General features: G+C 59.1%; 56 protein-coding genes and 3 pseudogenes (2 of these 59 cut by a window edge). 26 read left to right on the plus strand and 33 right to left on the minus strand.

Annotated features, from left to right (window positions below; all coding sequences use genetic code 11):
- The 3 genes in view from AC1Q5O_RS25925 to AC1Q5O_RS25935 are tightly spaced (each overlapping or abutting the next) and all read right to left on the minus strand, a layout consistent with a single transcriptional unit that may run on beyond the window.
- Positions 1–302, minus strand: the 5' portion of a protein-coding gene (locus tag AC1Q5O_RS25925; protein ID WP_197283355.1) for a Mov34/MPN/PAD-1 family protein. It extends 160 nt beyond the left edge of the window; only the first 302 of its 462 coding nucleotides appear in the window; it begins with the start codon at positions 300–302; its stop codon lies beyond the left edge, outside the window.
- A complete protein-coding gene (locus AC1Q5O_RS25930) occupies positions 299–2008 on the minus strand; it encodes a ThiF family adenylyltransferase (protein ID WP_055971872.1) in 1710 nt (569 codons plus the stop codon). The genes AC1Q5O_RS25925 and AC1Q5O_RS25930 overlap by 4 nt, the downstream gene beginning before the upstream one ends.
- A complete protein-coding gene (locus AC1Q5O_RS25935; RefSeq protein WP_055972001.1) occupies positions 2005–3225 on the minus strand; it encodes a nucleotidyltransferase domain-containing protein in 1221 nt (406 codons plus the stop codon). Before AC1Q5O_RS25935 ends, AC1Q5O_RS25930 begins: the two co-directional genes overlap by 4 nt.
- A gap of 205 nt (positions 3226–3430) precedes the next feature.
- On the opposite strand from AC1Q5O_RS25935, the gene AC1Q5O_RS25940 reads away from it, so the two are divergent.
- The 17 genes from AC1Q5O_RS25940 (at position 3431) to AC1Q5O_RS26020 (ending at position 21185) form a co-directional block, all read left to right on the plus strand.
- The gene (locus AC1Q5O_RS25940) at positions 3431–4495 is read left to right on the plus strand and encodes a helix-turn-helix domain-containing protein (protein ID WP_055972003.1); all 1065 of its coding nucleotides are present in this window, start codon (positions 3431–3433) and stop codon (positions 4493–4495) included.
- A gap of 373 nt (positions 4496–4868) precedes the next feature.
- Entirely contained in the window at positions 4869–5741 is an 873-nt protein-coding gene (locus AC1Q5O_RS25945) for a hypothetical protein (protein WP_235916748.1), read from the plus strand.
- A 10-nt stretch (positions 5742–5751) separates the two neighbouring features.
- Positions 5752–6213, plus strand: a complete 462-nt coding sequence (locus AC1Q5O_RS25950) for a hypothetical protein (RefSeq protein ID WP_147181615.1) — start codon at positions 5752–5754, stop codon at positions 6211–6213.
- Between the two features lie 135 nt (positions 6214–6348).
- Positions 6349–7488 (plus strand): lytic transglycosylase domain-containing protein, encoded by a 1140-nt coding sequence (locus AC1Q5O_RS25955; RefSeq protein WP_147181616.1) that lies wholly within the window; start codon positions 6349–6351, stop codon positions 7486–7488.
- Positions 7489–7499: 11 nt separating this feature from the next.
- Positions 7500–7844, plus strand: a complete 345-nt coding sequence (locus AC1Q5O_RS25960; protein WP_036588783.1) for a TrbC/VirB2 family protein — start codon at positions 7500–7502, stop codon at positions 7842–7844.
- Positions 7845–7846: 2 nt separating this feature from the next.
- The gene (locus AC1Q5O_RS25965) at positions 7847–8173 is read left to right on the plus strand and encodes a VirB3 family type IV secretion system protein (RefSeq protein ID WP_052820915.1); all 327 of its coding nucleotides are present in this window, start codon (positions 7847–7849) and stop codon (positions 8171–8173) included.
- 3 nt (positions 8174–8176) lie between these two features.
- The gene (locus AC1Q5O_RS25970; protein WP_492566954.1) at positions 8177–10696 is read left to right on the plus strand and encodes a VirB4 family type IV secretion/conjugal transfer ATPase; all 2520 of its coding nucleotides are present in this window, start codon (positions 8177–8179) and stop codon (positions 10694–10696) included.
- Positions 10674–11846 carry a lytic transglycosylase domain-containing protein gene (locus AC1Q5O_RS25975; RefSeq protein ID WP_055971878.1) on the plus strand — a complete coding sequence of 391 codons (1173 nt, stop codon included), beginning with the start codon at positions 10674–10676 and terminating at the stop codon, positions 11844–11846. Before AC1Q5O_RS25970 ends, AC1Q5O_RS25975 begins: the two co-directional genes overlap by 23 nt.
- A 25-nt stretch (positions 11847–11871) precedes the next feature.
- Positions 11872–12663, plus strand: coding sequence for a hypothetical protein (locus AC1Q5O_RS25980; RefSeq protein WP_055971880.1), 792 nt, complete (start codon positions 11872–11874; stop codon positions 12661–12663).
- Complete coding sequence (locus AC1Q5O_RS25985; protein WP_055971883.1) at positions 12660–12878, plus strand: hypothetical protein; 219 nt, start codon at positions 12660–12662, stop codon at positions 12876–12878. The genes AC1Q5O_RS25980 and AC1Q5O_RS25985 overlap by 4 nt, the downstream gene beginning before the upstream one ends.
- A complete protein-coding gene (locus AC1Q5O_RS25990) occupies positions 12878–13951 on the plus strand; it encodes a TrbL/VirB6 family protein (protein ID WP_055971886.1) in 1074 nt (357 codons plus the stop codon). Before AC1Q5O_RS25985 ends, AC1Q5O_RS25990 begins: the two co-directional genes overlap by 1 nt.
- Positions 13952–14057: 106 nt before the next feature.
- Positions 14058–14792 (plus strand): VirB8 family type IV secretion system protein, encoded by a 735-nt coding sequence (locus tag AC1Q5O_RS25995; RefSeq protein ID WP_055972011.1) that lies wholly within the window; start codon positions 14058–14060, stop codon positions 14790–14792.
- Entirely contained in the window at positions 14789–15622 is an 834-nt protein-coding gene (locus tag AC1Q5O_RS26000) for a TrbG/VirB9 family P-type conjugative transfer protein (protein WP_055971892.1), read from the plus strand. The genes AC1Q5O_RS25995 and AC1Q5O_RS26000 overlap by 4 nt, the downstream gene beginning before the upstream one ends.
- A 9-nt stretch (positions 15623–15631) precedes the next feature.
- Positions 15632–16966 carry a type IV secretion system protein VirB10 gene (virB10, locus tag AC1Q5O_RS26005; protein ID WP_055971895.1) on the plus strand — a complete coding sequence of 445 codons (1335 nt, stop codon included), beginning with the start codon at positions 15632–15634 and terminating at the stop codon, positions 16964–16966.
- Positions 16963–18012 carry a P-type DNA transfer ATPase VirB11 gene (gene virB11 / locus AC1Q5O_RS26010; protein ID WP_055971897.1) on the plus strand — a complete coding sequence of 350 codons (1050 nt, stop codon included), beginning with the start codon at positions 16963–16965 and terminating at the stop codon, positions 18010–18012. Before virB10 ends, virB11 begins: the two co-directional genes overlap by 4 nt.
- Positions 17981–20767, plus strand: a complete 2787-nt coding sequence (locus AC1Q5O_RS26015) for a type IV secretory system conjugative DNA transfer family protein (protein WP_055971900.1) — start codon at positions 17981–17983, stop codon at positions 20765–20767. The genes virB11 and AC1Q5O_RS26015 overlap by 32 nt, the downstream gene beginning before the upstream one ends.
- Before the next feature lie 82 nt (positions 20768–20849).
- On the plus strand, positions 20850–21185 hold the full coding sequence (locus AC1Q5O_RS26020; protein WP_055971903.1) for a hypothetical protein: 336 nt from the start codon (positions 20850–20852) through the stop codon (positions 21183–21185).
- Between the two features lie 29 nt (positions 21186–21214).
- Here the strand turns inward: AC1Q5O_RS26020 and AC1Q5O_RS26025 are convergent, their stop codons facing one another.
- On the minus strand, positions 21215–22561 hold the full coding sequence (locus tag AC1Q5O_RS26025) for a DUF8535 domain-containing protein (RefSeq protein WP_055971904.1): 1347 nt from the start codon (positions 22559–22561) through the stop codon (positions 21215–21217).
- A gap of 300 nt (positions 22562–22861) precedes the next feature.
- Here AC1Q5O_RS26025 and AC1Q5O_RS26030 point away from each other — a divergent pair, with 300 nt between their 5' ends.
- A complete protein-coding gene (locus tag AC1Q5O_RS26030; protein ID WP_055971907.1) occupies positions 22862–23203 on the plus strand; it encodes a helix-turn-helix domain-containing protein in 342 nt (113 codons plus the stop codon).
- Between the two features lie 3 nt (positions 23204–23206).
- Here AC1Q5O_RS26030 and AC1Q5O_RS26035 read toward each other — a convergent pair whose 3' ends face one another.
- From AC1Q5O_RS26035 to AC1Q5O_RS26060, 6 genes are read right to left on the minus strand one after another with little or no spacing between them, the layout of a single operon-like run.
- Positions 23207–23698, minus strand: a complete 492-nt coding sequence (locus tag AC1Q5O_RS26035) for a hypothetical protein (RefSeq protein WP_055971910.1) — start codon at positions 23696–23698, stop codon at positions 23207–23209.
- Positions 23699–23731: 33 nt separating this feature from the next.
- Entirely contained in the window at positions 23732–24103 is a 372-nt protein-coding gene (locus AC1Q5O_RS26040; protein ID WP_055972013.1) for a lactonase family protein, read from the minus strand.
- Between the two features lie 8 nt (positions 24104–24111).
- Positions 24112–24426 (minus strand): hypothetical protein, encoded by a 315-nt coding sequence (locus AC1Q5O_RS26045; protein ID WP_055971913.1) that lies wholly within the window; start codon positions 24424–24426, stop codon positions 24112–24114.
- Entirely contained in the window at positions 24427–25050 is a 624-nt protein-coding gene (locus AC1Q5O_RS26050; protein WP_055971916.1) for a thermonuclease family protein, read from the minus strand. It abuts the gene before it with no gap.
- Entirely contained in the window at positions 25047–25682 is a 636-nt protein-coding gene (locus AC1Q5O_RS26055) for a thermonuclease family protein (protein WP_055972016.1), read from the minus strand. The genes AC1Q5O_RS26050 and AC1Q5O_RS26055 overlap by 4 nt, the downstream gene beginning before the upstream one ends.
- Before the next feature lie 17 nt (positions 25683–25699).
- A complete protein-coding gene (locus AC1Q5O_RS26060; RefSeq protein ID WP_235916750.1) occupies positions 25700–26542 on the minus strand; it encodes a thermonuclease family protein in 843 nt (280 codons plus the stop codon).
- Here AC1Q5O_RS26060 and AC1Q5O_RS26065 point away from each other — a divergent pair.
- The 5 genes from AC1Q5O_RS26065 (at position 26514) to AC1Q5O_RS26085 (ending at position 30573) form a co-directional block, all read left to right on the plus strand.
- On the plus strand, positions 26514–26909 hold the full coding sequence (locus AC1Q5O_RS26065) for a hypothetical protein (protein ID WP_235916752.1): 396 nt from the start codon (positions 26514–26516) through the stop codon (positions 26907–26909). The genes AC1Q5O_RS26060 and AC1Q5O_RS26065 overlap by 29 nt on opposite strands.
- A gap of 139 nt (positions 26910–27048) precedes the next feature.
- Positions 27049–27798 (plus strand): ParA family protein, encoded by a 750-nt coding sequence (locus AC1Q5O_RS26070; protein ID WP_055971924.1) that lies wholly within the window; start codon positions 27049–27051, stop codon positions 27796–27798.
- Positions 27799–27801: 3 nt separating this feature from the next.
- Positions 27802–28203 carry a hypothetical protein gene (locus AC1Q5O_RS26075; RefSeq protein ID WP_055971927.1) on the plus strand — a complete coding sequence of 134 codons (402 nt, stop codon included), beginning with the start codon at positions 27802–27804 and terminating at the stop codon, positions 28201–28203.
- Positions 28204–28208: 5 nt separating this feature from the next.
- Complete coding sequence (locus AC1Q5O_RS26080) at positions 28209–28601, plus strand: hypothetical protein (protein ID WP_055971929.1); 393 nt, start codon at positions 28209–28211, stop codon at positions 28599–28601.
- Complete coding sequence (locus AC1Q5O_RS26085) at positions 28567–30573, plus strand: relaxase/mobilization nuclease domain-containing protein (RefSeq protein ID WP_235916756.1); 2007 nt, start codon at positions 28567–28569, stop codon at positions 30571–30573. Before AC1Q5O_RS26080 ends, AC1Q5O_RS26085 begins: the two co-directional genes overlap by 35 nt.
- A gap of 19 nt (positions 30574–30592) precedes the next feature.
- Here the strand turns inward: AC1Q5O_RS26085 and AC1Q5O_RS26090 are convergent, their stop codons facing one another.
- From AC1Q5O_RS26090 to AC1Q5O_RS26105, 4 genes and pseudogenes are all read right to left on the minus strand, one after another.
- Entirely contained in the window at positions 30593–31225 is a 633-nt protein-coding gene (locus tag AC1Q5O_RS26090; RefSeq protein ID WP_055971933.1) for a hypothetical protein, read from the minus strand.
- Positions 31226–31321: 96 nt separating this feature from the next.
- Entirely contained in the window at positions 31322–31987 is a 666-nt protein-coding gene (locus AC1Q5O_RS26095) for an acyl-homoserine-lactone synthase (RefSeq protein ID WP_055972026.1), read from the minus strand.
- Positions 31988–32153: 166 nt separating this feature from the next.
- Positions 32154–34545 (minus strand): annotated as a pseudogene (locus AC1Q5O_RS26100) (thiamine pyrophosphate-binding protein).
- 46 nt (positions 34546–34591) lie between these two features.
- A pseudogene (locus AC1Q5O_RS26105) lies at positions 34592–35609 on the minus strand (1-aminocyclopropane-1-carboxylate deaminase).
- A 154-nt stretch (positions 35610–35763) separates the two neighbouring features.
- On the opposite strand from AC1Q5O_RS26105, the gene AC1Q5O_RS26110 reads away from it, so the two are divergent.
- Positions 35764–36240 (plus strand): Lrp/AsnC family transcriptional regulator, encoded by a 477-nt coding sequence (locus AC1Q5O_RS26110; protein WP_055971936.1) that lies wholly within the window; start codon positions 35764–35766, stop codon positions 36238–36240.
- Positions 36241–36252: 12 nt separating this feature from the next.
- Here AC1Q5O_RS26110 and AC1Q5O_RS26115 read toward each other — a convergent pair whose 3' ends face one another.
- The 3 genes from AC1Q5O_RS26115 to AC1Q5O_RS26125 all read right to left on the minus strand — a co-directional run bounded on the left by AC1Q5O_RS26115 (position 36253) and on the right by AC1Q5O_RS26125 (position 39854).
- Entirely contained in the window at positions 36253–36999 is a 747-nt protein-coding gene (locus tag AC1Q5O_RS26115; RefSeq protein ID WP_062653207.1) for a helix-turn-helix transcriptional regulator, read from the minus strand.
- 239 nt (positions 37000–37238) lie between these two features.
- Positions 37239–38666, minus strand: coding sequence for an ISNCY family transposase (locus AC1Q5O_RS26120; protein WP_492566963.1), 1428 nt, complete (start codon positions 38664–38666; stop codon positions 37239–37241).
- Between the two features lie 177 nt (positions 38667–38843).
- Positions 38844–39854 carry an IS30 family transposase gene (locus AC1Q5O_RS26125; protein WP_492566965.1) on the minus strand — a complete coding sequence of 337 codons (1011 nt, stop codon included), beginning with the start codon at positions 39852–39854 and terminating at the stop codon, positions 38844–38846.
- A 184-nt stretch (positions 39855–40038) separates the two neighbouring features.
- On the opposite strand from AC1Q5O_RS26125, the pseudogene AC1Q5O_RS26130 reads away from it, so the two are divergent.
- A pseudogene (locus AC1Q5O_RS26130) lies at positions 40039–40808 on the plus strand (DDE-type integrase/transposase/recombinase); the annotation flags it as partial.
- Between the two features lie 81 nt (positions 40809–40889).
- On the opposite strand, the gene AC1Q5O_RS26135 reads toward AC1Q5O_RS26130, so the two are convergent.
- From AC1Q5O_RS26135 to AC1Q5O_RS26180, 10 genes are all read right to left on the minus strand, one after another.
- The gene (locus AC1Q5O_RS26135) at positions 40890–41339 is read right to left on the minus strand and encodes a thiol-disulfide oxidoreductase DCC family protein (protein ID WP_082572663.1); all 450 of its coding nucleotides are present in this window, start codon (positions 41337–41339) and stop codon (positions 40890–40892) included.
- A gap of 326 nt (positions 41340–41665) precedes the next feature.
- Positions 41666–42595, minus strand: a complete 930-nt coding sequence (locus AC1Q5O_RS26140) for an electron transfer flavoprotein subunit alpha/FixB family protein (RefSeq protein WP_062653188.1) — start codon at positions 42593–42595, stop codon at positions 41666–41668.
- A 24-nt stretch (positions 42596–42619) separates the two neighbouring features.
- Positions 42620–43369 carry an electron transfer flavoprotein subunit beta/FixA family protein gene (locus AC1Q5O_RS26145; protein WP_062653186.1) on the minus strand — a complete coding sequence of 250 codons (750 nt, stop codon included), beginning with the start codon at positions 43367–43369 and terminating at the stop codon, positions 42620–42622.
- 24 nt (positions 43370–43393) lie between these two features.
- On the minus strand, positions 43394–44191 hold the full coding sequence (locus tag AC1Q5O_RS26150) for an HpcH/HpaI aldolase/citrate lyase family protein (RefSeq protein WP_062653184.1): 798 nt from the start codon (positions 44189–44191) through the stop codon (positions 43394–43396).
- On the minus strand, positions 44188–45057 hold the full coding sequence (locus AC1Q5O_RS26155) for an HTD2 family dehydratase (protein WP_062653182.1): 870 nt from the start codon (positions 45055–45057) through the stop codon (positions 44188–44190). Before AC1Q5O_RS26155 ends, AC1Q5O_RS26150 begins: the two co-directional genes overlap by 4 nt.
- Entirely contained in the window at positions 45054–46181 is a 1128-nt protein-coding gene (locus tag AC1Q5O_RS26160) for a CaiB/BaiF CoA transferase family protein (protein ID WP_062653180.1), read from the minus strand. The genes AC1Q5O_RS26155 and AC1Q5O_RS26160 overlap by 4 nt, the downstream gene beginning before the upstream one ends.
- A complete protein-coding gene (locus AC1Q5O_RS26165) occupies positions 46181–47344 on the minus strand; it encodes an acyl-CoA dehydrogenase family protein (RefSeq protein ID WP_492566969.1) in 1164 nt (387 codons plus the stop codon). The genes AC1Q5O_RS26160 and AC1Q5O_RS26165 overlap by 1 nt, the downstream gene beginning before the upstream one ends.
- Before the next feature lie 170 nt (positions 47345–47514).
- On the minus strand, positions 47515–48441 hold the full coding sequence (locus tag AC1Q5O_RS26170; protein WP_062653176.1) for a LysR family transcriptional regulator: 927 nt from the start codon (positions 48439–48441) through the stop codon (positions 47515–47517).
- A gap of 88 nt (positions 48442–48529) precedes the next feature.
- Entirely contained in the window at positions 48530–49420 is an 891-nt protein-coding gene (locus AC1Q5O_RS26175) for an MBL fold metallo-hydrolase (RefSeq protein WP_279874727.1), read from the minus strand.
- Positions 49417–49944 (minus strand): nuclear transport factor 2 family protein, encoded by a 528-nt coding sequence (locus AC1Q5O_RS26180; protein ID WP_062653174.1) that lies wholly within the window; start codon positions 49942–49944, stop codon positions 49417–49419. Before AC1Q5O_RS26180 ends, AC1Q5O_RS26175 begins: the two co-directional genes overlap by 4 nt.
- 220 nt (positions 49945–50164) lie before the next feature.
- Between AC1Q5O_RS26180 and AC1Q5O_RS26185 the strand changes: the two genes are divergently transcribed.
- Positions 50165–50992, plus strand: coding sequence for an IclR family transcriptional regulator domain-containing protein (locus AC1Q5O_RS26185; protein WP_062653172.1), 828 nt, complete (start codon positions 50165–50167; stop codon positions 50990–50992).
- 42 nt (positions 50993–51034) lie between these two features.
- Here the strand turns inward: AC1Q5O_RS26185 and AC1Q5O_RS26190 are convergent, their stop codons facing one another.
- The 6 genes in view from AC1Q5O_RS26190 to AC1Q5O_RS26215 are tightly spaced (at most 51 nt apart) and all read right to left on the minus strand, a layout consistent with a single transcriptional unit that may run on beyond the window.
- Positions 51035–51673, minus strand: a complete 639-nt coding sequence (locus AC1Q5O_RS26190; protein WP_062653170.1) for a glutathione S-transferase family protein — start codon at positions 51671–51673, stop codon at positions 51035–51037.
- 36 nt (positions 51674–51709) lie between these two features.
- A complete protein-coding gene (locus tag AC1Q5O_RS26195; protein WP_492566973.1) occupies positions 51710–52864 on the minus strand; it encodes an acyl-CoA dehydrogenase family protein in 1155 nt (384 codons plus the stop codon).
- A 51-nt stretch (positions 52865–52915) separates the two neighbouring features.
- Positions 52916–53719, minus strand: a complete 804-nt coding sequence (locus AC1Q5O_RS26200) for an enoyl-CoA hydratase/isomerase family protein (RefSeq protein ID WP_062653166.1) — start codon at positions 53717–53719, stop codon at positions 52916–52918.
- A 14-nt stretch (positions 53720–53733) separates the two neighbouring features.
- Positions 53734–54477 (minus strand): SDR family oxidoreductase, encoded by a 744-nt coding sequence (locus AC1Q5O_RS26205; protein ID WP_062653164.1) that lies wholly within the window; start codon positions 54475–54477, stop codon positions 53734–53736.
- Positions 54478–54488: 11 nt separating this feature from the next.
- A complete protein-coding gene (locus AC1Q5O_RS26210; protein WP_479341252.1) occupies positions 54489–55661 on the minus strand; it encodes a thiolase family protein in 1173 nt (390 codons plus the stop codon).
- A 49-nt stretch (positions 55662–55710) separates the two neighbouring features.
- A protein-coding gene (locus tag AC1Q5O_RS26215; protein WP_062653160.1) for a DUF1330 domain-containing protein crosses the window boundary here: on the minus strand, positions 55711–55981 show its 3' portion. It continues 23 nt past the right edge of the window; 271 of the gene's 294 nt are visible here — the last part of the coding sequence; its start codon lies off the right edge, out of view; it ends in the stop codon at positions 55711–55713.

Genomic DNA, 55981 nt, shown 5'->3' on the forward strand with positions numbered 1-55981 from the left:
GTGAGGCTTGGTCGAACCGGGAAACTTGGATGGGAATGCCATTCGCCCAAGTAGTTGAATGCTTGATAATTGTGACCTGTTCGGTCGAAAAACGCATCCAGCGCATGGCGGTGATGATCAGCATCACGCACAAAGTGGGCATCGGCTCCTGACGCTTCGTCCACCGAGAAGTCTAGAACGGAGAAATGCCCGCTTGCAATCTCCTGTCCCATGAGAATGCCGCCGATTTCACGCGATCCGGCTCGCCTCAACGGTAACTTCATGCGATCACGGATCTGTCTGGAGAGTGTGACCCTGATCACGCATTCACCTTCGGAAACAGCGATGTAAGGAGCTCTTTGAGCTCTTCGGACGAAGCCAGTTCCTGCGCACCACCCCAGTCACCTTCCTGCCGAAGATCGATTGGCCAGGTATCAAAGGGCGCACGGAAAATCCATTCGGCCACCAGTCCGATCGCGTAGGCAGAGCAAGGAAAGACGCTTTGCTCGCGCGTGAGAAAATCCAGAATGAACCTGGACGCATGGTTGGCAATTACGCTGACATCAGCGTCATCGGCGATCAACGGTTGGGCGTTATCTCGCTCGATGCCATAGTCCGTCTCGGTTGCGGCGATCCAGGGCACGTTATGACTATCGCACCATGCGCGGATTTGGCTGCGCGCTTCGGTAGGGATCGGATCAAACCCCGGGCGGACCCTAGCAATGATGCCGCCGATCCCACCCGCAAAGACCTGACACCAGACCATGGGTTTGCTATGACGACGGGCAACAGCTGCAACGAGGTTGAACGCTCGGGGGTCTGCCGTCGCGTCGACCAATAGGTCGGCTTGGACCAACTCCTCCATAACGGACTCTGTCGATCCTGCACTCTCCTGCTGACCGAGTGCAATCCGCCGAACGGAGATGTCTGCGTTTGCCACCAGATTCTGCAGGCGGGCTCCAAGGGCATCGACTTTGTGTTGACCGATTGCCTGCGCATCAAGATCATTCCTGACAAGGTTTGCCTGGAAAAAGACATCGTCATCGACCAGCGTGAAATTGCGTACGCCAGATCGCGCGAGCGTGCCTGCGATTTTTGAACCCACAGAACCGCAGCCAACGATTGCTATCCGCTTTTGCGCCAAGCTGTCGTAACCTGCAGGCAGCCTTCCAGAGACGCTTGGGGCGACAATTATCTTATAGCCAAAGACACTCTGTTTGCCCTCATAGGGGTAAAGATTTAGCGCGACCCAATGGTTTTCATCTCCAAGCAACACAAAACCATCGAATGGGTTCTTGGGAAGTTTTGCCAGCAGGTCGGGAAACTCTACCGGCATCACGTCGGCGAAATCTTTGGGGCTTAGGCGGAAGCGGTCAACGTTTCGCGTTGTCCGGATAACGAACCCATTTGCGACCGAGGAGTGCGAGGGTTGCGGCGCATTCTGGGCCCACAATATCCCTTCTTCACCTACGCTCATGAGCGATGCGACCCATGTTGGCTTGGCGAGCCGATCCCAGACGGTGATGGCTGTCGGAACATCGACGGGCAAAGCTGCAAGAACCGTCGCGGCGCTGTCGTCAAGAATGAAGCGCGTAAACTCGCCACGGGTCTCCCTGCCGATTGATGCCTGATGCGCTGAGCGGACGATGCCGGGCTCGTTTTCGCCTGGCCGCTCTCCTGACAGAAGACGATGGGCGCTTTCAACCATCATTGCGCCGGTGATCGAAGGAGCCCAGTTGTCCGGCCTGAACTCGAGGCAAAGCTCACCGCCGGGGCCGTACTGATGCCAGGAAAGGCGCCGTTCATCGCGGGGCTGCACCATTGGTGGTGTGTCGGGAAAGGTGGACGGATATATCATGGAAAGACCAAACGTCTCTGCGCCATGTTGCACGTCGAAATCCACGATCAGATGAAGATCATCTCCCAGCCGCCAGGAGATACCCGACAACCAGCCATCGCGTTCAGACAATTGCGCGATCGCAGTTCGCTCGGCTTTCGCACGGGCAACGTCGGTAAGCCACCAGCTCATGCAAATCCCTTCGGCGTAGTGGGAACCCGAGCGGCATTTCCAAAAGACGGAATCGCTGCGACCGGCGCGATGGGAGCCACCGACGCCGCCCTCAGGAGCCCGCTGCCGCCGCCGATGCGGCGCGTGGCCCGATCCGACAATGCTGCGCCCATACGGGCCGACACCGCCTCGTTCATACCCTGCAACGTCGCGGCACGGGCAGCGCGACCGAAGTCTTCCCGTGCTTGGTTGAGCCATCGGAAGAAGGCCTCGGCCTTGCGCGGGTTCTTTTCCCACTTGTCAGCAAAATTTTCGAAAGGGTCGGTCGGGTTTGGAATGATGAATTTGGACCCGTCATGCTGGATATATCGATCCATTCCGTTGAGGATGGAGAAGAGAGCGCCGGCAATGGTGTCTTCCTGACCGTAGGCGTGACCAGACAGGGTCGTGATGATGACGGAAATAGGTTTCAAGTCGGCCTCTTGGGCGAACATATTGTCGCGATGCCGCTTCAAGATCATCACCGCGGCTTGCAGCGGTGTGCGTACGCGGAAGTCCGGAAGTTGCTCGACGCTCGCCGTCACGCCTCGCTGGCGCAACGATTCCACCAGCTCCCGCTTCCGCCGCGCGAGGACCACGGCCATTCGTGACTTGAACCATTCACCGTACCCCTTAGGATTGGAGCGCGGCCAATCATACGTCTTCTGCCTGTAGGTCGGGACTTCCCGGTCGGTGATGGCGATGGCAGTATCTGCCCAACGTACGTCGAAATGGGCACGCTCCAGGAGAAGTCGCTGCTCCATCCCGTTAGGAAGGGCAGGCACGATATCCATGTGGAATTGCGCACCGTCGGCATAGGAAAGCACCCAGCAGCGTCTACCCTCTTCCACAGGCTTCGTCATGCCTTTGGCATCATGATAGGCTTTGATTTCATAACCTAGGAGCTGTTTCAGGTCGAACTGGGTAAGGTCACCTTTCGCAAGCTTCTTGAGCTCGCAAACCGAGTCGACGTCATACTCCTCGGAATCGTTTATCGGCCGGATTGCGGTTCCGAGTCGAAACGATCCCTGCACGTAAACGGTCGGATCAAAATTGCGAACCGTGCTTTCAGGCCGATGAAACCAGTCTCCTAGAGACTTGTAGCTTCTTTCCGCCTGCTCATACCGGGACTCCGGAATGGCCAGTTCCTCCGCCATCGCCTGAAGAAATCTCTCAACCTGATCGTCAGTACCCGCCATATCCAGCTCCATTTGTCGTCTTGTCCGCCTGCAACTCGCCATAGCGGCGGCAGTCGCGGCGCCCTATGGTCCGGTTTACAAAGGTGCGCCAAACGCCGCAGCGCTCCGGATATGGGAGTGCATTTTTCACCCTGCAAGGGAACTTAGTTTACAAAAATAAGTTGTATACATAGTTATGGAAACCGACTGTTACAAGGAGGCCATTATGATCGGAAACAAGCTTAAGGTTGCCCGATCGGCATCGGGATTCTCGTTGCGCGCTCTTGCGGATGCTATGGACCGGATCGTTTCGGCGCAAGCCATTGGAAAATATGAACGAAACGAGGACATGCCAAGTTCTGGAATTCTGATGGCGTTGGCCAAGGCCCTCGCCGTCTCGGAAGAATACCTTCTCAGGGACGATGAGCTTTCGCTCGAGGGTGTAGATTTCCGAAAAAAATTGGGAGCGTCCTCCAAGGAAGTAGCAACGTTGGAGGCCCGTGCCATCCACATGCTGGAGCGCTATCTTGCCGTTGAAGACCTGCTTCACTTGCGGAGCGTAGAGTGGGAGCAGCCACGGAGCGCGCCGCATGCAGTCACCGACGTTCGCGATGCCGAGGATGCAGCCCGATCCGTCCGCGACGATTGGGGTCTCGGCAACGATCCGATTCCACAGCTTGCAGAGTTGCTTGAAGAGCGAGGAATAAAGGTTTTATCACTCGATCTCGACAATGTGGATGGGCTCGCCGCCAAGGTTCGACGTAAGGAGCGCGAAGCTGCGCGAGTGATTGTCGTCAAGCGCAGCACCTGGTCCGAGCGCAAAAGATTCAACCTTGCACATGAATTGGGGCACATGGTCATTGCGCCGTGCGACGGGGTTGACGAGGAAAAAGCCGCACATCGCTTCGCTGGCGCCTTTCTAATGCCGGCCGATGTTTTGCGTGCAGAGGTTGGCGCGCATCGATCGTCGATCAGCATTGGAGAGCTGGTTGCGCTGAAGAAACGTTTCGGTGTGAGCGTCCAGGCGCTTGCATACCGTTGTCAGGATCTCGGCATTATCAGCCAGGCCGCTTGCACACGACTCTTCAAGGTCTTTTCAGAAAGAGGATGGCGCGATGCGCCCTATGAGGAGCCGGAAAGCTTGGCTCCTGAAGTAGAAGAACCAAGGCGCTTCGAGCGCCTGTGCTTCCGCGCCCTAGCTGAGGGGGTAATCGGTGAATCGCGGGCTGCTGAACTGCTCGGTATTTCCGTTCGCGAACTCGACCGGAGGCTGGACCAGGTGGCGGCTTGAACGGTGGCCGTTCTTGTTTCCGATCCGTTAGTTCAGTTCGACCTGAAATGACCCAGTGTTCTGGAAGGAATGTTTCTGCTGCTATTTGAATGTGCTGTCCAGCTTGGGCTTGAGGTCGAGACATTGACGTCCGGCGAACTCCGTCGGGCGAGCCGCGTTGGCCGGTAATATGCGCAGCTGTCGAGGATGTGTCCGAACGGTAGTTTTCCAGCGCCAAGGCGGTCGGTGCAACCACCCGCGAATCTCAGGGGGGACACGACCGGATTGCTTTGGCCGGTTCCACCACCAAACCTGACTTCCCCATCTTGAGCGTTTCGACTATGACTGCTACAAACTTGTATTGAAGTGCAAGTCGCGTCGCTGTGCTCTCACTATGTTCGATGACATTTCTTTCTTGCTGCAAGGCGATGAGCGCCGGCTATGCACTGATATCCGCAAGTCCCACCAGCAAAATAGCAAGACGGGTTTCCCACTGACAAGCCACCGATCTCTACTGACGAAGGAATGGTACCGTGTACCGGTCAGCATTGATTGCCCGCACTGCGGTGCTGAGACGCGGACCGCAGGTATCGTGGCTGGCCCATCCAGTCTGGTGAGCACCGCAGAGTTATCGGCTGAGAGTGATGTCAAGCAAGCCTGGACGCGGTTTGGCGCGTTCGCATTCGTCGAGTCGCTTGGCGGCCGCACCGAAAACATCGAACGCTTGGTTCTCGGTCGTTTTCACAACACGTTCTCTGTCCGGAACGATCAGTTGGTGCAGATCTGCGAGCACTGCGAGGAAGGTCTCGCGCCAAATCTCATCCGTTCGGGTGTTATGAACGGCTTCGTGCGCCTCGGGCAACGGCGGCTGCTGGTAAACGAACGTTTGCTGCTGTTCTCGTCTGTGGTGGCTCTTACGGAGTTTGCTTGCGGGACCTGGATCGAGGAGTGCGACGTTCCTCTTCCAGACTACGCGATGATGCTCACCTGCGACACGGAAACCCAGGACGGCGAAACCGGTACCGTCGAACTGTGGCACAGCATTGCCCGCAACGACTATGCGATCGTCGTCAAGGGCCATGATGGACGTGAACTGTTTCGCGATGGCCTGAATGATGACCTCAAAGAGGTAACCACGACCATTGGAACGCTTGGGTTGGTCCTGACCAAATTGCATCTGGCGCAGCCTTCGTCGCCCTATTGCGGGCTCGCAAGGGATCTCTTTCTCGAAGCCCTCGAACATGCCGGATATCAGCAGGAAACTTAGGAGGTGAGCCGTGCAAATCTTGAAGGCGCTGTTTTGGCCTATGGCCGTCGCAATTCCCTTGGCCGCATGCGGGCGGCTTGAGCAGCCGCCCCGGCCGCTGCCGCCAGCGCCGTATGCCTATCTCAGCCTCACAGCCTGCAGGAATTATCCCAGAAATATCACCGAGTGCCAGCTGGAGTATGGCACGTCGTTCGGGCGCCATCGTCTTGGGCCGGTGCAGCAGGTCTCACGTGGCCTCGCGCCGAATCTTGATGGTTCTCGTTATCAGGTTTCTTCTTGCTGGCCGGTATCCAGGATCCAGCGGGAACTGCCAAATTTTACGTGCCGAATCTATCAAGGACAGTCAGGTGCCGACGCCGGTTCCGTGCTGGTCAAAGGGGGAACCGCTGTTCGTTTGGCTCAAATTCTTGGCGATCGAGACCAGATCGAGTATCGATGGAAGCCGGATCGGTGGTCGCGGCTAAAGGATTGATTTTGTGTAGTATTTCTGAAGGCGATATCGGCCTTTGGGATAAAACTTGTACTCCAGTTATATTTTTCAGTTGATTTCCGGCGCGGATTGCAGTCCATAACTTGTATTGAAGTACAAGTTATGGACTGGTTCGGAATGGATGACAGCCTGCTTTCTTCTGTGATTAGACCGCGATCCAGAGTGTTACGAAGGGCAGTCTGGCCTGTGGTGACGTCTGTGCTCCTGGCTACATGTCTTGCCGCAACGTCCGCCGAGAGCGACCCACTCAAGATCGGCGAGAATCATGACCATACCGATTGGTCGTTCCGGTTCGCGGGTGAAACCTCAAGTGAGCCCGGTGCGCTGTCAGCACTCGCCGTCGACGCTGACCCACACCCACCGCCAAGCATCGACCTTACCAGTTTCAATGAGCGTTTTGGGGGACAGGCCAATACCAACGCAATTCCCGCAATTCTTTCATTTGTTGCAGAAGCAGCGATTGAAACCGACGACAGTAACACAGAGCTACCGGGAGAAGCGGCCGGCAGCATGAGAGCACGGCGCGACCGCGCCGTGCTCTCGCCCATCAGCGTTTTCTCGTCTGACGCAGGCACTGTCCGTCGGTCTGCCAATCCGGCCATCGAACCCCGCACGTCTTCCGATCGCACAAGGACGCCAGCCCGTCCCGATCTGCTTTCCGGCGTGCCCGAAGACTACGCGGCACTTGCAATGGAAATCGCTGCTGAGGAGGACGTCGATCCTAACTGGGTTCTGTCGATCATGCGGGCGGAAAACGCAAGGTTCGATCCCGGCCTTGTCAGTTCGGCCGGCGCCATCGGTTTGATGCAGGTCATGCCGAAGATCGGCGAGGCCTTTGGCGTCCATGACCTCACCGACCCCGAACCGAATATTCGCGCGGGCACGCGTTTCCTGCGGGTGCTCATCGACAAGTATAGCAACCCTGTGCTGATCGCCTCCGCATACAATGCTGGAGAACCCCGCGTTGACGCGCATCAATCCCTGCCGCTGATCCGCGAAACCGCGGACTATGTGACACGTGTTGTCGGCTACTATACCGGCAAGTCGGCAAGCTCCCAGCCTCCGACACCTGCTCCGACACCTGACTCTCAATCCAATCAGAACCGCCGATCAGGCCCGGCCGACCGGGCAAGGTCCCCGATGCTTGTTTTCTCAGCTGCAAGCCCGCTCGCTTTGGACAGCCGCTACCCGCAGCCGCTGAAAGCGGCGCAACTCGGCGGTCCGGTCAAAATCGTCAAGGAAGAGGTACTTCAATGAACATAGTGGTCATGGCAATTCTTGTTGGCAGCGTAACCTGCCGCTCCCTGGTCAAACGCAAGTGGGCCGGCCATGCCGCGATGGTGCTGCTTGCCGCCTCGGTGCTGTTCGTCAGTCAATACGAGCCGGCGGCAGCGCAGAGCCTTGATGCCCTGGAGAATGCTGCCGACAGACTGGTACAGTTCTTCACTGGCGCATTCGGTCGCTCCGTCGGCGCGATCGCGTTCATCGGTATGTTCCTGGCAGCGGCCTTTGGCTTCTGGTCCTGGGGCGCGCTTCTGCGGGTCGGTGGAAGCCTCGCCGGCATGTTCGCTGCCGCTGAGCTTGTCGACTTCTTAGCTGGGGCGGGATCGTAATCATGGCGAACTCCGGCAACAAGACGTCAGGCGGTGACGACTATATCGAATCCTATCCCGTCATCCTGGCCCTCACGCGGCCGCCGACGGTGATGGGGATCCCTTACACCTACTTCCTGGCGGAATGCTTTGTCTCGCTGATGGTGTTCATGGTGCTGGGCTCCATCCTCTGGTTTCCCGTCTCCTTCGTCATCCTGCACGGGATTCTTTATGTGCTGACGGTCAAACTCGATCTCTGGTTCTTCGACATCCTCGGCCGTCTCAGCATGTGCGGCATAAATCCCCTCGGCCGCAGACTTGGCGGGGGTATCCGGACCTACGGAGCCTGACCGATGAGCACGATGGCAAGATCGCTGAAGGGAAGTTTGTCGAAGGGTTGGGAGATCTTCGCCGATCGCAGTATCTCGACCCATGTTCCCTTCTACGTTCCGATCGAAAACGGCATTATCCGGCTGAAGAACGATTGCCTGGTCTCGACCCTGCGTCTCACAGGTTTTTCGTTCGAAACGGCCGACATCGAAACGATCAACATGCTGCAGCGGAAGCGAAATTCGGCTTTCCGCGCCATTTCCTCGATTGGCAATTTTGCGCTCTACACCCATGTTGTCAGGCGCAAGGTCGCACCGTCCTTGCCGGCAACCTTTACCGACCCCTTTATCCAGCGTCTGGACGATGTCTATCAGGCGAGCATCTCGCGCAACGAGATGTTCGTCAACGACACCTACATCTCGCTCGTCGTGCGCCCGCTGTTCAAACAAGGATCCGCGCTTTCCCGCATCATGGGCATCGGTGGCGATGTCGTTCGCAAGGAGCAGTTTCGCTCGATGCGAGACAAATTGGTTGAAGCCACCAAGGCGCTCGAGAAGTCGCTTGCCGCTTACGGTCCCAAAGTCCTGCGCGACGTACAGCGCATCCAGGTGGATCTTGGCAACGGCAAGACGATCTACCGCGACTTTTCTGAAAGCATGGAGGTCGAGGAGGGAACCTCCAAAATCTGGTTTTCGGAACAATGCGAATTCTTCTACACGCTGCTGAATGGCGGCCGTGTCCGACCGATCCGGCTCGGCAACCTTCCCATAGACGCGATGCTGCCAGCGCGCCGCACATCGATCGGCAACCGAACCATCCATCTTCAGGGCGATACGCCTGGCGATGACCGCTATGCCGCGGTGGTGTCCTTGAAGGAATATCCGCCCGAGACGGGCGCCGGCATGCTCGATTACATTCTCAAGCTCCCATTCGAGATGGTGCTTGCCCAATCCATGTCTTTCATTGACGACATGGCCGCGAGAAGCAGGATCGAGCGCCTCGACCGGCAGCTGTCGAAGGCAGACGAGGGTGGTTCCAGCGTCCAGGCCAATCTCGATCTTGCGCGTGACGAACTGGCGAGGAAACGCGTTGCCTTCGCCGAGCATCATCTCACCGTCATGCCAGTGGCGAGATCGGCGGCCCAACTCGACGATGGTGTCGCCCTGATCGGCAACGAACTTGGTGCGCTGGGTGCCTCCTATGTCCGCGAGGATCTGAACGCGGAACCGGCCTATTGGGCGCAGCTCCCTGGCAATCAGGCCTATATCGCCCGACGTGCCGTAATCTCGACGCTCAATTGCGCGGGCCTGAGCAGCTTTCACGCCTATCCCTACGGCAAGCCGGACGGCAATCATTGGGGTCCAGCGATCACCATATTCGAAACGACGTCAGGCACGCCGTTCTTCTTCAACTTTCACCAGGGCGATGTCGGGCACACAACGGTGTTCGGACCGACGGGTTCCGGCAAGACCGTGATCATGGCCTTCCTGATCCTTCAGGCCTACCGCGTCAGCCCGCGCCTGAAAACGATCGTCTTCGACAAGGACCGCGGCCTCGACATCATGGTACGGGCGGCGGGCGGAACCTACATGACGCTCGAACCCGGCGAACCGTCGGGATGGAACCCGCTGCTCCTCGACGATACCGAGGAGAACCGCGTCTTCCTCTATCGTCTCCTGAGCTTCATGCTAAAGCCGGCGAAGGAAGGCGAAAGCCTGACGCCACAGGAAGAGACCATCATCCGCACCGCGATCAAATCGGTCCTGAAAACGAAGGACCGGTCCTATCGCCGACTGTCGTCACTTCGCGCCCTGCTGGCAGGCAGCGAGCGAACGGAGGGAAGCCTGATTGCGCGGCTCGACAAGTGGGTCGATCACGGACCCTTTGCCTGGCTCTTTGACAATGCCGACGACAATCTCGACGTCTCCCGGCCGATGATCGGCTTCGACATGACGTCTATCCTCGACGATCCACCGGTGCGAACCGCAGCACTCCTCTACATGTTCCATCGGCTCGACGAGGTTTATGACGGCAAGGCGCCGATCATCAACCTCATGGACGAGGCCTGGAAGCTGCTCGACGACGACGAATTCAAACGCACCATGAAGGACTATTTCAAGACCATCCGGAAACGGAACGGTCTCGTCATTTTCGGCACGCAGTCGGCCGACGACGTGGTGCAGTCGAGCGTCAGCCGGACGATCATTGAGCAGACATCGACCAACATCTTTTTCGCCAATCCGAAGGCGGACGAAAACTCCTACATGGAGCATTTCGGTCTATCCAGGGCTGAATTCGATTGGGTCAAGAATGGCGATCCGGCCTCGCGCTTCATGCTGATCAAGCAGGCAAAGAGCAGCGTAATCGCCCGTGTCGACATGTCCCATATGCCGGAATTCATCAAGGTCCTGTCCGGTCGCGAGGAGACCGTCCGCGAGGTCGAGATGCTGCTCGACGAATATGGCAACGATCCGAAGAACTGGCTTTCGAAATTCTGTGACTGGGAGGGGGATGTATCCGATGACCAACGCAAGAATTCCTGAGCTGGCCACCGTTGGCGCTATCGTGCTCTCCACCTTACTCACATCCGCACCCGTCTTTGCGCAAGTGCCGGTAATCGATAACGCCCGCCGGAAGATCCAGCAGGCGACGGAGAACTGGTACAAGACCTATCAGTCGGACACGCAAGCGTTGAAGGGTGCGTCAGGCGGCACGACAGACAGCGTAGCGCCCGGGCAGGGATCCGGTGCGCCGGCGGATTGCTCGGCCGATGGCATGGCCGGTGAGACCACGCCTGCCAGCCCGTCGAAGCGCACGCATAGCCAGCAGGAGGTCGCCCGTATGGTCGCCGACGAAGCGATCCGCCAGGGGGTCGATCCCAATTTCGCGCTGGCGATCGCCGAGCAGGAGTCACGCTTTCGCCAATCGGCGCGGTCTCCTGTGGGGGCCACTGGCGTCATGCAACTGATGCCGGGGACTGCAGCTGGGCTTGGTGTCAATCCCTACGATCTGCGCGACAATATTCGTGGCGGGGTCAAATACATCAAGCAACTGCAGGGCATGTTCGGTAATCGCTACGACCTGATCGCCGCCGGATACAATGCTGGGCCTTATCGTCAGTCCCTCCAGAACGGACGGATACCCAATATTCCCGAGACACAGGACTACGTCAAAAAAGTCTCGGCCTACTACAGCCGGAACAAGGCTGAGAACGGCGACCGGACCCCGTCGGGCGATGATGTCGAGACGGAAACCGTCAGTGATGCACGCGGATGCGGGGAGCAGCTGAAAAAGGCGGTCGACCGCAATACTCAGGCGCAGGTCGAACGTGGTTCAGTCTGGAACGAGCTCCTGGGAAAATCGCTTGCGGCAAACCAGCAATATTTGCAGCGTCTGCAGGCTGGGCTCCAGTCTTCTTCCGCGGCCTTGCGCGGCTCGGGAGGCGGCAACGCCAAGGACCACGATGGTTCGCTCGTCATGGCTGAAGTCCAGTGCCCCTCGACCATCATTGATACCGGCAGCACCCGATGCTTTGCGGTGCCAACGACCGCCACCACAGATCAGATTCAGCGTTGGCTCGAGGACCTTCAGGAGCAGGCACGCGCCAGTGGCGATGTCGCGACCTTTTCGGTGTTGGAGGACCCGGCGCTCGGGCTCGTGACAGTCGTCGACGCCAGGCCAACGGCAAATTGAACAGGAAGAGAGAGAGGACAGGCAGATGAAGAAAATCGTTGTTGCCGCAGCGCTCAGCATCACCAGCATGTCGCACGCCCTTGCGCAGGTCCCGGTCAAAGACGCGGCCAATATCGCGATAAGCCAGGAGATCGAAAAGCTCTCGAAGCAGATCCAGGGCGACACGTCGATCGTCAAGGACAATACGATCAAGACGCTTCAGGCGATCACTGGCGACCGGTCACAGGATGCAAGCCAGTTTGCCAAGCTCGCCACCGGCAATGGGTTCAGCATGGGCCAGGCGCCTGATTTCAACAGCATCCTGTCGGGAAACGAAGCGTTGTTCGGCGGCATCAGCGGTGAATTCCAGAACACGGCCGCCAAGCTCATCAACGGGCTCAATCTGGTGAAAATGGTCGTCGATACCGTCAAGGGCGGCGAGCTTTCAGGCGCCAACCAGGCCTATTCACAAGGCATCAACGCGCTGACGACGCTGACTGCCCTGACCGACGCAATGAACAGCGCCACCAAGGACCGGCAGAACGCTTTCATGCAGGCGACGCAGCAGATCGGTACGGCGCAGGATCTCAAGGGCGCGTTGGAACAGAACACGCAGATGGTGCTGCAGGGTAACCAGACCGCCAACGAGGCCGTCGGCTCGCTGAACAACCAGGTGATGCTGCTGAACCAGCAGTATAAGGCGGCGCTTGCAACCTCATCCCAGAACCTCAAGACGTTCGCAACGCTTCCCGACAGCGTGATGCGCGATGGCGGTGGTGGCGCGGGCGAGGCTTCGATTCGCGAGCAGCTGCAGGCATTCGAGGAGCAGAACCAGTGAGGTTTATCCCTGTGCTGGTCATCGCCCTTATCATTTTGTCCGGATGCGCAAGCAAGTACGAACAGCTGGCCAAATGCTCAGCCGACGAGAACCCCGTGCCGGCGCTCGGCTACGAGGCACAGCAGGAACCGACGGCGCCGCAACAGGCGCTCACGGAAATCGTCAGCAGTGATTGCGGTCCGATGCGACCCGTCAATTCCTTCCAGGGGGAATGATGGATCCGGTCAGTTACGCCGTGAATTTTTATGGCGATGCACTCGCATACTTCGACAAGATCAACGAGGCGTCGCTGGAGAAAGCCTGGGGGCTGTTCGCCGAGAACAGCAATCTGGTCTCATCGATCCTGGCACTGTTTCTCATTCTCTATTTTCTCTGGGGCGCGCTCGGCCTGTCGAGCGTATCTCTTCAGGACATGGCGATCACGGCCTCGAAACTCGCGTTTGCCTATGCGCTGGTCATGTCCTGGGCCACCTTCTACGACAATATCGGCCAGATCGTTCTGACGTCACCACAGGACCTCGGTGCTGCCATTTCCTCGGCGATGGGCGGGCAGGCGGCCGGCTCCGATCTTGCCTCTCAGGTCGCGAGCATGTCCCGCAAGGTCTACGACTTTGCCATGCAGCTCTTCAATTCCTACGAATCCGGGTGGATGCCGAACGTCACCGGCGCGGTGGTGGTGTTCATCGTTCTCGTTTTTGGACTCCTGCCAATGTTGCTGATCCTGACCGGAGTGACGCTGTTCGCCAAGATGATCACCGCAGTCATGCTGGCTATCGGCCCGATCGCCATCCTTTCCTATTTCTTCGGTATCACGCGTTTTGTCTTCGAGGCCTGGGTCAGGGGCATCGCCTACGGCATGTTCATGCTGCTTTTCACCTACGTCATGGCCGGACTGTCGTTCGGCTTCCTGATCGGCATGATGGATACGATCAATGGCGAAATGGCAACCAAGGAAAACGCGCTCGCCATCGTAGTGGCCATGGTGCTCTACCTGGCGCTGATCTCCTATTTCATTTTCCAGGTACCTGAATTCGCGAGGACATTTGCCTATAGCTCGATGACAGCGAATACGCCTGGTGGCGGCGGTGTTAGCACAATGTACGGCGCTGCCCGCGCGAGACTCGGTTCCAGCACTTCCAGAAGCGGACAGGCCGCCGCGGTGGCCCTCGGGATGTTGGCCGGACCGAAAGGCGCGGCCGCAGCGGCGGCCCTCGCCAGCCGCGGCACGATGGCGGGTGCCGGCGCGCTCGGCCGGATGCTGACCATGCGCCGGCGTAGCGGTGAATGAGGCGAGAAATGCGCGGGTCGAATCCAGCTTTTCCAGATGTAAGCCGGGTCTGACCGACGACGCAACTCGCAAACCTTAACGACGAACATGATTTTGGGGATTGAACTTGGCATTGTTCAGAAAGCAATTGCGTACCACACCGACCGACCAGGTCGCCGGTCCGCAGGACATATACGATCAGCACCTTTCCTGGGGTGAGAAAAACCGATCACTTCGTACCTTGATCGGCGTCATCCTGCTGGGGTTTGCCGTGGCCGGCTGGGCCGTCGCAGGTGTGCTGTCGTTTTCGGTGGCGCAGCTCTTTCCGCTTGTTCGCACCGAGGTCGTTCCGCTGATCGTCGATCGGAACACGGGTTACATGGAGACGGTAACCACGCTCGATAAAGACCGTGCGACGGTTTCGGAAAACCAGGCCGTGCGCGCAGCATTCGCCGGCAATTACGTCATTCGCCGCGAGACCTACGATCCCCGCTATCTATCGGATAATTTCGACATGATTGCGCTGTGGTCAGAACCGGGCTCACAGGCCTTCAAGGATTACGAGACCTGGATGAACCCCTCCAATCCGAGGGGACCGGTCAAGATGCTCGGCGCAACCGGAGAAATCCGCCCGGAAATCCTCTCGGTCAATCCGCTTAATCCATCGACCATGGCTGTTCGCTTCGAAACAAGGGAACGTCGCCGTGGTGGCGATGTCGTCACGCGCTGGTCGGCGACGATACGCTACCGGCAAATCAACCTGCCCGCCAGCAACCGGGTCCGTCTCTTCAATCCTCTCGGCTTTGTCGTGACCGAATATGCAAGGGTCCCCGAAACCATGCCGTCGGGGATCACGCCATGATGAGGCGGACGGCCGCAATTTCCCTCCTGGTACTGCTCGGGCCGCTGGCTGCACATGCTGAACTGGTCGCCCGGCCGGGACGCCTCGACCCAAGAATCCGGTCACTTCCCTATTCGGCCGAGCAGGTCTTCCTCGTAACGGGCACCTACGGGCTGGTCACGACGATCCTCTTCGGCGCCGATGAGGACATAACACAGGTCGTCGCCGGCGATACAGTCTCCTGGCAGATCCTCACTTCGGCTGATCGGCGCTCGCTCACCCTGAAACCGATGGAGAAGGACGCGGCCACCAACCTGTCGGTGGTCACGACGAAGCGAACCTATTCCTTCGACCTTCGTGTCAACGACACCAAAGCGATGCAGAACCAGACCTTCAAGTTGCGCTTCACCTATCCGGAAGACGCGGGTCTCAAAGGCACGGCGGAGCTCTGGAAACAGGCGCAGGATGCGCAGCGCAATCCCAACATCAAGAATATCCGCCGCGACAAGGTCAATTACGACTACGGGTTCAAGGGCAGCGACGGAGCCAAACCGCTCTGGGTCTTCGACGATGGATTGAAGACCTTCATGAAATTCACCGGTGACATCCCGGCAATCTTCATCGTCGATGGCAGGCGCCGCGAGAGCCTGGTGAATTATCGCCGCGAGGCCGACTACATCGTTATCGACAAGGTCTCGCGGCAATGGACGCTGCGCTTTGGTACCGAAGCCGAAACCTGCCTTTTCAATCTGAGGACAACGCCTGCCGATATACCGGCGCCGATCGAGGGCGCGGTATCGCCGAAGCGAATTGGCAGCGGGACATCCAACCAACAATCGCAATCAAGATAGGAGGCGCTCATGTCGGATCCCAACTACCATTCCATCGACGCTGATGCATCCATCGGCGGACAGGTCAGGCGCGGTGGTATAGGCCTCATGCGCCCGTTTGCAGTCGTCGCCAGCATCGCCGGCGTTGGTGTCGTCCTGTATTTCCTTCTGGCGGGTGGGGAGGCAGAGCCGCCGATCGACACGACCCCTCGCGAGGAATTCCGGCCGGTCCAGACACCGAGAAATGAAGGGTTCCGGACGCCGTCACCGCCACCGCTGCCCACGGTCGAAGTCCCCGCAGCACCACCTCCGCCTCCGCCACCACCGGCGCCGCGGGTGCCGGCCTCAGCTCCTGTCGCACCGCCTGCGGACATCGATTGCTCCCGGGGCAAAAATCCCGACGACCCGAAATGCATTGAGCTGGAGCGGAAGGCGAAGTTGCTGGAGCGCGTCCGCTCCTCCGCCATGGTCTTCGACCAATCCGACCAGACGAGAAGCGCTTCGGCGACGTCGTCCGACGCTGCTGGCGCAGGTCCGTTTGGGGCGAGTAGCACGGCCAGTGCATCAAATACCGTTACTGGAGATGGCGGCGGGGCTGTCGATGGCGATCGGGCCTTCCTGAAGGCGATGGGCGGACAGGGGGTGGAGGTGTCGGCCGCCACAGAAAATCGCCGTACCGATGCCTGGATACCGCAGGGCACGATGATCCGCGGTACGCTCGAAACAGCCATCAACTCCGATCTCGCCGGGATGGTGAAGGGGATTGTGCGTGAGGACGTCTATTCCTTCGATGGCCGTCGTATTCTTATCCCCGCCGGATCCTCGCTGATCGGTGATTACAAGTCCGGCGTCCAGAGGGGGCAGGAGCGGATCCTGATTGTCTGGACGCGGATGATCCGCGGCGACGGCGTCTCGGTGCAGCTCGGTTCCTATGGGACGGACCGTCTTGGCCGTTCGGGCATGACCGGCATGGTCGACAGAAAGAATTGGGAGCGGTTCGGACCGCCGGCGCTGATGACGCTGATCGGCGGCGCGACACAGTACATCGCGCAGCTTGGCCAGAAGGAAGACAGCTACATCACCATCGTTAACGACAACGGCACGGTCACCCGTATCCCGCAGGATAATGGGGAAAGTTCTCAGGACCGCGCCCGCTCGATAGCCGCAGAAACCATTGCATCGGGTATCCAGCAAATGGCAGCAACGGCGTTTGAGGATTCCCGCAACATCCGTCCGACCATTCACATTCCGCAGGGCTCCGATATCAATGTCTTCGTGACGCGCGATCTCGATTTTGCCGGCCTCTATCCTGACCCGGTGCGCGAAGAGTTCGAGCGGTTGCGCAAAGTGAGATACGGCAAATGAATGCCCGCCCCCAGATTTCCGCCGAACAGCACTTTCTGACCGAGGCGCTCGAGCCGATCCGGCTGTTCCTCGACGACCCCGCTGTCGTCGAAATCTCTTGCCAGCGCAGCAACGAAGTCTGGCTGGAGAAGATCGGCCAGCTCCGGATGGTGCGCCATGAAATCTCCGGACTGGACCAGGATGTCATCCGCCACATGGCGTCTCGCGCCGCTTCCTTCACAAAGCAGACGATCAATGCGGAGAATCCACTTTTGTCGGCGACACTGACAGGCGGCGAGCGCGTTCAGTTTGTTCTGAGCCCGACCTCGGCAACCGGTCACGCTTTCTCGATCCGCAAGCAGTTCATCCGACGGTTCGACCTCAACGACTATGAGGAAGCGGGCGCCTTCCGTTTCACCAAGGTCACCGGTGACGATTATCTCGATGATGTTGATATCGAGCTCTCGCGATTGTTGCGGATCGGAAAGGCGCGGGCTTTTCTGGAGCTGGCAGCCGCCAATCATCGCAGCATGCTGATCTCGGGTGGCACCTCCACCGGCAAGACGACCTTTCTCAACACGATGCTGACGGCAATCCCGAACCACGAGCGTTTCATCCTCATGCAGGACACGGCCGAGCTCGAACCCCGCCAGGAAAACGTCGTCTCGTTGCTGGTCTCGAAGGGCGGACAAGGGGAGGCGAGGGTGACAATGGGCGACCTGCTGGCGACGGCGCTTCGTCTCCGTCCCGACCGTATCTTCATGGGGGAGCTGCGCGGCGACGAGGCGTTCGATTTTTTGAATGCGATCAACACCGGTCACCCTGGCTCGATGTCAACGATCCACGCCAACTCGCCGCACCATGCCTTCAACCGCCTCTCGACGCTGGTGCTGAACAGCAATGTCCGCATGGAACGCGATGATATCATTCGCTATATCCGCTCGATCATCCCGATCGTAGTCCAGTTGAAGAAGAGCGATGCCGCCGGCGGTCGCGGTGTCAGCGAGATCTATTTTGCCGACGAGGTTGATGAACATGGCCAGCGTATACACGGACGGAGAGATTGATCGCCCGAAATGGACGGGCCTCCAGAAGCTGTCTTACCTGACATTGCCGGTCGCGCTGCTTGGCGTGGTCTGCATATGGCTCGCCTTCTTCACGCTGATTTACGATGCCTACGTGGTGTCGTTCGGATCGACGTCGTATTTCGACTATGTGAGCCGGGTACGGTTCGGTGATGCTGCTCGCTACACCTGGTCGATCATCCATACGCGCAACACGGTCGGTTTGTCGCTTCTGGCATTCACGCTTGCGTCACCCTTCCTATTCTTTCTGATGTGCATCTGGATGCTGAAAGGAGGCAGGGCGCTATCGCGCAAAATCCTCTACCTCCTGCATGTCCGCTCGATGTTCAGTCTGATTGCCCTCACCGTGATGATACTTGCCGCCGCCTGGGCTGGCGCTTTTATCTACGGCTTCGCCTTTTATCTCGTTGCCACGAAAGCTGGCGAACATGCCGACATTGCCAGCTATTATGGTAGCCATCTTGCCGCCATGTATCAGGCACCGTTCGGCACGACCGATGCAGCCGGTGGCTACCAGCGGCCATCCCGGCAGACGGTCCAGGCCACACTTGCGGGGCTCGCCGCAGCCGGCGCGCTGGTGGGGTTTCCGATCGGTGCAGCAATCCAGAAGCGCCAGCAGATGATCATGGGCAAGGCCCGCCTTGCGACCCTCAAGGATGCGGCTGACTTTCGCCTGCGCGACAAGCACGGGATCGTGCTCGGGTTGAAACAAGGGCTTCTTCTGCGCAACGACGGTGACCAGCATGTGATGCTGATCGGCTCGCCGGGGCAGGGGAAATCACGCGGCTTTGTCATCCCCTCGATGATGAGTTTCGAGGGGTCGCAGGTCGTGCTCGACATGAGCGGTGAGTTGTTCGAGGAGACTTCCGGTTTTCTGAAGGACAAGGGCTTTGAGACCTTCCTGCTGGCGCCGGGATCGAAATTCACCGACGGTTACAATCCGCTCGACCTGATCAGCACCGATCCGCACCAGCGCATCACCGATCTCCAGAAGCTGACACAGATGCTGCTGCCGGAACGATTGCGCTCGGATTCCTCCGATTTCTGGGAGGAAAGCGCCCGGATCCTGCTCACCGCCATGCTTGGCTTCGTGCTCGAATGCCCCGACACCCGCAAGTCGCTCAGCGAACTGTACCGTATCCTCAACTCGATGTCCGACGAGCGCACGGCGATCGTCCAGCTGCTGGAGAACTACGAAACGGTCCTCTCCGACCAGACCCGCATGCAGCTTACCAAATTTGCCGGCCGGCATGAAAAGCTGGGTGAGGGGATTGCGGCCGAAATCGTCGCCAAACTCAATTTCCTGCAGAACCCGCTCGTGGAGGCGTTGACATCAATCACCACCATTCCGGTCGATACCATACGGAAGCGCAAGCTGGTGATCTATATCCAGGCCGACTGGAATGCCATCCAGATCTACGAGCGCCTGATCTCGATGTTCATCCAGCAAATGGCCGACAAGCTGGTTCAGATGGGTCCGTTGCCCAACGGTGAGCACGAAGTCATGATGATGCTTGATGAGTTCGGCAATGGCGGCCGCATCGACACGGTGCTGACGCTCGCGCCCCTGATACGAAAGAACGGTGTGCGTTTCGTCTTCATTCTCCAGGACGGCGCCCAGTTGGAGCGGTTGTACCAGCGGTCTGGACAGAAGATCCTGATGGGGGCATCGACGATCAAGGTCTTCATGAATTTCCAGAACCAGGACGATGCGATGGCGGTCTCGTTGGCGGCCGGGAAGACGACGGAATGGGTCGAGCAATCGTCTTACTCCCATCGCCACGGTCGCCGTCAGCGCTCGATCTCGAAAGTGCCGGTCTCCGTCGACCTCCTGCCGGTCAACACGCTGATGATGATGAAGCCAGAGGAGGCGATCCTGCAGGTCACCGGCATGCCGGTGATGCGGATCATGAAACTGGATGCTGGCGGCGAACGGATGTTTGCGAAAGTGCGAAAGTTCAAGATGGTGCCGAAGCCCTGTATGAAGCCCGTTGAGTGGACGATTGCTGACAGTGACCGTTTCGGATCTCTCGCGCGCTCCGCGCCGGGTGATCAGGGCGGTAATTCCGAACCCGGAGCTGACCTAGACCTTGCTGCGGTCGAGCGCGTCCGCAAGCCCCAGGATTTGCGCTTTGTGGTCAAGGAAGGCATTCGTCACGTTTATATTTCTTCCCTCGATGAGCTACGGAGGCGGCTCGACCTCGATGAGACGCGCGCGGCAGGTGTCGCCGAAGAAGACCTCGGCGGCGGGCAACCGCAGCCGGCTCGTAAGCCTGCGCATGGTCCGCCCAGCCGGAAAGCAAAGCGGGGCGAGACAAAAGATGCGCACACCGAATCCGCTGACGACGTCGATCTTGATATCGATGAAGAAAAGCTTGGCCAGAGCGTCTATTCCGGATCTCCAGTAAAGCGGCGCAGTCAACGGGATGGCTCAGGCGTTCCTACAGGTGCTGCCGGCGAACGGTCGTCCGGTTTGCCCATTCTGAAACGCCAGGACGTGAAGGAAGCATTCGGAGGTGATCTTAAAGCCCTGAATGACGTCATCTTCCAGCAGGCCGGCGAAAATGTGGTTGAACCAGGAGATTTGAATGCGGACGTCGAGCTCTTGATAGACACGCTTTCAGGCAGGTTGTCGGAGGATAGTTCGAGAGCCTGGCTGCGCGAGTTCGCGGACACGGCGCGCGATCCGCTGGGCGAAGAAGATGCGGAGCCCGACAGCGTGCCGGGCCGCACGTAGTGGGCCAGCGTCAAACCAAACCCCAGTTTACAGGGCTCGACAAGAAGCGGTCGTGCTCCCCAGCGCAAGGACAACGGCAACCATGGCCAAAATCGAACGTCTCTCAACCCGGCACGTTTCCAGTGATCGTAGCCTCGAACGGATCGTGGCCGCGGCCAGGGCCGAACCGGGGCTGTGGCTGATGATAAAGGAGCGAGAAATGGAGCTGAGAACAATGCGGGCCGAACTAGAGCGTCTCGGTGCGAAGGAGGGCGATATCGACCATCTGTTTCCGCAACGGCTGAAGCCAACCCTGTCTGAACTTGCCGACGATCTCGTCTCACGCATGTTCGGAGGCTGCCCTCCAGACATGCTGGCTCCGGTTCAGGATACCCTGCTTGCTGCCGCAAGGCACGACCTGGATGCCTCGCCGGGTTGAAGAACCCGCATGGCCTCCGAGGCGTCACTTCAGACATGTCGAACCTTCTCGATCACCCACTCTTGCAGCCGTTTCGCTGTATTTTGTGCGTTCGCCTCGCCGAGGTCCTGGGGAAAAATACTGAACATCGGGCCGAGATGCTTCATGCGGGGAACGGTCTTGTCCTTGGCGTCGCGATACTCTTCCGTTTCCATACCGAAGGCCTCGATGATCAAAATAGCGGTTCCATGGTCCTTGTAGGTTGCTTCCAGGATGAAATCCGGCCGGCAGGGCCCAAGCGGTGTTTCGATTGCAAAGAGCGGCTTGGTGATCTTGATTCGGAGATCAGGAATGCTTTCAAATAGCGACCCCTGAAGCCAGAAGAGGAGATGGCACACATCTCTTTCGAAACCGGATTCCACCGGAAACAGCGTGTCGCCATTGTAGACCGGCTGGGCGTAGGCCTGGACAGCCCGCGCTGGCCCTTCGTCGTCGTCGCCGAAGTCCACGTTAAGCAAACCGAGGAAGGGGCCTCGATGTGCCGGGTCGCCGCGCAAGGGTTGTCGCACTTTCCCGAGCACCTCGATTGAACGCGAGGACGAGGCGGGCATGATTGCCTGCGCGGAAACGCTTTTCGCAAAAAGCAGCATGAAGCCGGTTCGGCGAAGCGTTCCGGGCCAGTCCGGACGTGAGGTTTCGAGCAGGCGTTGCCAGCGGCTACCTGATGCCCAGTAGTCGGCCGCCCACGTCGACAGCAAGGCGTTGAGAGACCATGTTCTCAAGACCCGAAGGTGCCTGGCAGCGGCGCGCAGCTCTGACAGCTGATTTCGAAGCGAAGGGTCGTGGTCATCCTGCAGTGGCGGAACGGCATTCATGCCAGCGTCATCAAGCAGGCGCCATAGGATGCCGCCGAGCCTGGACGGCCTGTCGTTGCGTTCCGTCGAGCGGTTAATCTCGTGGTTTGCGACGTCAGCAAGGCGGTCTGGAATGGCCGGCAATGCATCGATGTAACTCTGATCAGTTTTTCGGAGAGGCCGAATGTGATAGCTACGGTCGATGAGCGCCGGCGTGGCGTCCTTATCCACGTGAAATGGGCAGGTGCTTGTATGATTTGGCCGCTCTTCATGTCGAAGAGGGTCCTCGTCCTTTGATGTCAGTCGTCGCAGCGTATAGGTATGCTCTTGCCGGATCGGGGCAAGTAGTGGCTGGAACCGGCCGGCGAGGCAGTCGCACTCGATCCAGCCGTTCATCACTTTGGCTTGCCGGATCACAGCGAGAGCGATTGCCTTATCGGCATTGGAAGCAGCGTCGCCGTACCAGGCGCGCAGTGCTGCGGCTTCTTCCTCGGTGAGCTCTGCCAGACAGTGAGCGGGGCCGTTTCTGACAACTATCCGCATGAATTTTGCGAACCCACAGGATGCAGGTCTTCCTCCGGTCCTGCGGACCAAGCAGCTCCACTTGCATGGGCGGATAGGGCCGGTGTAGGAAGCATAACAAGCTTGTGAACTGCCCCGTTTAAAATATGGACAACAATTGGTTTACGCTTGGGCGGTGTGGTTTGCAGTCGACGGGTAACGGATGAGCAAAAGAGTTTCAAGGATATTTCCAATGCGCCGCCATGGCGCGCCTTGCCGTCACCTTGTCGGCATGTGCGTCTGTCGCTGCGTAAGTACGGTCCTGTCCGGGGATGGTGGCCGATGCCTCGTCTGAAACGCGAGCCGCCTGTCGAGGCCGTCGACATTTCTGTACTCGACTCCCTGTCGTTCCAGGAGAGGCTTGCCATTGGCCTCGAACGGTTGAAGGCCCAGCGCAAGTTGACAAATCGGGATCTGGCCGAGCAACTCGGCGTGCACGAAGCATATATATCGCAGGTGACGCGTGCGCTGCGGGACGTCAAGCTGTCGACGCTCGACAAGATGCAGCGTGAGTGGGATGTTGTCATCGAGGATTTACTCAAGATCACCGAAGCCGACCTCCCTCGGGTAGCGGTCTGGAAAGCCCGCCGCAAGAAACAGAAATCTGCCGAGACAGACCAGTGAGCGCTAGTGGTTCAGGTTGAACCAGAACCTCTCTTTCACCCCGTCCTCGTTTGGAATATCGAAATAGTAGGGATCCGCGCGCCGCGGGCGCGGAGTGGCGACCTGCTGTATGCAGCTTTCGCCATCCCGATTGCTGTTGAAGTAGTGGCCCGAGGTCCCGCAGACATTGACCGTTTTGATGCACTGGTTGGGTTCACCCCGCCAATTGTTGTCGCCGCCTGAAGAAGAGTAGCCGACAGTCGTTCCCGCGGGGCAATCCTCGTAGGTTTCGTGGCCCGGCTTACCGGAATTGGCCTCGTGGCAAATCGGCCAGGAGAAGCCGGGCTTGGACATGGCGGTGATGAGTTTTTGCATGGGTGGAACGCAATAGGGGACGCCATGCCAGGATGGGCTTTTCGATGCGGCACACAGCAGAACCTGACATCCCCATTCGGCGTCCTGTGCCTTTGCTGACACCCCAGAAAACGTGCTTATCAAGCCTGCGGCCAAGAACATGATCGCTTTCACCGTCCGTCTCCTTTGAGTGATCTATTGGATCTGCACCCAGGTGCCGTCGATTTTCGCAAAAGACAGGGTGCCGGGCTGCGTCGTACCCGCGAAGGAACCGCTTGTTGTTGTGATGATGCCGGTACAGGTGACACCGGGTACGGCCTGACGAGGTTTGCACTCCGAGATGCGGATCGAGCGGCCCGATTTGGCGATCGCGGCACTCGCTTGACTGTCGTCGGGAAAGTCAAATGTCGGCTGCCGTTGAAGCTCACTCTCGAGCCGCGCGACCTCCTGTTCAAGCTCCGCCATCCTGTCGGCCCGTTCAAACTCGTTGATCGTGTACCCGCCGGCAGATCCCACGACGAAAGCAATGCCGGCGGCGACAAGCGATCCGTAGTCGAGCTTCTTCATCGGCAACCTCAATATCCTTCGATCCCGAGGCGCTTCAGGATAGCGATCGGATTGGTTTCGCACTCCGATTTCCATTCGCGATGCTTGGCGCAGGCGTAGGCGTATTGGCTAAGGTCGGCCGAAGACAGGTCTGCAAGCCTGTTGCCAACCGCCTTCCATTGCTGCACGTCTGCCGGATCACAACCAGCACCGCCCGCACCGCAAAAGTCCGGATCGCGTTGCTCGATCTGGGTTTGGGTGGCGCCGTCCTGCGCGCCGGCGGCAACCGGAGAAACAGCCAGTAGAATGGCAATAATGGTCGAAGTTTCGAAAGGGCGTTTCATTTAACCTCCGTGCACCTGCGTGAACGACAGTGCTTTGTCGGGAGTGACGGGCAGGGGCAGAGGAAGCCCCTCTTCTGTGGCCGACGCGGGGCCATCAGACACATCACCAGGCTCTGGCGATGCATTGCAGAGCCAGGGAGGAGACAGGTCAGGCGACGACCAGATGCCGAAACCAAGCCCTCTCGCCCTTCTTTCAATATCGAAATAGGCCGGGACTTGGGGTTCATTACGATAGTTGAAGGCGTAGCCGATCCCTTCCGCGATTGCCGTCGCTGCAAGATTTGTCTCGCCAACAAAACAATGCGCGATCAGGTTCTTGTTGCTGTCGCGACCTATAGGCGCGCAGTTGACGTCCTGGCCAAGAGTTCGAAGGATCATCCAGGCACGCGAGACCTGACCGACAGGCCATGTCACACCTTCGGTCGTTGCGTTCTGCGCCAGTCTGGGGGCTTCATATCCAGCCAGACGGATAAGCTGACGCGTTTTGACGAACTCGAATGTGGTGCCATCAATGACCTGAACCTTGCCGTATATCTGACGGGGAACGTCGGATGGGCGGGCTTGCGCCAGCGTCCCTGTCGGGATGAGGGCGAGGACAATCGTCAAGATGGTGGCAAGCTTCATCGCGACACTCCGGCTTGTTGCATCAGAACAGAGACGGGGTGCGGCAAATCGGAATAGTCCCAAAGACCCGCGCGGGCGGTGCGGGCGCTTTCCTCGGCGACTCTATATCCGGGAACAATGACCTGGCCAGTGCTGTCGACTGCCGCAAATCCCCATCCTTGCGCGATAACGTAGGTCGCAAGATCATATCGGTGCTCCCCGGCAGTCGTCTGGCATGCAACCACGGCATTGTTCTGGTCGACCAACTGAATGGTGGCGCAGACGGGCTTTGTGTCCCTGACCAACGCCTGCATCATGATCACGTTGAGTTCACCGCAGTCGCGCGAAGTCCCCTGAGATAGGGCAACGGTAGTCCCGCGCAGGCATGACTGTAGACCATAGAGCCGGTACCGTCGCCCGTTTGAGACCCAGCTATCGCCGGTCTCAAACTGCGCATGCGTCGGGAATGGTGTGAATGCGGAAGATGGCGGAAGCGCCGCGTCTTCCGTGGGAGGAGCATCAGCTTGCGATGCCTGGACGGGAACGACCGGCAGCCTAGAAGGCTGCATTTGTGTTAACTCGCCACCGGTGAGCATCGGCATTATGACGAAGCCTGCGTAGAAGCCGGAGACTGCGATCGTGGAAATAAGCATCAAAGTTCCGATCCGCATCAGTGCATTGTCGGATTTGCGCGGTAACGCTCGCCGTAGGGATGGAGGAAATGGGCGCTGGCCCAGATACCGGCTTTCGTTCCTCGCGCGCCTTGTTCCGCCCGAGCATATTCCGGGAAGATGGGCTGGCCAGTCCGATCACGGAAAGCAAACGCCACTCCTTTGCTGATCAGCACCTCGGAAAGTGATCGCACCGTGTCTCCGTCCATGAAAAAGCATTCCGCATATCGAACCGTCGGCTCGCCTGGGGTCCGCCCGAGCTCATGGCAGGGGAATGCAGTGCCAGCGATAGCCTGTACCTCGCCGATGGTCGCCGTCATCGCGGCAAGCGAGATCATGGCACAGGTGGCTCTGACACCCGAATATTCGAGTGGCTCGGTCGAAAGGCAACCCTGAAGGCCTGCGAGTTTAATGATCGTTCCATCCGCAGCGAGAAACGCGCTGCCGCCCAACGCGGCTTTCGGGCTGACACTTTGAAGATCGAGTCGCGTTGTGATCGAGGATGTATCGAGTGGTGTTGGCGACGCGGGGACCAGGTCCTGCCCCTGAACATAGGCCTGCTGGTAGTAGCTCACGAACTCCCCAGCCGCATCCGCCCTCACTGTTTCGGGCAGTGAGACCAGAGCACCAAAAAGGCCATAAATGAGGTGGCGAGAAGATCGCCATGCGCCATTCTTCATGTTCGCATCCGTCACCTGTTGACTTTTTTGAACATGCACGAAATTGTACTGTAGTGCAAGTATGGAAAAGCTCTGAAAATTGAGGTAAGGTTGTTCAGACGTTTGATTTGTGTGTGGGGATAAGAGGATGGCGATGTATCGGAAGGCGCTCACGGTCTTCACTCTTCCATTCCGCGCTGTTTGGTTGTTGATCAAGATTGCAGGCTTTTTGCTGGTGTCAGCGGCATGCCTTCTGGTTGCGGCCTTCGTCGGCTACTGGATCGTCCTGACGGTTTCCTATGCTTTTCTGCCGCTTGAAACGACCGAGAACATTTGGGCGTGGGCTTCCAATCTCTATGATCGATTGGCTTGGTTCAAGGCGGCGACAATCGCCGCGTTCTTGCTGCTCATCCTCCCGATCCTTCGGTTTTGGCCGGGCGGAGATCCGATTGTCGAGGCGTTACGTGAGCGCGACATGAGGCGGTTTCAGGAGGGCGTAGTCGCAGCCCGACTACAGGAAGAAGTAAGAGCAAAGCTTCGCGGCCGATAAGAGAAAGCGTTTCCCTCGTGTCAGGTGGGGAGCGAAGGCAACTTGCCGAATCGGATGGATTTCGATCTTCCGCATGCGAACGTGTGGGCGGGATCGGTTGATCGTGACATCGGTTTCGGCTCAAAGGGTGAGAAATCCAATGATAGTCAAACCTCTCTCGCTCGCCATATCGACCTTCAAAGGCGGGGCCGGAAAGTCGACCCTGAACGTCAATCTTGCTGCGGAGTTCGCCCAGCAAGGTCACAGGACGCTTCTGATCGATTGCGACGAGCAGGAATCGTCGACGCGCTGGTTTAATGTATCCATGAAGCGGGGGCTGTTACCGACCGACGGAACATTGTTACATTTGCGCGTAGCGCCGGGAGACAGATTCCGTGAGCGACTCGACAAGGCTCCGGAGGCAGATATCCGGATCTATGATGTCGGCGGTTATGTGCATCAACGTGCGATCGAGGTTTACCACGAGTGCGATGCAATCCTCATTCCGGTCATTCCTGAGCCGACGGCTGCAACATCGGCAATCAAAGTCGCTACAATTTTGACGGAGATAGGCCGGAAGCGGGATCGTGGGCCGATCCCCTACGCGGCGATCTGGAACTACGTGGACATGATTGCGCTCAAACATAATCGATCCCTTCCCGAGGTTCATGCCATCCTGGCGAGCGGCCGGATTCCGATGGTTGAGACAGTCATCCGCAAGAGCAACCATTTCAGCGATGTCGGGGCGGGTTATGGTTCCCTCTACTCCAAGCTTGCGGGTATCGCAGACAATCCGTCGTTGACGCCGTCGGCCAAACAGCGGGCGTCAGAAAGCGTGCTCGACGCAATCGATCTGGTGAAGAGGATCAACAACGAGTTCATCGGACTTCTGCAGGCGGAGGCCGCCTAAACGATGTCGAGGGAAAGAACGCCTGCCGGAAACATTCTCGCCCTTGCCCGATCCCGTGAAGAGCAGGTTAAGGACGTGGAGGAGGCCGCGACATCGTATATGCCGACGACCATCGACCTCGACACACTCATGCCCGATGGTGATGCACAACGAGAGGAAACAGCGTCTTCTGAGGCCGATGTGCCTAAGGCCCACACGCCAGCCAGGCAAGAACGCAAGGGGCGACCTGTGGCGCCGGCGCCGGCCAAGGCGGATGGCGTGTCCAGCAAACGAAAACGGATATCGCTCTATCTCGAAGACGACGTGTTGACGAAGATTTTCAGGGTTTCGTTGGAGAGCCATGAGCAACTGTCGTCGGCAACGCACAGGCTCATCCTGGAGGCGCTGAAGGCGAGGGGGCTGTAGATCGCATGCGACAGCCGCCCATCATGTTTCGCCTACCAGATCACGTCCTGAGGAATGTCGACGCTCTCGCCGGGCGGCTCGACGTCTCCGTCAACATCGTCGCCAAGCTGATCGTCACCAGGGAGATCATGCACGTTCCCGCAATGCTCGAGGAACATGATCGGCAAATGGCGAACATGCATCAGTTTCTCCGCGAACTTGCCTGGCGCAATGAGGCATTTTTAGCGCAAGAGGTCGGACACGCCGAGGGCACCAGATTGATTGCACAGAAGCTGGATGAGGTGATGGGGTCCATCGACGCCATCCGCGATGCCGCCTTTGTTCGGCCGTCGTCTTACATTGTCGAGCTCATCAGGAAACACGATGAACAAGGTCTCCAGAAATCCCTCGAAGTCTAGACCTGAAGGTCGGCGACTGCCGAGCTATCTTGATTTGATCGAAGACGATCTGCGCCGACGTGGCGGCGGCGGAGGCGGAAAACCATCGCCGGCCGGCCAGAGCAAGAGACCGTCGACCAAGCATGCCGGCGCGGCCTCGGCGATTAGCCGGGCCGCGGGCAACAATGCTGTGGTGGTCAAGGTCCTGTCCTATGGTGCCGGTGCTGGTTCCGCCCGTAACGTGCTTGCCTACCAGAGCAAGGAAGAAAAGGCTCAGGATCAGGACGGTCGCGAAGTATCGGATCTGAACGAAGCGGTGCGTTCATGGGAAAGGGATTTCGGCAATCGCAAGGGGAGCAGCGACGTGCTGCGTCTGACTTACGAGCTTGAAAACACCCGCCGGGAAGGCGTAGCCCGCGCACTTGCTTCACTCGCCGCCGACGGTTTTCATAAAGCCGGCGACCCTGCAAGAACCTACGCCTTCAGTGTGAGCGACGGCGTAAACGGGCAAACAAGATTGCATTTCGCACTCGTTATTGCTCATGAAAAGAAGGACAGGTCGGATCGAAGCACCGGCAATCGCATTCCAGGAGAACTCGATGTGGCGCATGCGATCGATGCACGCCTGGATGAAGCTTTCCGGAAAGAGGGGCTCACCCCGATCTCGCGATACCCCGCCGAGTTCTCGTCAGGCCCGAAAGGGCTAACGGCGACGCTGCACGCCATGCAGCGCAAGGGCGCGGAGGTGACGCTTTCGACGACGACGCATGTCGAGGAGCGCCCTGGCAGGAGCGGACGTTATCTCCATGGCACTGAGCGGCGCGAAATCACCACTGCTGATCACAAGCAGCTTGCGGCAGAAGGGAAAGTCGTTGGCGCTCTGATGCAGACCCGACAGCCGCGGGATTTCATGCACCTGTTGCTGTCAGGACCGGCAAATGTCGATCGCGAAAAGCTTATTGACGCTGGCCGTGATTTCCTGAGAGAGCAATTTTCAGGGCACCGCTATGCCTCGGCAGTCCACAATCGCAGCGATCTCGACAAGCATCCACACATGCATGTGATTGTCGCCCTGCGTAACTCCAATGGCAAAATGCTCAATCCGAACATCCGCGATTTTACCGAATGGCGGCTCCGTTTCGCCGACAAGGCCCGTGAACGTGGCATCCCGATCGATCGTCAAAAGCGCCTCGAGCGGGCCGGCCCGCCTCCCGTGAAGCGTTGGGAATGGGAGATGTTCCGGCGGATGGGAGCCACGGCTCCGAGCAACGTCGTCGACAAAGTCCTGGCAAAGATTCGAGATACACCGACTTCTCCCAGATTGCAGGATGCTCAAAAGCGGCTCGATCAGAGCCGGCGCTCAGTCGGACTTGTTCTGAAGATGCTGGACGGGATAGCAAAGGACCGATCCGCTCCCAGCACGGCGCGCGAACTTAGTCAGGACCTGTCTATAGGGCTCCAACGTGAATACCAGCGGCTTGAAACAGCCGTCCGTGCCGGTCGTGACCCAACAAACGAAAAAGGAGCAGAGCACATGCTGAGATCCACACCTATAAGCGCCGCCCAGGCGAAGGCCGCGAAGGAGACTCTGGCGAGCACCGCCGTTAGCCTGGCTACAAAGATTGCCAATCCATCCGATCGGCTGATCTTCGAGCAGGCAACCAAGATCATTGGGAAAGTCGTTGGGCTCCAACTCGACTCACGCGTGGCCAAAAACCGCGATCTCGGTGAAGTCGGGAAAGACAAAAGCGGCCTTGATAGTTTGGCGACGAAATCTGCGGCCGGTCGAGATCACGTTGCAGAGCAGGGTGTCGTCAACAAGAGTTCGAACAACCGGACGATCGATCAAACGCGCATTGCCCGGTCCAATGCCGAGCACGACAGGCCCGAAGCCGATCGCGACCGTGACAAGACCCAACAACGTACGCGAGAGGCGCAAAAATCGGTCAAGCTTCGCGCTCCTCAGGAAAAAGATCGGGACCGCAGTCGCTGAAACGTTCTCCACCCTGCATCTAGGCTGAGCGACGCCGGTTCGAACTCAAGATTCTTTGGATCTCGTCGTTGAGCCATCGGGCTTCCATGGTTTCAGAGGGATAGGGAAATTGCGGATTCGTTTCGAGCGGAGAAGGAACAGGTTGATCACCTTGCACCCCAAAATAGTGGATGCCGGTTATGCCCGCCTCACTTGCTGCAAGCAGTCCCGCGGCGGTGCTACTGACCAATATGGTCTCCTTCTTTTCGACACCGTACCACTCGATCGCACGCAACACCGTATTAGCGGTAACCCTGCGGCGCCGCCCATCTCGAACTTGAAGGAGCGCGGGTTCTTGCAAAAAAGTGCCCCATCGCATCCAGAAGTCCGGTACGGCGCCTCGAGTCTTCAATAGATCGTCGAGTATCCGGGTCAGAGCCACGAATTCAGAGCTGCCGTGGGTTCCGCCGTCCATGCCCCTTGTGTCCGAAATAAAGCCGAAACGAACCCCCGCCTCACGAAGCTGCTGCAGCATCTGGACAAACACGTTGCTGACATCCCCCAACATAAAGTCGCGGGTGGAATTATTCAGTCGCAAAAGGGTGCCATCTCTTTCAAAGATGACAAGGCCCGTTGAACCAATTCTTCGCAAAATGCTGTCGCTGATGTTCATTGCCTGGCGATCAAAGCTGGCCGCCAGCTTTGCCTTCTTGAAACGAAAAACTTCAGTCCGTCCCTCCCGGTTCTGGTTGGCTTCCAGTAATACCGGTCAAGCGGTCATGAGCGCTGGCATTTCGACTTCCCGCTTGGAAAACGAACGGCCCGAATACAGGGGGACGCTGACCTGCAGGCTCTGTTGCATTTGCGCCCGCACGCGCTGTGAGACCTCGAACACTCCACAGCACACCGGAAATCTGCCATAGCCATCTGCGCGACCGAGCTCATCGAACTCAGCTCCGGCGCGCTTGTACAATCTCCGCATTTGCGGTTCATAGTTCGAGATCAGGGTATCGATGCCGTTATCGAGGGCAACTTCGCAAAGCGCCAGAAGGAGCAGACAAAAGGCACGATCAGGACGTAGGTCAAGGAGATCGCGGTCTATTGCCTCTTCGTCTATGCACATACGTGTCCCTTCCCAGATTCCCGGTGCGATGAGATCGCATGCATTGGGGAATGTCTCACGGAAGACGTCGTATAAAAGTGTGGGACCCGTCGTCGGCATGAGGCGGACCGATCCGTAGAGTTTCTCTGTGCTGTCATCACACCAGAACAGATAGGCAGGATGCAGATCGTCATATTGGTCGCGCTCGCAAGCGCCGGATACGCTAACCTTCCAGCATAATTGATCCGCAAACACTCTCTTGCGCAGTCGAAACGATTGATCAAGCAGATGCCGGTACCTGTCGAATTCGTGGGCTTGCACAAGAAGATACATCTTTGCCTCCATCGTTTGATGGTAAGCAACATGAAGATTGCTCGGATAACGATAAATACCCCAAGATGGTACCCCCAACTAGGGGTATTGCGAAAACGCCCATATTCGATAACGGCCGTCGCAAAGCCAGCAAATGTGTCTTTCATCCGCGAGCGTTTCGTGCCTGCTAAGGGAAAATGAGTGTTAGACCGTCCGGAAGCCGTTTCCCAGCAGTCAACTGGTTGACTGACTGCATCAGCGACTGCCTGTCGACGCGGAAATGGCGGTATAGATCGCGGATCGTTCCGGTTTGTCCAAAATGCTCGACGCCGTGGGAGATCGTCCGGTGCCCCGCAACGGCGCCCAGCCAAGACAAGGTCGCCGGGTGTCCGTCGATGACGGTAACGATGTCGCAGTCGCGAGGCAGGGGATCGAGCAGCGTCTCGATATGACTCCGCGCTCTCGGATTGCCGCGCGCGCTCCCTCTGCGCGGCCGTCCACCCGGCATTGAGACGGTCGGCCGACGTTACGGCGAGCACGCCGATGTCCCGTCTCGCTTCGCCGATCACACCAGCAGCGGCGATAGCCTCGTCGGCGACCGCGCCCTGATAGGCGATGACGACAGCGCAGTTCGGCCCCGGCTTGCGCAGCCAATAGGCGCCATCGATGGCGCCCTGCCGGAAGTCGTCGTCGACGCGCTTTGCCGGTTGCTCGAGCGGCTTGGTGGTGAGGCGCAGATACACCGACCCGCCGGTCTCGTCGCGCAGCCATGTGCGCTCGTCCCTCTGTCCTTCACCGTCGCGCTGTAGATAGTCGAAAGCCCATTCCATGATGACGGCAAGTTCGTCGGCAAAGGCGGGCTCGAACGCCGCCAGCCCATCCTGGCTCATGCCGATCAAGGGCGTTCCGATGGACTGGTGCGCACCGCCCTCGGGAGCCAGTGTTATGCCCGAGGGCGTGCCGACGATGATGAAGCGCGCATCCTGATAACAGGCGTAGTTGAGCGCATCGAGGCCGCGGCACACGAAGGGATCGTAGACTGTGCCGATCGGTATCAGCCGCTTGCCGAATAGGGAGTGGCTGAGGCCGGCCGCGCCGAGCAGCAGGAAGAGGTTCATCTCGGCGATGCCCAGTTCCACATGCTGCCCCTTCGGCGTAAATTCCCATTTCGCGGTCGAGGGGATGCGGTACTCGATGAAGGCATCCGCCATGGCCTCGCGGGCAAAGAGCTTGCGCCGGTTGACCCAAGGACCAAGGCTGGTCGTGCCGGTGACGTCCGGCGACGTCGTTAATATGCGAGCGGCCAGTTTGCTTTCGCCCTTGGCGAGATCGTCGAGGATCTTGCCGAAGGCGGCTTGGGTCGATATCTCGCGCGCGCTGTCGATTTCGATCGGCGGGACGTCGATGTGCGCGTCATCGTGGCGCCGGGGTCCCTTCGAGAAGAAAGGCACGTTCGCAAGAAACTGCTTCAGGTCGGGAATGTCGCCGACACTGGCGAACGGTTCCCACTCCTGCCCGGCGGCAATGCCCATATGCGCCTGCCAGTCGGCGAACTGCTTGCTGTTCATCAGCCCGCCGTGGTTGTCCTTGTGACCGGCTATCGGCGTGCCCCAGCCCTTGATCGTATAGGCGAGAAAGCAGGTCGGGCGATCGGGATCAATCCGGGCGAAGGCATCTGCCATCGTCTCCACGCAGTTGCCGCCGAGATTTTCCATCAAGGCGGCAAGCTCGGAGTCGCTGCGGCGGTCGATGAGAGAGGATATGTCGCCCTGGTCGCCGAGGTCGTCCATCAGGCGTTTCCGCCACACCGCGCCGCCCATGAAGGTCAGCGCCGCGTAGTCCTGGTTGGGGCACCGGTCTATCCAGTCCCGCAGCCGGTCTCCACCCGGCTCCTCAAAGGCTGTGCGCTGCAGGGCGCCGTATTTGACGCGAACGACATCCCAGCCGAAGGCATCGAAAATTTTCTCGATGCGCTCGAACAGTCCCTCGCGAACGATGCCGTCGAGGGATTGGCGATTGTAGTCGATGATCCACCAGCAATTGCGTAGGTCGTTCTTCCAGCCCTCCTGCAGGGTCTCGTAGATATTCCCCTCATCGAGCTCGGCATCGCCCATCAAGGCAACCATGTGGCCGCATGCCAGATCGTCCCCCCACTCCTTCGCCCGAATGAAGTCCTGGACGATGGAGGCCAGCGCCGTGATGCCGACGCCAAGCCCGACCGAACCCGTCGAGAAATCGACATCGTCTATATCCTTGGTTCGGCTGGGGTAGCTCTGCACGCCGCCCAAGCCACGGAAGTTTTCCATCTTCTCCCGCGTCTGGTTTCCCATGAGATAGTGTATGGCATGGAAGACCGGCGAGGCATGCGGCTTGACGGCGACCCTGTCCTCGGGCCGGAGCGCCGAAAAGTAGAGCGCCGTCATGATCGACACCATTGAGGCCGAACTGGCCTGATGGCCGCCGATCTTGATGCCGTCGACCTTGGGCCGGACATGATTGGCGTTGTGGATCATCCAGTGCGACAACCATAGCAGTCGCTGTTCGATGGTCTTGAGGTGCAGGCGTCGGAAATCTATCATCGGTGCGTCCACAACTGCGGTGAGGGGTCGGGCTCGGAAAGAGGGCTCAGCCCTCCCTGTAGTAATAGCTGTAGCCGTTGAGCGCCGGCGCGCCGCCGAGATGGGCATAGAGCACTCTCGATCCCTCCGGGAAAAAGCCCTTGCGCGTCAGGTCGATCATTCCCTGCATCGACTTGCCCTCGTATACCGGATCGGTGATCATTGCCTCGGTGCGAGCGGCGAGGCGGATGGCGTCGTTCGTCTCCTCCGAGGGAACGCCATAGGCCGGATAGGCGAAGTCCGGATTTATGACGATCTCGTCTTCGCGAACCTTGCGCCCCAGGCCGACCAGTTCCGATGTATTGTCGACGATCGCCCGCACCTGCGCCCGGGTCTGGTCGAGCGTACCGGAGGCATCGATCCCGATCACCCGGTCGGCGCGGTCCTGCGCGGCGACCGGGTGATCATGCCGGCCTGGGTGGAGCCCGCGACGACGCACACGACGATGTAGTCGAATTTGAAGCCGAGCGCCTCTTCCTGTTCCGCGACCTCTTCGGCGAAACCGATATAGCCGAGCGCACCGTATTTGTGCACCGATGCACCGGCGGGGATCGGGTAGGGCTTGCCGCCTTGATCCTTGACGGACTGGATAGCGTCCTCCCAGCTCTTGCGGATGCCAATGTCGAAGCCGTCGTCGACAAGGCGGCTGTCGGCGCCCATCAGGCGGGTCATCAGGATGTTGCCGACGCGATCATAAACGGCGTCATAGTGTGGCACCCAATTCTCCTGGATCACCACGCATTTCATGCCGATCTTGGCGGCGGTCGCGGCGACCATTCGTGTGTGGTTCGACTGCACCCCACCGATCGAGACAAGCGTGTCCGCACCCGAGGCGATTGCGTCCGGCACGGTATATTCCAGTTTGCGCAGCTTGTTCCCCCCATGGCGAGGCCCGAATTGCAGTCGTCACGCTTGGCGTAAATCTGCACCTTTCCACCCAGCGCTTCGGTCAGGCGTGGCAGATGCTCGATCGGAGTCGGCCCGAAGGTGAGGGGGTAGCGTTCAAAACTTGCGAGAAGGGACATCGGGGGCTCCGGAAAGGGTGGATCGGTGTTTGCACGTCACCCACAGAGTAATGGACCTTTGCTGAAAGGTGCTTCCGAAATCAGCCCTACTTATGTAGCCTATTGGATGAACGGGCGAATTAATGAAGAGAATGATCTCATCATAGGTAAAAATATGGAAGAATCTCTCAAGGGCTTATTGGACCGCGCGGATTTGCGCATCCTGCGAACGCTTCAGGCCGAAGGACGACTGACCAATGCGGAACTGGCGACCCGGGTCAATGCCAGCGCAGCAACCTGCCATCGACGCACCCAGCGCCTATTCGAAGAGGGCTACATTACCGGCGTTCGTGCCGAAATCGCACCGGCGTCGGTTGGCCTCGGGGCACTCGTTATGGTCGGCGTCGTATTGGATCGATCGACCCCGGACAGCTTTGCCGCATTCGAGGGGGCGGTCCTCGAACTGAAGGAAGTGCTGGACTGCAATCTGGTGGCTGGTGACTTCGACTATCTTTTGAAGATCCGCGTGCGCGACATGGCGGATTTCAACAAACTGCACGGCAACAAGCTGATCGCACTGCCCGGTGTCCGACAGACACGGACGTTTTTTGTCATGAAGAAAGTCAAGGACAATGCGCGCCTTCCATTCTAAGGTTGGGTCACTTCACAGGTATGGCGGCGCCGCACCCCCAAAAGGTTTGATCAGGCGCATCTGTATCGCCCGCGCGATGGTAAAGGTTATGGAGCCGCCTCCGAGTTTGTGGCGGGCTGACTTGATATAGGCGCGGATAGTATGCTCCGACAATTTTAACATGACCGCGATGTCGATGCTGTCTTTGCCCAAGGCCGTCCAATGCAGGCACTCGATTTCACGGCTCGAGAGTTGCGGAACCGGATCGTGTTCGCCGTGTAGCTGAAAGATAGCTTTATGATGGATGAGAAAGGCGACATCTGCCCATTCACTCCGGTATCGGCTGACGGTCTCGCTCCATTGATATGTAGACTGGTGTGAATTGATCGAGAAGAGTGCTCTGCGCGCCTTGTCGAGTATGGGAATGGAATAGCCGTTGGGACCGATCCCGTGATTATAGGCATCCAGCAGGAAGTCTCGGGCATTTATCGGCACTTCAACTTCACGCCAGTCGAACGGTATTTGCCTGATGAGGCCCTCACGAAGTATCGGGTCGATTTTGACATAATCGCGCAGCAGATAGCGGGAAACCCATGTCGGCCCGTAGGTGGTCCGGACGAACGGGGTGTCGACAACATCGGCCACCGTTAATGCGAGATGGTAGGTTACGAAGTCCAGACCATAGGCGCGCTGGAAGATTGGTAGGGCATCTTCGACGGTCGGTGCCGCTCCGACGTCTGCAAGAAGTTTTTCCACCCTGTTTGGTTGTTGCACTCCCATCAATCTTCCCCCTTGTGAGCAATCATTAAAGGTATTACATTTAACAAACAATCCTTGTCAAAGCTGGTTAGAGGCGCGTGCCAGCCAGCCAGTTAGAAATGCGACACTCGGCATCTCGTCTGGCTCTGACGATCAGCCCCCGATCCGACCGGCTGGGCCGGGTTGCAAGGAAGGAGCGGGGGCGGGTGAGGGTGAGGGACACCTTTCGGCTTTAGTTTTGAGACTATGGTACCAGCGGTTCATTCCGCTGCCTCCATGCGCGCGAGCGCCTTCTGCCTTTTGGCAATGACCTCCGGATCATTCATGAAGTCCGTCCGCCGGCCCGGTTTGCGGTCACGCTTTTGGTAACCGTTGCTCTGGCTGCCGTCGCGAATGCCGAACATATGATCCGTCTGCCCGGTGCGGCGAGGGCCGCTCTTGCTCCGTTGCTGTTCGCGTCCAGCCTGCATCTCCGCGACGACTGACAGCATGTCGTCTAGACGCTTGTTCTCGACGACTTCCGGCCGATGAACCGACCGCAGCTTGTCAAAGGTTCTGTAGGGTAGGGCAAAACTCTCGTGCATGATCTCGAGGCGACCGTCCGGATAATCGCAAACAATCACCTTCTGGCCGGCCAAGGGCCTGGAAACGTCGGTCGGATCGAGAATGAACAGCACCTTGTCGTAGCGCAGCGTCAGAGACTGCGACAGCGTTCGGACCTCTTTACGGCACATGGCACCGTCAAGGTTCTCATGATCAGCGAGAGGCCGATGCATGTCTTTCGGATTGCGCGGCAACTTGCCAAAACGCTTATTGAAATCTTCAACGAACTCAAGTGCATAAACATTGGCCGCATCGATTGTGCTGATGCCCCGAAGTCGCATCTCCTTCACCAGGCGATCCTGCAGCGTCTGATTGGCCCGCTCGACCCGGCCTTTGGCCTGAGGCGTGTTGGCGCAGATGATGTCGATGTTCAGCTCATAAAGCGCCCGACCGAATTGTGTCAGGCCGCTCGTCCTGTCCTTCTGCGAAGCATGGGTGGAGCGGAAAACACCATGCTTGTCGCTATAGAAGGCAAGGGGCTTACCCCATTGCTGTAGATAAGCCTTCGTTGCATGGAGATAGTCAAACGTGTTCTCCGACCCAGCAAAGCGTAGATGTAGAAGCTTTCCTGTAGCGTCATCGATGTAGACGAGGAGGGCGCATTTGGGGCCGCGGTTCTCGAACCACCAGTGATGCGAACCATCGATCTGCACCAGCTCACCAAAGCAGTCACGCCGGCCACGAGGCTGGAAAACCCGCTTCTTGCGCTCACGACGCGAAACCCAGATGCCGGCCTCGGTCATCCATTGCCGCAGCGTCTCTTTGGATACCGAGATCCGATGCAGCTCGATCAGCTTCTCCCGTGCCAGCGTCGGACCAAAATCCAGATAGTGTTCGCGGATCAGGTCCAGTGCCGCATTGCGAAACTCCTCGCTGTGGCGCCGGTTACTCGGTCGAGATCGCTTCTTCGACACAAGGCCGGCTGGACCATGAAGGTCGTAGGCCTGCAGCAGCCGATGCAACTGACTTCGACTGAGGTCGAGCAACTCGGCTGCCTGGACAACGCTAAGCCGCTCATCACGGATCTTCTGAATGACTTCGAGGCGATGCAATTCTTTCTGCGACATGGTGATCAAAAAGGACATGACGACTCCGACCGCTCATGGTCTCGACCAGGCTGAAGATCGTCATCCTCGCTCCCAACGTTGGCTTTGACCAGTGCGTCGAGAGGCAAGACTGTCGCATCTCTAACTGGCCCAACTGTCGCATTACTAAATAGCCTGTGAGTTCATGCTGAAGCGCGACTTGCGGGCAGGGCGAAGCTATCCGGTATGCCTCAGCTGTGCGAGCAGCTTCTTGCGGAAGACTTCTGCCGGTGTCCTGTATCCCAGGCATTTACGAGGCGTCTCATTGAGCTGATTGCAGATCGCGACAAGATCCGCGTCGCTTACGGATAAGGGATCGACCTCTCTCGAAAGCCATTTTCGCGCTCGCCTGTTGGTGTTTTCGACCGTGCCTTTCTGCCAGGGCGATTGGGGGTCGCAGAACCATGTCTGTGTGCCAATGCTGGCTTGCAGATAAGGCCAGTCTGTGAACTCCGTGCCTCGGTCGAACGTGATCGAGCGGCGGGCGAGGTGGGGCAGCGCCTGTAGCGCTTGCACAAGACCATCCATAACTGGCCGGGATTGCCGATCATTGTTGCGCAAGAATATCGCGAACCGGCTGACCCGTTCGACCAGCGAGGTCACATTGGCTTTCCCGAACTTCTTCCGGAACTGGATTAGGTCGCATTCCCAGTGACCAAACTGCTGGCGATCAGTAACGACATCCGGGCGGCGCAGGATGTTCAGTTCAGGGCTAAACCTCTGACCATGCTTGCGTCTTGCATGTCGTGGGCGCCGTCGAGCGCGATGCTCCGGCAGGTGACGCCAAAGCTTGATTGCGTGTCCGTCGGCGGAATATGCGAACTTGTAGATCGTTTCGTGACTGACCGAGATCGGGTGTCGCTCCAAACGCATCCGGCCAGCGATCTGCTGCGGCGACCAACCATGTTTGATCCGGTCGATAACGGACTGCCTGACATTTGAGAAGCGCACCAACTTGCGGAGCTTGGCGCGTCGTTCGCAAGCCATGTCATGGGCCGTCACGCAATAGTAGCCACTGAGATCAGGGACGACCTTGTCGACGAACATGTTGCGCTTGATCTCTCGAAAGATCGTCGAGCGATGTCGACCAAGCTTTTCGGCGATCACTTCGACACTTAGCCCAGCGGTTCTCCAGCGGGCAATCTTGCGACGTTCATCGAGGTCAATGTGGGAGTAGGTGCGTTCCATTGCATTCTCCTTGCGAGTGACAACCCATTGGTATCATTCGCAAGTCGCACTTCATCCTTGAACCCACCGCCCTTACAATCCTAGATTGCATAAGGTATATTATGGAACTATTCCTGCTGTGGTCTGCCCCCTGAAATGTGATCCTTCATGAAGTATGCCTTATGAACCTTAGAAGGACATTGAAATGGCAGCGAAAAGACACAAGGCCGAAGAGATCGTCACGAAGCTTCGTCAGGTTGACGTGCTGTATGCACAGGGGAAATCGATGGCGGAGGCGATCCGGTTGATAGGCGTGACGGAAGTTACATACGACCGGTGGCGCTCCGAATACGGTGGTTTGAAGGGCGCCCAGATAAAGCGGCTGAAAGAACTGGAGGCGGAGAATGCCGGGTTCTCGGTCAGCATCGTTCCTCACAGCGCAAGATAGCCAAGACCGCGGACGATAAAGTGGCGCTGACCGCCGACATTACGGCGCTTGCTCTCCAGTATAGCCGCTGTGGCTATCGCCGCATAACGGCGTTGCTGCATCGGGCAGGCTGGATCGTGAACGTCAAACGGGTCGAGCGTATTTGGCGGCGAGAGGGGCTGAAGGTGCGGCACAGGCAACCCAAGCGCGGTCGGCTATTGTTGAACGACAGCTCGTGTATCCGGCTTCGGCCAGAATATCCCAACCATGTGTGGTCCTATGACTTCGCCGATGATCGGGCGCACAATCGCAGGAAAATCCGCATGCTCAACGTGATCGATGAGTTCACGCGAGAATGTATTGCCATCAGGGTCGAGGGAAAGCTGAATGTCATCGATGTGATCGACGTGCTTCCTGACCTATTCATCCTAAAGGGCAACCCGACGCACATTCGTTTTGACAACGGCCCGGAGTTCATCGCCAAAGCACTCCGGGAGTGGATCGCGGCAGTGGGTGCAAAGACCGCCTATATCATGCCGGGCAGCCCACATGCACTAACATTCCAAACGGATCACTCCACGGGGGCAGGCCACGCTCCAAAGACACCATACCCCCCAGTAACAGAATTTTCACTGCATCAGTCTTTTTCTAAAGGAAGGATCGGGCGTGCCGCACAAATCTGCCCACCCGAAAATCAAATATCGATTACGGGTCAGCCAAATGTAGAGCTTGTCGCGTAAGCGTCTGGGCAACAGGCGCAAAACCAGCGTCAATCGGCCCCATCCGCCGAACACCCTTCCTGCATGCAAGACGGCATCGAAGTCCGTGTATGCTCTGCCTTCATCGATAAAAAGCCAGCTTGCGGGGTTCGTCGACTCCAGGTCATAATGGCGTAGCAGCGCAGCACCAAGAGGTGACTGTACCGGACAGATGCGCACCGTGCCGGATCGATCAAGCCGATGAATCATTTTCGCACCCCATGAGCAGATAGCGCATTCTGCGTCCATGACTGAAATCGGTGAGCTGTCATCGAAATGCGGAACCGCAGGATCGTTCCTGAAGGAAAATGGCGTAGTCATGATGGAGAAGTCTTCTCATGGTTTGTCAGATGATACAGCACTGCTATCAAGCCGATCAACCGCGAACGCTGTCAGCATTGATTTAAGCTGATCATAAGCCGCCGCCCAGTCGTACGGAAAACATGGAATTTCCACCATTTAAAAAATGGAGACAAGGATTGTGGGCCGCACGCGAGCACATTAATGGCAGTTTGCGGAAAAACGAAACCGAAGACTGAGATGCAAGACATTCGATATGGCGGACGTCGAGTCGGCCCACCAGTTCTATGCGCGTGCTCTATAGTTGCGCAGCAGAGCGGCGCAACTATAGTCCCACGACAAACCTGTCACGTCGCCTTCTGCAGTTCGGGCAGGGCTTCGAATATGTCTGCGACGAGGCCGTAGTCGGCGACCTGGAAGATCGGGGCCTCTTCGTCCTTGTTGATCGCCACGATCACCTTACTGTCCTTCATCCCCGCAAGGTGCTGGATCGCACCCGAGATGCCGCAGGCGATGTAGAGATCGGGCGCAACCACCTTGCCCGTCTGGCCAACCTGCCAGTCGTTCGGGGCGTAACCCGCATCCACCGCCGCGCGGCTTGCGCCGACGGCGGCTCCGAGTTTGTCGGCAACGGGCAGGATCACCTCGTTGAACTTCTCCGACGAACCCAACGCACGGCCGCCAGAGATGATGATCTTCGCCGCTGTCAGTTCCGGACGCTCGGAGACGGCAATCGCCTCCGACACGAACGTCGAGACACCCTTGTCGCCGGCAGAGGCAACGGCTTCGATGGCGGCCGAACCGCCTGCCGGGGCCGCCGCAAACGAGGCCGTGCGCACGGTGATCACCTTCTTCGCGTCGCTGGACTGCACCGTCTGGATGGCGTTGCCGGCATAGATCGGACGCTTGAACGTATCCGCCGAGACGACCTCGATGATTTCCGACACCTGCATCACGTCGAGAAGGGCCGCCACGCGCGGCAGCACGCTCTTGGCAACCGACGTCGCCGCGCCGATGACGACATCATAGCCGCCGGCCAGCGAGACGATCAGGTCCGTCAGCGGTTCGGACAGGCCCTGCGCATAGGCGGCGTCATCGGCCACCAGAACCTTCGCAACACCCGAGAGCTTCGCGGCGGCCTCCGCCACGGCAGACGCGCCGGAACCGGCCATCAGCACATGCACGTCGCCGCCGATCTTCGTGGCGGCGCTCAGAACCTTGGCGGTCTGTTCGGAAAGGGCCTTGTTGTCGTGTTCGGCCAGAAGAAGAATGGTCATGGTAATAGCTCCTCTCGCGTCCGCTTAAAGCACGCCGGCTTCGGTCTTGAGTTTCTCGACGAGCTCCGCCACGCTCTTGACCTTGATGCCCGCCTTGCGGCCGGCCGGTTCTTCCGTCTTCACCACCTTGAGGCGCGGCGAAACATCGACGCCGAGATCGGCCGGGCTCTTCTTGTCGAGCGGCTTCTTCTTCGCCTTCATGATGTTCGGAAGCGAGGCATAGCGCGGCTCGTTGAGGCGCAGATCCGTCGTCACCACCGCCGGAAGCTTCAGCGCGATGGTCTGCAGACCGCCATCGACCTCGCGGGTGACGGCCACCGAACCATCGCCCAGTTCCACCTTCGAGGCAAACGTCGCCTGCGGGAAGCCCGTCAGCGCCGAGAGCATCTGGCCGGTCTGGTTGGCGTCGTCATCGATCGCCTGCTTGCCGAGAATGACCAGGCCCGGCTCTTCCGTGGCAACCACGGCCTTCAGCAGCTTCGCCACCGCCAGCGGCTCGACCGTCCCGTCGGTCTCGATCAGGATGGCGCGGTCTGCACCCATCGCCAGCGCCGTGCGCAGCGTCTCCTCGGCCTTGGCCGGTCCAATCGACACCGCAACCACTTCCGTCGCCTTGCCCGCTTCCTTCAAACGCAGCGCCTCTTCCACCGCAATCTCGTCAAACGGGTTCATCGACATCTTCACATTCGCCAACTCAACGCCACTGCCATCCGTCTTCACACGGATCTTCACGTTGTAGTCAACAACCCGCTTAACGGGCACGAGAATCTTCATAAGGCTTCCTCCTCATTGCAAATATCAGGTGGTCTGACGCGCCGCCCTGGCCAGAATGGCGCGTGCACGAATGCGCACCGGCTCATCCACCATCGCTCCGTCAACGCTCACCGCGCCATCGCCACTGACAAGAACCTTGTTCGCCCAATCGATTTCCCGGGCAACGGGCCGGAAGCCCGCCAAGATCGGCCCGACCTGTTTCGGATGAATGGCGAGCTTGCCACCGAAGCCAAGATCACATGCATGACGGGCATCCGTCGTTACGAGTTCCGCGTCTTCGATAACCGTCGTCACACCATCGACCGGTGCGGCAAGACCGGCAAGACGCGACGCCAGAACCAGTTCAGAACGGGCGCAGAGAAGCGCTTCACGCGTATGGGCACATCCCAGATCGGCACAGAAATCCACTGAGCCGAAAATCAACCGCTCGACCCCTGCGAGAGAAGCAATCTGTCGTGCCTCGGCAAGCCCCCGCGCGGTTTCAATCAGAGCCATAACCGGTACGTGGCTGATGGCCGCAAGCGCCGCAAGATCGCCACCCAGTTCCGCCTTGGGCACGATAATGCCTCCCAGCGGCAGGGTTGCCGCCGCCTTCAGGTCATCGGCATGCCACGGCGTTCCCTCACCATTGATCCGCAGGAAAACAGGCCGGTCGGTAAAGCTGACGTCCAGCGCCGCCCGAGCGGTCTCTTTCGCATCCGGCGCGACGGCATCCTCCAGATCGACGATGACCGCATCCGCCCCGGACGCCGCCGCCTTCATGAACCGCTCCGGGCGATTACCGGGAACGAACAGCGGTGCTGTGAAATGTCCGAGGATCATTCCCAGACGGCCTCCGCGCTTAGTCCCACAGGGCCGCCTTCCCGCGCCGTCCACAACCTGAGCCCCCGGTCAGTCTCGACCGCATGCAGAAAAATCCTGTCGTGATCAAAGAGCGGCGACTGTCCGCGGAATGTAAAGCGCTTCGGCACGTTGCCCTTCAGATCGCGGGCAAAATTCAGGAGCAGGGTTGCCTGCAGGGGACCGTGCACGACAAGACCGGGATAATGCTCGACATGAACAGCATAGGGTTGATCGTAATGAATGCGGTGACCGTTGAAAGTCAGGGCGGAATAGCGAAAGAGCAGGGTGGGATCTACCGGAACCGAGCGGGTATACGTCCCGGTCGACGCTGGCTCGGCAGGATCGTCCGTCTTCACCGTCTCAGCCGCGGTCGCCGCTTCCCGATAGACGATATCCTGCTTTTCCTCGACGACCACATGACCATCCACCTCGGAACGATGCTCGACCGTGACGAAGCAGAGCAGGCCGGTGCGACCATGCTTGATCACGACATCCACGATGCGTGAATTGCGGGTCACGGCGTCGCCTACATGGAAATCCCCATGAAAGGTCAGGCTGCTGCCTGCCCACATGCGACGTGGCAACGGAACGGGTGGCAGAAAACCACCCTTCTGCGGATGACCGTCATGCCCGAGAAGACTGCCGCGAACAACGGGTTGCGCCAGACAGTAATTGATCAGCAGCGGGGCAATATCACCCGTCACCGGCAAATCCGCCGTCAGATCGAGCGTTGCATTGAATTTTTGGACCAGATCGATGGAAACGGTATCAATTGCCGTTTCCTGACGGCCAATCCACGAGCGGAGATGCTCGACATCGATTGCCGTGGAATGCGTATCGCTCATCGTGTGTTCTCCTTGGGATTTCCATGCTGGCCAAGTGCGGGCACGGCGCCGTAGCTGCGCGGCGCATCGATAAAGATCGGCGCAGGCGCGGGACAGGCAACAGGGCCGGCTTCGGTTTCCACCATAATCCGCCGCAAATGCGGGTGTTGCGACAACCCGGCCATGTCATTGATGGAAGCGAATGCCGTATCGGCCTTCACCATACGGCATATGGCCTCCTCCTCCGTCAGCGAGACGAAGACACTGGCAACCAGTGCGGCAGTCTCGGCATAGTTCGAGACGCGCGCCACGTTGGTCGCGTAGAGCGGGTCTGCTGCCTTTTCCGGCTGTCGCAGAACCTCGGCACAGAACTGTGCCCATTCACGCTCGCTCTGAATGGAGATGAGAATGGCCTTGCCCCCCTTCGTGGCAAAAACGCCATAGGGCGCGATGGACGGATGCGCCAGACCGAGACGCCGGGGCGGGTTTCCACCCTCCGCCTGCAGTAGCGGCACCGTCAACCATTCGGCCATCACATCGAACATCGAAACCCGGATATCCGCGCCTTGCCCGGTGATCGAGCGCGCGATCAGGGCTTCGAGAATGGCGGCATGGGCCGTCGCGCCCGTGGCAATATCGACCACCGAAATGCCGACGCGCGCCGGCTCGTCCGGGCCACCGGTTATGGAGGACAGTCCGGCTTCCGCCTGGATGAGCAGGTCATAGGCCTTGCGCCCAGCCATCGGCCCATCCTCACCAAAGCCGCTGATCGAGCAGAGGATGAGCCGCGGATAGGCTTCACGCAGCCGCGCCAAGCCGAAACCCAGCCGATCCAATGCGCCGGGCTTCAGGTTCTGAACCACCACATCGGCCTGTGCGATGAGATCGCTCAGCACCTGCCTGCCCTCTGGCAAAGAGAGATCAAGGACAAGCGACTCCTTGCCGCGATTGAGCCAGACGAAATAACTGCTCTGCCCGGCGCAGACATCGTCATAACCCCGGGCGAAGTCCCCCTCCGGCCGCTCGATCTTGACGACATGGGCGCCCGCGTCGGCCAGACGTGCCGAGCAGAAAGGCGCGGCAACCGCCTGCTCGATGGCAATGACCCGGATGCCTTCGAGAGGAAGGCGGGACGACCGCGTCATCAGAACGACCTCGGCAGGCCGAGAACATGCTCCGCCACATAGCTCAGAATGAGATTGGTGGAGATGGGGGCAACCTGATAAAGGCGCGTTTCCCTGAACTTTCGTTCGACATCGTACTCGCAGGCAAAACCGAAACCGCCATGGAACTGAAGGCAGGCGTTGGCGGCCTCCCACGAAGCCTTGGCGGCCAGATACTTGGCCATATTGGCCTGTGCACCGCACGGTTCATGCGCATCGTAAAGCCGGCAGGCCTCGTAGCGCATCAGATTGGCGGCTTCGATTTCGATATAACTTTCCGCGATCGGGAACTGCACGCCCTGATTCTGGCCGATCGGGCGTCCGAAAACCTGGCGATCCTTCACATATTCGGACACTTTCTCGACAAACCAGTAGCCATCGCCAATGCACTCGGCCGCAATCAATGTGCGCTCCGCATTGAGACCGGTGAGAATATACTTGAAGCCCTGCCCTTCTTCGCCGATCAGGTTTTCCGCCGGAATTTCAAGATTCTCGAAAAAGAGCTCGTTGGTCTCGTGATTGACCATATTGAGGATCGGCTGGACAGTCATGCCCTTGCCGATGGCATCCTTCAGATCGACGATGAAGATGGACATGCCTTCCGACTTCTTCGCCACCCGGTCAAGCGGCGTGGTGCGCGCCAGAAGGATCATCAGGTCAGAATGCTGGACACGGGAAATCCACACCTTCTGTCCATTGATGATGTAACGATCCCCCCTGCGGACCGCCGTCGTCTTGATGCGCGTGGTATCGGTTCCGGTCGTCGGCTCCGTCACGCCCATGGACTGAAGACGCAGCTCGCCGGACGCGATTTTCGGCAGATAGCGTTTGCGCTGCTCCTCCGAACCATGCCGGACCAGCGTGTTCATATTGTACATCTGACCATGGCAGGCCCCGGAATTGCCTCCGGAACGGTTGATCTCCTCCATGATGACGGAGGCCTCCGTCAGACCGAGGCCCGATCCACCATATTCTTCCGGGATAAGGGCAGCCATCCAGCCCGCCTTCGTCAACGCATCGACGAATTCCTCCGGATAACCACGCGCTTCATCGATCCGACGATGATATTCGGATGGAAACCCGGCGCAAAGCGCGCGAACCGCATCGCGAATATCCTGAAAATCCTTACCACGCGTGACCTGCATGTGCCTTCTCCAATCCGCGATACCCGATACAGGCCCAGGCGGCGGGCGGGCAGGCCGCCATTGTTTAGCCCGGGGCCAATTTCTCTCTGTTTTTAAGAGCTTGCAGATCGTGACGCCAATAGAGTTGCGCTCAATGAGCTATGCCGGTTTGCGATAGGCAGCCGCCCGGCTCACGCCAGCATGGTGCCTGCCCATCCGCGCTGGGAAACGAATTCATTCGCGACATCGATGAATGTATTGGCAATGAACTGGGCGGCATCGGTCAATCCACGATCACAGGCCGATACGATGACCAGCGTGCGGGTTGGAGCGGGATCGAAGATCGGCACGGCCTGCAACCGCCCTTCCAGAACGGCGTCATAAACAGGCGGCAAGGGCAGAATCGTCGAGCCGAAACCATTGCGGACCAGAGCCACGATGGCATTGAGCGAATCCGCCTCGACCGACGGCTTGAGCGTGATGCCGGCGCGAAGGGCGCAGGCATCGAGAATCTTGCGCAGCCCATGCCGCTGGCTGGGCAGCACCAGCCGCTCCCCCGCCAGCCGGGAGAATGCAATGCCGGCTTCGCCATCGTCCGCGCATTGGTTATGACGGATCAGAAGAAGATTTTCGATCATCACCGGGCGAACCCGCAGACTGGCCACCCGCTCGGGATCATAGGACAATGCAACATCGATATCCCCGCTCTGCAGCCAGTCGAGCAGATAGCCGCTGAATGCCGAGGTGAAACGCACGGCAAGATCAGGATGTTCGGCAGCCGCTCTCTGGGCCAGCGGCACGGTGGCGAACTCTGCCACGGTGGGCGTAACACCAATCACGACCTCCCCTGCCAGCTTCTCCGTCCGCGAAGCGGCCAGCCTGCGGATGTCTTCCAGTTCGTCCATGACCTTTATGGCGTGGCCGATAATTTTGCCGCCCATCGTGGTGGGCACCATGCCGCGTCCGTCCCGGTCGAACAGAACGACATCCAGTTCCTCCTCGAGAAGTCTTATCTTGCGGCTCAAGGCGGGCTGGACGATGTTGAGCCGCGCGGATGCCTTGCTGATGCTTCCAAGCTCCGCGACATGAATCAGGGTTCTGAGCTGCCCGATATCCATAAGAGGCACCTTCCATCAGATTCCGGAACTGGAGAGGACGCGACCCGCACGCCTCTCCCGCGTGATGACAACATGACCCGATGAGGCGTTACGGCCAGAGCGCACCTTCGAACCGGTAGCCATCGCCCTGCTTGCGCACATAACCACAGTAAGGCGCACCGAAATGCATGGGCATGATCAACGTGCCGCGCTCGGCAGCGTCCGCCAGCACCCGCGCCCGCGTTGCCCTGGCCACCTCGGGAAGCTGGCAATAGGCGGTATTGATGTCGGGCCGCAGGATCTGGATCGGTGAGTGGAACACGTCAGCGCAGAACAGCCCCTCCTTGCCTTCCGAATTCAAACGATAGCTCAACATGCCCGGTGTATGGCCGGGAACGGGCTCGACATTCAGACAACCCGCGATGATGCCTGCATCGTCGCTGATGAAATCGACCAGTCCTGCATCGATGACAGGCGCAACACTATCCTGCCAGCTCCGGTCCATGGTCAGATCCGACCCGTCGCGCTCGGCCTTGGCCAGATGCTCGTAATCGTTCTGCGGCATGAGATAGCGGGCATTCGGGAAAGCCGGACGCCACTGACCATCATCCAGAACGGTATTCCATCCGGTATGATCGGCATGAAGATGAGTCTGCACGACGTGGGTCACGTCCGCAAATCCCGCACCTGCGGCCTGCAGCCATTCCGGCACGCGATTGTTCAAGGCATTCATGCGCGCAGGTCCGCGCGTCTTGCCGTTGCCGACACCGGTGTCGATGAGAATGACCTTGCCATCGATCTGCACGATCCAGATCTGGATGGTCACCACCAACCGATTCATTGCCGGGACATAGTGATGCGGCGCGAGTTCCGTCGACAGGCTGGCCAGATCCTCCGGCGTCAGATCGGGAAAGAGAAAGGCCGGATCGTGCGTCGGTGCCGAATATTCCACGACACGGGTCACACGCGCCCTGCCAATCATTCTGCTCTGCATCATCATGCCACCGCTTCCTTGTGCTTGCGATCCTGCCAGCGGGCAGCCTGCGCTTCCGCGTCGAGCGGCAAGCCCTGCGGATCGATATAGACGGGGCGTCCGACGAAGCCCTCCGTCAACGGCGCGAAATAGTAGAAGGTGATCTTGCGCTTGCGGAACCGCCAGACACCGTCTTCCTTGCGGAACTCATCGTCGTAATGCCCGGCAGAGACATAGGAGACCCCGTTCTTGACCGAAAGATACTGCATCGAGATGCGGCCGGTGGCCGTGATGCCATCGAGTTTCACCGTGGCGTTTGTGCAGAAGTGCCAGAAGCCCTGGGCAATGCCATCCACCGTGTCCCGGAAAAAGCGCAGAACTTCATCCCGCCCCTTCACATGGGCAAGCCCCTGGAATTCGCCGTCCTGCGTGAACAATCCGGCCAGCGCGTTCCAGTCCCGGTCATCCAGAACGTGGCAATAGTGGGCGCGCAATTCCGTAATTGCCATGCGATCTTCAATCGCACCGATACGCTGTTCCAGTTCGCTCATGTATTCCTCCCTGACATGATCCTCGCGAATGCTTCCGCTCCTCGGCGACCGAACCGCTCCATCGGAGCGGGCGGCACGCCCGAAAGCATCCATCAATGTTCGTAATGCGAACATTTGTTCAAAATGTAGATTCCCTTACGCCGCAATGTCAAGTATAGAGAAGCAAAAGGTGCGGCTCCAAACCGCCGGAAATTCACGAACACCGGGAGCGCCAGGAAAGATGAGCAAGACGATGACACCGGAAACAGACGACAGTCCGGACACGGACGACGACAAGCGCGGTTCGGATTTCGTCGTCGCCGTCGCGCGTGGCATGAGCATACTGGAATGTTTCACCAGCCCGGCCGCTGTCAAGCAGCAGGGTCGGATGACGCTGACCGATGCCGCCAAGCTGACGGGCCTGAGCCGCGGCACAGCACGCCGCCTGCTGCTGACCCTGAAAGAGATCAATTATGTCGATTTCGATGGCAAATTCTTCTGGCTTACGCCCAAACTGGTGAACCTTTCCCGTGGCTTTCTGATGCCCCGCGGCTTGGGCGACGGTTCGTCCGCAATCCTGCACAAGCTGACGGAAGAACTCGACGAATCCGCCTCGGTCGGCATTCTGGATGGGGCAGAAATCGTCTATATTGACCGCGCGGAAATCCGCCGCATCTATTCCTCGCGCATCGTCAACGGCACGCGCCTGCCTGCCGCCTACACGTCCATCGGCCGGGTGCTGCTGGCATCCCTTGCGGACGAGGAGCTCAATCGCTGGCTTTCGGCGCATCCACTCAAGCAATTGACACCGAACTCGATCACTGAACGCGACAGGTTCTGGCAGGAAATTTCCCGCATCCGGTCGCAGGGCTATGCAATCAATGACGAGGAGCTTGAAATCGGCATTCGCTCGATCGCCGTCCCAATCATGGGCGCCAACCATCGGATCACGACGGCACTGAATGCCTCGACCGTAACGGCACGTCACAGCGTGGACGATCTGAAGAACACCTTCCTGCCCGCACTGCAGAGGGCAGCCGAAAAGCTCAGCCAGACCATGGGCTGGTAACGAAAACGGCGGGCCATGGCTGGCAAGGCCCGCCGGAGGGCTTCAACTCGCGGGGCGCGGATCGTCGCGGAATGCCGTCGCGATCACCGAAGGGCGTTCGCTGAAGCCCTGATGCCAGGCCGCCAGGGCCGGTCGCCCCTCACGCCACTGATCGGCTGCGAAGCGGAAATCGAGGTAACAAAGCGCCACGCCGATTGCCAGATGACCAGCATCGAAAGGCCGCGCCTCAAGGTTCGGAACATGTGCCTCCAGCCAGTCAAGCACGGCATTCGCCTTCTTCCTGCAGGTGGCGATAATCCGTTCGTCGCGCTTGTCGTCCGGGCGCAAAACCGCCTCGATCAACCGCGTCATGGCAATATCGATCAACCCCGTACCGATCGCATCGTCGCGCAGGGCGACGAGACGCACTTCGGGGTCGGATGGCAACAGAGTAACCGCTCCTCCGGCCTGCTGGTCCGCCCATTCGATGATGACGCGTGAATCGACCAGTACCGGTTCGCCTTCCCGCTCCAATGTCGGAATCTTGACCAGTGGATTGACCGGAAAGAAGCTTTCCGGCGGAAAGATCGGATCAGCCAGGGTCCGCACGGTCTCAACCTGATCGGCAATCCCCTTTTCGTGCAGCGCCACCATAACCTTGCGGACATAAGGCGAGCGCGGCGACCAGTGCAGTCGGTTCATTTCAATTCCTCCCATTGTTTCCATCCGTCCGGGCCTTCAGCGCCAGGCGCTGATGCCCGTCAATTCCCGGCCATGGATAAGCGCGAGAATGCCCTGGGTGCCATCCGGTACCTGGAACACGCGCGCGTCCTGCCAAAGCTGCGCCAGACCGAGTTCCTCCGTGATCCCCATTCCGCCGCAAATATGCATGGCCTTGTTGATTACATCGACAGCGGCCTGCGTCGCCAGCCGTTTCGCCATGGCCGAAACACCATTGCCCCGGCGCCCCGAATCGAGATTGGCAAGCGCCATCAGGCAGGTCAGGCGCGCGCTGACCAGAGCGGCCTCCATATCGGACAATTCCTGCTGTATCAGTTGGCGCGCCGCGAGCGGTGCTCCAAACTGCCGGCGGTCCATGGCGTGCTGCATGGCGACGTCGAACGCACGCCGGGCGATTGCAAGCGTCATGAGCCCGATCAGCGGCCGGTTGGCATTCCACACGATGGTCATGTATTTGCCGGCATCGCCAGGCTCGCCGATGAGGTGATGCAGCGGCACCTCCGTGCGATCGAACACCACTTCGCAGAGGTGCCCCTGTTTGAGACCGGCCAGAGCGGTTTCATGCAATCCGACCCGGGCCTTGGCCAGATCGACAAAAACGCGCTGCGGAATGGGTCGCCCCTGTTCATCCTTGCCAGTGGAGCAGGACACGACCATGCAGTCGCAGATCGACGCGTTGGTGATCCACATCTTGGTGCCGGTTATGAATGCCCGGTCGCCCTCGATTTCCAGCCGCGTGGAAACGGCATTGGAATCCGATCCCGCATTCGGCTCGGAATTCGCGGTGCAGATGATCTTCCGGCCCGCAATGAAGTCCGGCAGGTAATGGTTGCGAAGGGCTTCATTGGCGCCAGCGCTGAAGCGGGTCATCGAGCCGTCATGGGAAAGAAGCGACAGGGCGATGGCCGGCGGCAACTGTTCCATCACCAGACCGTAACTCAGCATGGAAAGGCCGGAGCCACCCAGTTCCTCCGGCAACCGCGCGGCGGCAATGCCAAACCCGGCCAGATGTTCGTAGATTTCCAGCATCGCCGATTTCGGCAGCGGCTTGTCCTTGTCGTGACGGTCCAGAATGGGCTGGAGCGTGTCGGCAGACATGCGCCGCACCGATTCCACAAGGATTTCCTGTTCTTCGTCGAGTTCAAAATTCATCGTTTCGTTCCGTAATCGGGGGAAGATGGATCAAGTCACCAGCTGGGCGTGTCATCGGCCCGCATAGGCTGGCTTGCGCTTTTCCGCGAAGGCTCTGCGCCCCTCGATCCTGTCCGCGCTATCGCGCAGAAGGCCCCAGCCGGCATTCGAGTGAGCAACGAAATCACGCGGGGCCATATGGGCCGTCTCCAGCGCCAGCTTCTTGACCATCTGCACCGCGAGCGGGCCGTTGGCGGCGATTTTCGCGGCCAGGTCGAAGGCGGTTTGCAGAAGGGCATCGCCCGGCACGACATCGCTGACGAGCCCGATCCGCAGCGCCTCGTCGGCCTTGATGCGCCCGCCCGTCAGCGCCAGCTTCATCGCATGGGCGGCAGGCAGCGCCCGCAGCAGATATTGCACGCCGCCGACTGCCGGCACACTGGCGACAGTCACTTCCGGCAAGGCAAAGCTCGCCGTCTCGCTGGCAATCCGCAGGTCGCATTGCAGGGCAAGCTCCAGTCCGCCCCCGAGGCAATAGCCATTGATGGCCGCGATGACAGGTTTCCACAGATCGAGATCGTTCAGGTCCAGCAAACGGGTATAGCCACCCAGATCGGCCTCAGCCTCGCGGCTCTTCAACACGCCCGCGGCAAACGAGGTTTCCGCCGGCATCGTCGCCTTCAGATTTGCGCCGGTACTGAAAGCCTTTTCCCCTGTTCCCGTCACGATGATGCAACGGATGTTGTCGTCATCACGGCAATCGGCAAGGTGCCGGCGCAGGCTGCGCAGTTCCTCGACCGTCAGGGCATTCATGGAATCAGGCGCATTCAGTTCGAGAACGGCAATGTGCCCGGTATCTTTTCTCTCCACGCTCATTCGTCCGCTTCCTTTCATACGCTGGGGCTGGAAAGCGAGCGGCCACCGCACACATAGAGCAGTTGGCCAGTCACATAGCTGTTGTCAGGGTCGGCGAAAAACAGAACCGCCTTCGCGATGTCGTCCGGCTGACCGATACGGCCAACCGGCACGGTCTTCTTGAGCTTGTCGCGCACCTCATCGGCATAGCTGAGAAGAAGCGGCGTCTCGACGATACCCGGTGCAATGGCATTGACCGTGATGCCCTTGCTGGCCAGTTCCAGCGCCAGCGTGCGGGTCAGGCTCACCACGCCCCCCTTGGACGCCGAATAGTTCGCCTGCCCGAACCCGCCGAGCCAGGCACGGGAGGAAATGTTGACGATGCGCCCGAACCCCGCTTCGATCATGCCCGGCACGACGGCGCGGCAGCAGAGAAACTGCGACTTGAGGTTCACGGAAAGAACGAAGTCCCAATCCTCCTCGCTCATGTTGACGATGCGCTTGTCGCGGGAGACACCGGCATTGTTCACCAGAAGCGAAGGGGTCTTGCCCTGTTCCTTGAGCGCTTCGACTGCCGCCGACACCGCCTCTCCGGAGGTGACATCGACCGTCTGCGGCGCCAGACGTCCGGCATCCGGCCCTGCCTCGGCGACCAGAGCATCGAGTGCCGCCGGATCACGGTCCCACACCGAAACCGTCCATCCCTTGTCCAGCAGGGCACGGGAAATGGCACGCCCGATGCCCTGCGCCCCGCCCGTCACGATGGCTGTCCGTTCCATGGCCGACCTCCTCAAACCGAAAGAATGGTGACGCAGGCAACGGCCGAATCGCCGGCAAGCTGGCCGCCATTGTTTTCCGCCAGAGCGACCCGGGCACCTTCACGCTGGCGTGGTCCGCTTTGTCCCCTGAGTTGCTGGGTCAACTCCACGATCTGGGCCGCACCGGTCGCGCCGATCGGGTGGCCACGGCTCAGCAACCCGCCGCTCGGGTTGACCGGCACCCGCCCGCCGATATCCGTTGCACCGGAGCGCAGAAGCCCTATGGCGCCGCCCGGTTCGCAAAGCCCGATATTCTCGTAGTGGATGAGTTCGGCTGGGGCGGAGGCGTCGTGCAGTTCCACCACATCGAGATCCTGCGGACCGAGACCGGCAATTTCATAGGCCTTGCGCGAGGCGGTGACGGCCACCGGCTCGCGCTCACCGGAGGTTCTGGCCGTGACGACCGCCGACGCACGAACGCGAACCGGCTTGACCGCAAGCTTGCGGGCAAAGTCGTCGGAGCACAGCAGGATGGCCGCAGCCCCGTCCCCGATGGACGAGCACATGAAAAGTGTCAGCGGATCGCTGATCATCCGGCTTGCCAGCACCTCTTCCACGCTCGTCTCGTTGCGAAACTGCGCTACGGGATTGAGATGACCGGCCCGCCGGCTCTTGACCACGACGCGGGCAAAGTCTTCCCGCGTTCCGCCGGTCGCTTCCATCCATTTGCGCGCCTTGGCGGCGTAAAGGTCCATGAACAGCGACCCGCTTCCGGCCTGATAGCCTTCCGGCAGCGGTTCCTCCAGATCGACCGCGCGGGCGAAAACCTCGAAGGAAACCCGCTTGTCTTCATGCGACAGCCTTTCGCAACCCACGACAAGCGCCGTTTCGGCCTGGCCGCTGGCAATCGTCAGCCATGCAAGGTGGAATGCGCTGCTGCTGGAAGCGCAGGCGTTCTCGATGTTGAACATCGGTTTGCCATCCAGCCCGGTATTGCGTAGCGCCGCCTCGGCGCGGATCATTTCCTGACCGGTGACCAGACCGGCGGCCGCGTTGCCAAAGAACACCTGGTCGACCTGATGCGGTTGCACACCGGCATCGCTCAGGGCCGCGCTCACGGCTTCCTCCGAAAACGATTTCAGATTGCGCTCCAGGAATTTTCCGAAACGGGTAATACCGACGCCGGCAACGATGACTTCTCTCATGTCTCTCTTCCCTCAATCGCGTGAAGCGGGTGCCCGAAGGGCCTGTCCGCTATTCGACGCCCTGCACCGCCCAGACGTCGAGAACGCCCAGGCCATCGCGCAATGGCTTGATTTCATTTTTATATTCAGTGGAATGCCAGAACCGGTCGATGGCTTCGAGCGATGGAAACCGGAACAGCGTGAAACGGTCGTGAGCGAAATCGCCCTCAAGTACTCGCGCCTGCCCGCGGCGCACGACATATTCACCGCCATGCCGGGCAATGCAGTCCGCGACGCGCGCCTGATAGGGCTCCCATCCTTCGGTGCTGATGACTTTTGTC

The sequence above is a fragment of the Phyllobacterium sp. MT110 genome, assembly GCF_058792715.1.

Excerpts from the sequence above, each read along its gene's own strand:
- AC1Q5O_RS25930 (WP_055971872.1), bottom strand. The coding sequence starts at position 2,008 with ATGAGCTGGTGGCTTACCGACGTTGCCCGTGCGAAAGCCGAGCGAACT.
- AC1Q5O_RS25935 (WP_055972001.1), bottom strand. The coding sequence starts at position 3,225 with ATGGCGGGTACTGACGATCAGGTTGAGAGATTTCTTCAGGCGATGGCG.
- AC1Q5O_RS25940 (WP_055972003.1), top strand. The coding sequence starts at position 3,431 with ATGATCGGAAACAAGCTTAAGGTTGCCCGATCGGCATCGGGATTCTCG.
- AC1Q5O_RS25945 (WP_235916748.1), top strand. The coding sequence starts at position 4,869 with ATGTTCGATGACATTTCTTTCTTGCTGCAAGGCGATGAGCGCCGGCTA.
- AC1Q5O_RS25955 (WP_147181616.1), top strand. The coding sequence starts at position 6,349 with ATGGATGACAGCCTGCTTTCTTCTGTGATTAGACCGCGATCCAGAGTG.
- AC1Q5O_RS25960 (WP_036588783.1), top strand. The coding sequence starts at position 7,500 with ATGGCAATTCTTGTTGGCAGCGTAACCTGCCGCTCCCTGGTCAAACGC.
- AC1Q5O_RS25965 (WP_052820915.1), top strand. The coding sequence starts at position 7,847 with ATGGCGAACTCCGGCAACAAGACGTCAGGCGGTGACGACTATATCGAA.
- AC1Q5O_RS25970 (WP_492566954.1), top strand. The coding sequence starts at position 8,177 with ATGAGCACGATGGCAAGATCGCTGAAGGGAAGTTTGTCGAAGGGTTGG.
- AC1Q5O_RS25975 (WP_055971878.1), top strand. The coding sequence starts at position 10,674 with ATGACCAACGCAAGAATTCCTGAGCTGGCCACCGTTGGCGCTATCGTG.
- AC1Q5O_RS25980 (WP_055971880.1), top strand. The coding sequence starts at position 11,872 with ATGAAGAAAATCGTTGTTGCCGCAGCGCTCAGCATCACCAGCATGTCG.
- AC1Q5O_RS25990 (WP_055971886.1), top strand. The coding sequence starts at position 12,878 with ATGGATCCGGTCAGTTACGCCGTGAATTTTTATGGCGATGCACTCGCA.
- AC1Q5O_RS26000 (WP_055971892.1), top strand. The coding sequence starts at position 14,789 with ATGATGAGGCGGACGGCCGCAATTTCCCTCCTGGTACTGCTCGGGCCG.
- virB10 (WP_055971895.1), top strand. The coding sequence starts at position 15,632 with ATGTCGGATCCCAACTACCATTCCATCGACGCTGATGCATCCATCGGC.
- virB11 (WP_055971897.1), top strand. The coding sequence starts at position 16,963 with ATGAATGCCCGCCCCCAGATTTCCGCCGAACAGCACTTTCTGACCGAG.
- AC1Q5O_RS26015 (WP_055971900.1), top strand. The coding sequence starts at position 17,981 with ATGGCCAGCGTATACACGGACGGAGAGATTGATCGCCCGAAATGGACG.
- AC1Q5O_RS26020 (WP_055971903.1), top strand. The coding sequence starts at position 20,850 with ATGGCCAAAATCGAACGTCTCTCAACCCGGCACGTTTCCAGTGATCGT.
- AC1Q5O_RS26025 (WP_055971904.1), bottom strand. The coding sequence starts at position 22,561 with ATGCGGATAGTTGTCAGAAACGGCCCCGCTCACTGTCTGGCAGAGCTC.
- AC1Q5O_RS26030 (WP_055971907.1), top strand. The coding sequence starts at position 22,862 with ATGCCTCGTCTGAAACGCGAGCCGCCTGTCGAGGCCGTCGACATTTCT.
- AC1Q5O_RS26035 (WP_055971910.1), bottom strand. The coding sequence starts at position 23,698 with ATGTTCTTGGCCGCAGGCTTGATAAGCACGTTTTCTGGGGTGTCAGCA.
- AC1Q5O_RS26040 (WP_055972013.1), bottom strand. The coding sequence starts at position 24,103 with ATGAAGAAGCTCGACTACGGATCGCTTGTCGCCGCCGGCATTGCTTTC.
- AC1Q5O_RS26045 (WP_055971913.1), bottom strand. The coding sequence starts at position 24,426 with ATGAAACGCCCTTTCGAAACTTCGACCATTATTGCCATTCTACTGGCT.
- AC1Q5O_RS26050 (WP_055971916.1), bottom strand. The coding sequence starts at position 25,050 with ATGAAGCTTGCCACCATCTTGACGATTGTCCTCGCCCTCATCCCGACA.
- AC1Q5O_RS26055 (WP_055972016.1), bottom strand. The coding sequence starts at position 25,682 with ATGCTTATTTCCACGATCGCAGTCTCCGGCTTCTACGCAGGCTTCGTC.
- AC1Q5O_RS26065 (WP_235916752.1), top strand. The coding sequence starts at position 26,514 with ATGTATCGGAAGGCGCTCACGGTCTTCACTCTTCCATTCCGCGCTGTT.
- AC1Q5O_RS26070 (WP_055971924.1), top strand. The coding sequence starts at position 27,049 with ATGATAGTCAAACCTCTCTCGCTCGCCATATCGACCTTCAAAGGCGGG.
- AC1Q5O_RS26075 (WP_055971927.1), top strand. The coding sequence starts at position 27,802 with ATGTCGAGGGAAAGAACGCCTGCCGGAAACATTCTCGCCCTTGCCCGA.
- AC1Q5O_RS26080 (WP_055971929.1), top strand. The coding sequence starts at position 28,209 with ATGCGACAGCCGCCCATCATGTTTCGCCTACCAGATCACGTCCTGAGG.
- AC1Q5O_RS26085 (WP_235916756.1), top strand. The coding sequence starts at position 28,567 with ATGAACAAGGTCTCCAGAAATCCCTCGAAGTCTAGACCTGAAGGTCGG.
- AC1Q5O_RS26090 (WP_055971933.1), bottom strand. The coding sequence starts at position 31,225 with ATGAACATCAGCGACAGCATTTTGCGAAGAATTGGTTCAACGGGCCTT.
- AC1Q5O_RS26095 (WP_055972026.1), bottom strand. The coding sequence starts at position 31,987 with ATGTATCTTCTTGTGCAAGCCCACGAATTCGACAGGTACCGGCATCTG.
- AC1Q5O_RS26110 (WP_055971936.1), top strand. The coding sequence starts at position 35,764 with ATGGAAGAATCTCTCAAGGGCTTATTGGACCGCGCGGATTTGCGCATC.
- AC1Q5O_RS26115 (WP_062653207.1), bottom strand. The coding sequence starts at position 36,999 with ATGGGAGTGCAACAACCAAACAGGGTGGAAAAACTTCTTGCAGACGTC.
- AC1Q5O_RS26120 (WP_492566963.1), bottom strand. The coding sequence starts at position 38,666 with ATGTCCTTTTTGATCACCATGTCGCAGAAAGAATTGCATCGCCTCGAA.
- AC1Q5O_RS26125 (WP_492566965.1), bottom strand. The coding sequence starts at position 39,854 with ATGGAACGCACCTACTCCCACATTGACCTCGATGAACGTCGCAAGATT.
- AC1Q5O_RS26135 (WP_082572663.1), bottom strand. The coding sequence starts at position 41,339 with ATGACTACGCCATTTTCCTTCAGGAACGATCCTGCGGTTCCGCATTTC.
- AC1Q5O_RS26140 (WP_062653188.1), bottom strand. The coding sequence starts at position 42,595 with ATGACCATTCTTCTTCTGGCCGAACACGACAACAAGGCCCTTTCCGAA.
- AC1Q5O_RS26145 (WP_062653186.1), bottom strand. The coding sequence starts at position 43,369 with ATGAAGATTCTCGTGCCCGTTAAGCGGGTTGTTGACTACAACGTGAAG.
- AC1Q5O_RS26150 (WP_062653184.1), bottom strand. The coding sequence starts at position 44,191 with ATGATCCTCGGACATTTCACAGCACCGCTGTTCGTTCCCGGTAATCGC.
- AC1Q5O_RS26155 (WP_062653182.1), bottom strand. The coding sequence starts at position 45,057 with ATGAGCGATACGCATTCCACGGCAATCGATGTCGAGCATCTCCGCTCG.
- AC1Q5O_RS26160 (WP_062653180.1), bottom strand. The coding sequence starts at position 46,181 with ATGACGCGGTCGTCCCGCCTTCCTCTCGAAGGCATCCGGGTCATTGCC.
- AC1Q5O_RS26165 (WP_492566969.1), bottom strand. The coding sequence starts at position 47,344 with ATGCAGGTCACGCGTGGTAAGGATTTTCAGGATATTCGCGATGCGGTT.
- AC1Q5O_RS26170 (WP_062653176.1), bottom strand. The coding sequence starts at position 48,441 with ATGGATATCGGGCAGCTCAGAACCCTGATTCATGTCGCGGAGCTTGGA.
- AC1Q5O_RS26175 (WP_279874727.1), bottom strand. The coding sequence starts at position 49,420 with ATGATGATGCAGAGCAGAATGATTGGCAGGGCGCGTGTGACCCGTGTC.
- AC1Q5O_RS26180 (WP_062653174.1), bottom strand. The coding sequence starts at position 49,944 with ATGAGCGAACTGGAACAGCGTATCGGTGCGATTGAAGATCGCATGGCA.
- AC1Q5O_RS26185 (WP_062653172.1), top strand. The coding sequence starts at position 50,165 with ATGAGCAAGACGATGACACCGGAAACAGACGACAGTCCGGACACGGAC.
- AC1Q5O_RS26190 (WP_062653170.1), bottom strand. The coding sequence starts at position 51,673 with ATGAACCGACTGCACTGGTCGCCGCGCTCGCCTTATGTCCGCAAGGTT.
- AC1Q5O_RS26195 (WP_492566973.1), bottom strand. The coding sequence starts at position 52,864 with ATGAATTTTGAACTCGACGAAGAACAGGAAATCCTTGTGGAATCGGTG.
- AC1Q5O_RS26200 (WP_062653166.1), bottom strand. The coding sequence starts at position 53,719 with ATGAGCGTGGAGAGAAAAGATACCGGGCACATTGCCGTTCTCGAACTG.
- AC1Q5O_RS26205 (WP_062653164.1), bottom strand. The coding sequence starts at position 54,477 with ATGGAACGGACAGCCATCGTGACGGGCGGGGCGCAGGGCATCGGGCGT.
- AC1Q5O_RS26210 (WP_479341252.1), bottom strand. The coding sequence starts at position 55,661 with ATGAGAGAAGTCATCGTTGCCGGCGTCGGTATTACCCGTTTCGGAAAA.